The 57,061-nt window shown below is 42.9% G+C and carries 62 protein-coding genes, 1 tRNA gene and 2 pseudogenes (1 of these 65 running past the window's edge); 12 read left to right on the forward strand and 53 right to left on the reverse strand.

From position 1 onward, the window contains the following. Nucleotides 1-196 precede the first annotated feature (196 nt). A complete protein-coding gene (locus tag BTR_RS13050) occupies nucleotides 197-340 on the forward strand; it encodes a hypothetical protein (protein ID WP_158305319.1) in 144 nt (47 codons plus the stop codon). Between the two features lie 291 nt (nucleotides 341-631). On the opposite strand, the gene holA is transcribed toward BTR_RS13050, so the two are convergent. The 4 genes from holA to BTR_RS11435 form a co-directional block, all read right to left on the reverse strand. Beyond that, nucleotides 632-1,672, reverse strand: a complete 1,041-nt coding sequence (holA, locus tag BTR_RS11420; RefSeq protein ID WP_012232584.1) for a DNA polymerase III subunit delta — start codon at nucleotides 1,670-1,672, stop codon at nucleotides 632-634. Between the two features lie 4 nt (nucleotides 1,673-1,676). Continuing rightward, nucleotides 1,677-2,471, reverse strand: a complete 795-nt coding sequence (locus tag BTR_RS11425; protein WP_012232585.1) for an ABC transporter ATP-binding protein — start codon at nucleotides 2,469-2,471, stop codon at nucleotides 1,677-1,679. Further along, nucleotides 2,464-3,360, reverse strand: coding sequence for an ABC transporter permease (locus BTR_RS11430; protein WP_012232586.1), 897 nt, complete (start codon nucleotides 3,358-3,360; stop codon nucleotides 2,464-2,466). Before BTR_RS11430 ends, BTR_RS11425 begins: the two co-directional genes overlap by 8 nt. Before the next feature lie 62 nt (nucleotides 3,361-3,422). Further along, a complete protein-coding gene (locus tag BTR_RS11435) occupies nucleotides 3,423-4,400 on the reverse strand; it encodes an ABC transporter substrate-binding protein (RefSeq protein ID WP_012232587.1) in 978 nt (325 codons plus the stop codon). 186 nt (nucleotides 4,401-4,586) lie between these two features. Here BTR_RS11435 and BTR_RS11440 point away from each other — a divergent pair. Continuing rightward, a tRNA-Gly gene (locus tag BTR_RS11440) sits at nucleotides 4,587-4,661 on the forward strand. Nucleotides 4,662-4,911: 250 nt separating this feature from the next. On the opposite strand, the gene BTR_RS11445 is transcribed toward BTR_RS11440, so the two are convergent. From BTR_RS11445 to BTR_RS11660, 44 genes are all read right to left on the reverse strand, one after another. Beyond that, complete coding sequence (locus tag BTR_RS11445) at nucleotides 4,912-5,733, reverse strand: DNA adenine methylase (RefSeq protein ID WP_012231790.1); 822 nt, start codon at nucleotides 5,731-5,733, stop codon at nucleotides 4,912-4,914. A 142-nt stretch (nucleotides 5,734-5,875) separates the two neighbouring features. Next, complete coding sequence (locus BTR_RS11450) at nucleotides 5,876-6,859, reverse strand: phage late control D family protein (RefSeq protein WP_012231791.1); 984 nt, start codon at nucleotides 6,857-6,859, stop codon at nucleotides 5,876-5,878. Then, on the reverse strand, nucleotides 6,859-7,113 hold the full coding sequence (locus BTR_RS11455) for a tail protein X (RefSeq protein WP_012231792.1): 255 nt from the start codon (nucleotides 7,111-7,113) through the stop codon (nucleotides 6,859-6,861). Before BTR_RS11455 ends, BTR_RS11450 begins: the two co-directional genes overlap by 1 nt. Continuing rightward, nucleotides 7,110-7,580 carry a phage tail protein gene (locus BTR_RS11460; RefSeq protein ID WP_012231793.1) on the reverse strand — a complete coding sequence of 157 codons (471 nt, stop codon included), beginning with the start codon at nucleotides 7,578-7,580 and terminating at the stop codon, nucleotides 7,110-7,112. The genes BTR_RS11455 and BTR_RS11460 overlap by 4 nt, the downstream gene beginning before the upstream one ends. 156 nt (nucleotides 7,581-7,736) lie before the next feature. After that, on the reverse strand, nucleotides 7,737-10,073 hold the full coding sequence (locus BTR_RS11465; protein WP_012232189.1) for a phage tail tape measure protein: 2,337 nt from the start codon (nucleotides 10,071-10,073) through the stop codon (nucleotides 7,737-7,739). Nucleotides 10,074-10,204: 131 nt separating this feature from the next. Continuing rightward, nucleotides 10,205-10,618: a hypothetical protein gene (locus BTR_RS11470; protein WP_012231795.1), complete on the reverse strand. Its 414-nt coding sequence runs from the start codon at nucleotides 10,616-10,618 to the stop codon at nucleotides 10,205-10,207. Between the two features lie 9 nt (nucleotides 10,619-10,627). After that, nucleotides 10,628-11,146, reverse strand: a complete 519-nt coding sequence (locus tag BTR_RS11475; protein ID WP_012231796.1) for a phage major tail tube protein — start codon at nucleotides 11,144-11,146, stop codon at nucleotides 10,628-10,630. Continuing rightward, the gene (locus BTR_RS11480) at nucleotides 11,143-12,432 is read right to left on the reverse strand and encodes a phage tail sheath C-terminal domain-containing protein (RefSeq protein WP_012231797.1); all 1,290 of its coding nucleotides are present in this window, start codon (nucleotides 12,430-12,432) and stop codon (nucleotides 11,143-11,145) included. The genes BTR_RS11475 and BTR_RS11480 overlap by 4 nt, the downstream gene beginning before the upstream one ends. A gap of 145 nt (nucleotides 12,433-12,577) precedes the next feature. Further along, a complete protein-coding gene (locus tag BTR_RS11485; protein WP_012231798.1) occupies nucleotides 12,578-12,790 on the reverse strand; it encodes a hypothetical protein in 213 nt (70 codons plus the stop codon). Nucleotides 12,791-12,799: 9 nt separating this feature from the next. Next, nucleotides 12,800-14,116, reverse strand: a complete 1,317-nt coding sequence (locus tag BTR_RS11490) for a Bgr_08870 family protein (RefSeq protein ID WP_012231799.1) — start codon at nucleotides 14,114-14,116, stop codon at nucleotides 12,800-12,802. 14 nt (nucleotides 14,117-14,130) lie between these two features. Then, nucleotides 14,131-17,274: a DUF4815 domain-containing protein gene (locus tag BTR_RS11495; protein ID WP_012231800.1), complete on the reverse strand. Its 3,144-nt coding sequence runs from the start codon at nucleotides 17,272-17,274 to the stop codon at nucleotides 14,131-14,133. 1 nt (nucleotide 17,275) lies between these two features. Beyond that, the gene (locus BTR_RS11500) at nucleotides 17,276-18,382 is read right to left on the reverse strand and encodes a phage tail protein (RefSeq protein ID WP_012231801.1); all 1,107 of its coding nucleotides are present in this window, start codon (nucleotides 18,380-18,382) and stop codon (nucleotides 17,276-17,278) included. After that, nucleotides 18,382-19,248, reverse strand: coding sequence for a baseplate assembly protein (locus BTR_RS11505; RefSeq protein ID WP_012231802.1), 867 nt, complete (start codon nucleotides 19,246-19,248; stop codon nucleotides 18,382-18,384). The genes BTR_RS11500 and BTR_RS11505 overlap by 1 nt, the downstream gene beginning before the upstream one ends. After that, on the reverse strand, nucleotides 19,235-19,621 hold the full coding sequence (locus BTR_RS11510; protein WP_012231803.1) for a GPW/gp25 family protein: 387 nt from the start codon (nucleotides 19,619-19,621) through the stop codon (nucleotides 19,235-19,237). Before BTR_RS11510 ends, BTR_RS11505 begins: the two co-directional genes overlap by 14 nt. Nucleotides 19,622-19,624: 3 nt before the next feature. Further along, a complete protein-coding gene (locus BTR_RS11515; protein WP_012231804.1) occupies nucleotides 19,625-19,825 on the reverse strand; it encodes a hypothetical protein in 201 nt (66 codons plus the stop codon). 12 nt (nucleotides 19,826-19,837) lie between these two features. Then, nucleotides 19,838-20,431, reverse strand: a complete 594-nt coding sequence (locus tag BTR_RS11520; RefSeq protein WP_012231805.1) for a phage baseplate assembly protein V — start codon at nucleotides 20,429-20,431, stop codon at nucleotides 19,838-19,840. Beyond that, nucleotides 20,428-20,949: a hypothetical protein gene (locus tag BTR_RS11525; RefSeq protein ID WP_038473602.1), complete on the reverse strand. Its 522-nt coding sequence runs from the start codon at nucleotides 20,947-20,949 to the stop codon at nucleotides 20,428-20,430. Before BTR_RS11525 ends, BTR_RS11520 begins: the two co-directional genes overlap by 4 nt. Next, entirely contained in the window at nucleotides 20,946-21,440 is a 495-nt protein-coding gene (locus BTR_RS11530; RefSeq protein ID WP_012231807.1) for a phage virion morphogenesis family protein, read from the reverse strand. The genes BTR_RS11525 and BTR_RS11530 overlap by 4 nt, the downstream gene beginning before the upstream one ends. A gap of 1 nt (nucleotide 21,441) precedes the next feature. Then, nucleotides 21,442-21,867, reverse strand: coding sequence for a gp436 family protein (locus BTR_RS11535; protein ID WP_012231808.1), 426 nt, complete (start codon nucleotides 21,865-21,867; stop codon nucleotides 21,442-21,444). 15 nt (nucleotides 21,868-21,882) lie between these two features. Then, nucleotides 21,883-22,848 (reverse strand): major capsid protein, encoded by a 966-nt coding sequence (locus tag BTR_RS11540; protein WP_012231809.1) that lies wholly within the window; start codon nucleotides 22,846-22,848, stop codon nucleotides 21,883-21,885. 12 nt (nucleotides 22,849-22,860) lie between these two features. Next, entirely contained in the window at nucleotides 22,861-23,202 is a 342-nt protein-coding gene (locus BTR_RS11545; RefSeq protein WP_012231810.1) for a DUF2190 family protein, read from the reverse strand. Continuing rightward, complete coding sequence (locus tag BTR_RS11550; protein WP_012231811.1) at nucleotides 23,199-24,248, reverse strand: phage protease; 1,050 nt, start codon at nucleotides 24,246-24,248, stop codon at nucleotides 23,199-23,201. The genes BTR_RS11545 and BTR_RS11550 overlap by 4 nt, the downstream gene beginning before the upstream one ends. Nucleotides 24,249-24,859: 611 nt before the next feature. Next, nucleotides 24,860-26,065 (reverse strand): phage head morphogenesis protein, encoded by a 1,206-nt coding sequence (locus BTR_RS11555; RefSeq protein ID WP_012231812.1) that lies wholly within the window; start codon nucleotides 26,063-26,065, stop codon nucleotides 24,860-24,862. Continuing rightward, the gene (locus BTR_RS11560) at nucleotides 26,058-27,635 is read right to left on the reverse strand and encodes a DUF935 domain-containing protein (protein WP_012231813.1); all 1,578 of its coding nucleotides are present in this window, start codon (nucleotides 27,633-27,635) and stop codon (nucleotides 26,058-26,060) included. The genes BTR_RS11555 and BTR_RS11560 overlap by 8 nt, the downstream gene beginning before the upstream one ends. Nucleotides 27,636-27,647: 12 nt before the next feature. Then, a complete protein-coding gene (locus BTR_RS11565) occupies nucleotides 27,648-29,270 on the reverse strand; it encodes a hypothetical protein (protein ID WP_012231814.1) in 1,623 nt (540 codons plus the stop codon). Next, nucleotides 29,263-29,844, reverse strand: a complete 582-nt coding sequence (locus BTR_RS11570) for a phage protein Gp27 family protein (protein ID WP_012231815.1) — start codon at nucleotides 29,842-29,844, stop codon at nucleotides 29,263-29,265. The genes BTR_RS11565 and BTR_RS11570 overlap by 8 nt, the downstream gene beginning before the upstream one ends. After that, the gene (locus BTR_RS11575; protein ID WP_012232190.1) at nucleotides 29,807-30,163 is read right to left on the reverse strand and encodes a VpaChn25_0724 family phage protein; all 357 of its coding nucleotides are present in this window, start codon (nucleotides 30,161-30,163) and stop codon (nucleotides 29,807-29,809) included. Before BTR_RS11575 ends, BTR_RS11570 begins: the two co-directional genes overlap by 38 nt. Beyond that, nucleotides 30,160-30,474 (reverse strand): DUF2730 family protein, encoded by a 315-nt coding sequence (locus BTR_RS11580; RefSeq protein WP_012232191.1) that lies wholly within the window; start codon nucleotides 30,472-30,474, stop codon nucleotides 30,160-30,162. Before BTR_RS11580 ends, BTR_RS11575 begins: the two co-directional genes overlap by 4 nt. Further along, nucleotides 30,458-30,709: a hypothetical protein gene (locus BTR_RS11585; protein ID WP_038473872.1), complete on the reverse strand. Its 252-nt coding sequence runs from the start codon at nucleotides 30,707-30,709 to the stop codon at nucleotides 30,458-30,460. Before BTR_RS11585 ends, BTR_RS11580 begins: the two co-directional genes overlap by 17 nt. After that, complete coding sequence (locus BTR_RS11590) at nucleotides 30,675-31,016, reverse strand: hypothetical protein (protein WP_012232192.1); 342 nt, start codon at nucleotides 31,014-31,016, stop codon at nucleotides 30,675-30,677. Before BTR_RS11590 ends, BTR_RS11585 begins: the two co-directional genes overlap by 35 nt. Continuing rightward, nucleotides 31,009-31,296 (reverse strand): hypothetical protein, encoded by a 288-nt coding sequence (locus BTR_RS11595; protein ID WP_012232193.1) that lies wholly within the window; start codon nucleotides 31,294-31,296, stop codon nucleotides 31,009-31,011. Before BTR_RS11595 ends, BTR_RS11590 begins: the two co-directional genes overlap by 8 nt. Further along, nucleotides 31,293-31,874 (reverse strand): glycoside hydrolase family 19 protein, encoded by a 582-nt coding sequence (locus BTR_RS11600; protein ID WP_012232194.1) that lies wholly within the window; start codon nucleotides 31,872-31,874, stop codon nucleotides 31,293-31,295. Before BTR_RS11600 ends, BTR_RS11595 begins: the two co-directional genes overlap by 4 nt. A gap of 86 nt (nucleotides 31,875-31,960) precedes the next feature. After that, the gene (locus tag BTR_RS11605; protein ID WP_012232195.1) at nucleotides 31,961-32,368 is read right to left on the reverse strand and encodes a helix-turn-helix domain-containing protein; all 408 of its coding nucleotides are present in this window, start codon (nucleotides 32,366-32,368) and stop codon (nucleotides 31,961-31,963) included. 6 nt (nucleotides 32,369-32,374) lie between these two features. Next, a complete protein-coding gene (locus BTR_RS11610; RefSeq protein WP_012232196.1) occupies nucleotides 32,375-32,992 on the reverse strand; it encodes a regulatory protein GemA in 618 nt (205 codons plus the stop codon). A 22-nt stretch (nucleotides 32,993-33,014) separates the two neighbouring features. Then, nucleotides 33,015-33,638 carry a DUF3164 family protein gene (locus BTR_RS11615; RefSeq protein ID WP_012232197.1) on the reverse strand — a complete coding sequence of 208 codons (624 nt, stop codon included), beginning with the start codon at nucleotides 33,636-33,638 and terminating at the stop codon, nucleotides 33,015-33,017. After that, complete coding sequence (locus BTR_RS11620; RefSeq protein WP_041582725.1) at nucleotides 33,631-33,900, reverse strand: hypothetical protein; 270 nt, start codon at nucleotides 33,898-33,900, stop codon at nucleotides 33,631-33,633. Before BTR_RS11620 ends, BTR_RS11615 begins: the two co-directional genes overlap by 8 nt. After that, complete coding sequence (locus BTR_RS11625) at nucleotides 33,900-34,169, reverse strand: hypothetical protein (protein WP_012231825.1); 270 nt, start codon at nucleotides 34,167-34,169, stop codon at nucleotides 33,900-33,902. The genes BTR_RS11620 and BTR_RS11625 overlap by 1 nt, the downstream gene beginning before the upstream one ends. After that, on the reverse strand, nucleotides 34,166-35,197 hold the full coding sequence (locus BTR_RS11630) for an AAA family ATPase (RefSeq protein WP_012231826.1): 1,032 nt from the start codon (nucleotides 35,195-35,197) through the stop codon (nucleotides 34,166-34,168). The genes BTR_RS11625 and BTR_RS11630 overlap by 4 nt, the downstream gene beginning before the upstream one ends. Nucleotides 35,198-35,554: 357 nt before the next feature. Beyond that, nucleotides 35,555-37,534, reverse strand: a complete 1,980-nt coding sequence (locus BTR_RS11640) for a transposase domain-containing protein (RefSeq protein ID WP_012232199.1) — start codon at nucleotides 37,532-37,534, stop codon at nucleotides 35,555-35,557. Next, the gene (locus BTR_RS11645) at nucleotides 37,531-37,989 is read right to left on the reverse strand and encodes a hypothetical protein (RefSeq protein WP_012232200.1); all 459 of its coding nucleotides are present in this window, start codon (nucleotides 37,987-37,989) and stop codon (nucleotides 37,531-37,533) included. The genes BTR_RS11640 and BTR_RS11645 overlap by 4 nt, the downstream gene beginning before the upstream one ends. Beyond that, the gene (locus BTR_RS11650) at nucleotides 37,986-38,894 is read right to left on the reverse strand and encodes a ParB/RepB/Spo0J family partition protein (protein ID WP_012232588.1); all 909 of its coding nucleotides are present in this window, start codon (nucleotides 38,892-38,894) and stop codon (nucleotides 37,986-37,988) included. The genes BTR_RS11645 and BTR_RS11650 overlap by 4 nt, the downstream gene beginning before the upstream one ends. Beyond that, a complete protein-coding gene (locus tag BTR_RS11655) occupies nucleotides 38,894-39,292 on the reverse strand; it encodes a hypothetical protein (protein WP_012232589.1) in 399 nt (132 codons plus the stop codon). Before BTR_RS11655 ends, BTR_RS11650 begins: the two co-directional genes overlap by 1 nt. After that, nucleotides 39,276-39,416 carry a hypothetical protein gene (locus BTR_RS13210; protein WP_169309794.1) on the reverse strand — a complete coding sequence of 47 codons (141 nt, stop codon included), beginning with the start codon at nucleotides 39,414-39,416 and terminating at the stop codon, nucleotides 39,276-39,278. The genes BTR_RS11655 and BTR_RS13210 overlap by 17 nt, the downstream gene beginning before the upstream one ends. A 73-nt stretch (nucleotides 39,417-39,489) precedes the next feature. Further along, on the reverse strand, nucleotides 39,490-39,795 hold the full coding sequence (locus BTR_RS11660) for a helix-turn-helix domain-containing protein (protein WP_005864619.1): 306 nt from the start codon (nucleotides 39,793-39,795) through the stop codon (nucleotides 39,490-39,492). A 153-nt stretch (nucleotides 39,796-39,948) separates the two neighbouring features. Here BTR_RS11660 and BTR_RS11665 point away from each other — a divergent pair, with 153 nt between their 5' ends. Continuing rightward, a complete protein-coding gene (locus BTR_RS11665) occupies nucleotides 39,949-40,479 on the forward strand; it encodes a helix-turn-helix domain-containing protein (RefSeq protein WP_012232590.1) in 531 nt (176 codons plus the stop codon). Nucleotides 40,480-41,743: 1,264 nt separating this feature from the next. Then, nucleotides 41,744-42,220, forward strand: coding sequence for a GNAT family N-acetyltransferase (locus tag BTR_RS12495; protein ID WP_012232591.1), 477 nt, complete (start codon nucleotides 41,744-41,746; stop codon nucleotides 42,218-42,220). 496 nt (nucleotides 42,221-42,716) lie between these two features. Here the strand turns inward: BTR_RS12495 and thiD are convergent, their stop codons facing one another. Beyond that, nucleotides 42,717-43,571: a bifunctional hydroxymethylpyrimidine kinase/phosphomethylpyrimidine kinase gene (thiD, locus tag BTR_RS11680; protein ID WP_012232592.1), complete on the reverse strand. Its 855-nt coding sequence runs from the start codon at nucleotides 43,569-43,571 to the stop codon at nucleotides 42,717-42,719. A gap of 129 nt (nucleotides 43,572-43,700) precedes the next feature. Between thiD and BTR_RS11685 the strand changes: the two genes are divergently transcribed. The 4 genes and pseudogenes from BTR_RS11685 (at nucleotide 43,701) to BTR_RS11700 (ending at nucleotide 49,257) form a co-directional block, all read left to right on the forward strand. Beyond that, nucleotides 43,701-44,507 carry a lysophospholipid acyltransferase family protein gene (locus tag BTR_RS11685; RefSeq protein ID WP_012232593.1) on the forward strand — a complete coding sequence of 269 codons (807 nt, stop codon included), beginning with the start codon at nucleotides 43,701-43,703 and terminating at the stop codon, nucleotides 44,505-44,507. 1,624 nt (nucleotides 44,508-46,131) lie between these two features. Next, entirely contained in the window at nucleotides 46,132-47,223 is a 1,092-nt protein-coding gene (locus tag BTR_RS11690) for a D-alanyl-D-alanine carboxypeptidase family protein (RefSeq protein ID WP_012232595.1), read from the forward strand. Nucleotides 47,224-47,784: 561 nt separating this feature from the next. Beyond that, a pseudogene (locus BTR_RS13885) lies at nucleotides 47,785-48,172 on the forward strand (integrase arm-type DNA-binding domain-containing protein); the annotation flags it as partial. Between the two features lie 23 nt (nucleotides 48,173-48,195). After that, on the forward strand, nucleotides 48,196-49,257 hold the full coding sequence (locus BTR_RS11700; RefSeq protein WP_171815236.1) for a CobW family GTP-binding protein: 1,062 nt from the start codon (nucleotides 48,196-48,198) through the stop codon (nucleotides 49,255-49,257). A 1,564-nt stretch (nucleotides 49,258-50,821) separates the two neighbouring features. On the opposite strand, the gene BTR_RS11705 is transcribed toward BTR_RS11700, so the two are convergent. The 3 genes from BTR_RS11705 to BTR_RS11715 all read right to left on the reverse strand — a co-directional run bounded on the left by BTR_RS11705 (nucleotide 50,822) and on the right by BTR_RS11715 (nucleotide 53,586). After that, on the reverse strand, nucleotides 50,822-51,571 hold the full coding sequence (locus BTR_RS11705; protein ID WP_012232598.1) for a L,D-transpeptidase family protein: 750 nt from the start codon (nucleotides 51,569-51,571) through the stop codon (nucleotides 50,822-50,824). Between the two features lie 41 nt (nucleotides 51,572-51,612). Next, nucleotides 51,613-52,569: an acetyl-CoA carboxylase carboxyltransferase subunit alpha gene (locus BTR_RS11710; protein ID WP_012232599.1), complete on the reverse strand. Its 957-nt coding sequence runs from the start codon at nucleotides 52,567-52,569 to the stop codon at nucleotides 51,613-51,615. Nucleotides 52,570-52,647: 78 nt separating this feature from the next. Further along, nucleotides 52,648-53,586, reverse strand: a complete 939-nt coding sequence (locus BTR_RS11715) for a site-specific tyrosine recombinase XerD (protein WP_012232600.1) — start codon at nucleotides 53,584-53,586, stop codon at nucleotides 52,648-52,650. Nucleotides 53,587-53,840: 254 nt separating this feature from the next. Here BTR_RS11715 and BTR_RS11720 point away from each other — a divergent pair. The 4 genes and pseudogenes from BTR_RS11720 (at nucleotide 53,841) to BTR_RS11735 (ending at nucleotide 56,780) form a co-directional block, all read left to right on the forward strand. Continuing rightward, nucleotides 53,841-54,474, forward strand: a pseudogene (locus tag BTR_RS11720) (shikimate kinase). Further along, a complete protein-coding gene (gene aroB / locus BTR_RS11725; RefSeq protein WP_012232602.1) occupies nucleotides 54,449-55,582 on the forward strand; it encodes a 3-dehydroquinate synthase in 1,134 nt (377 codons plus the stop codon). The pseudogene BTR_RS11720 and the gene aroB overlap by 26 nt, the downstream one beginning before the upstream one ends. A gap of 404 nt (nucleotides 55,583-55,986) precedes the next feature. Continuing rightward, nucleotides 55,987-56,370 carry an MliC family protein gene (locus BTR_RS11730; protein ID WP_012232603.1) on the forward strand — a complete coding sequence of 128 codons (384 nt, stop codon included), beginning with the start codon at nucleotides 55,987-55,989 and terminating at the stop codon, nucleotides 56,368-56,370. A gap of 17 nt (nucleotides 56,371-56,387) precedes the next feature. Further along, a complete protein-coding gene (locus BTR_RS11735) occupies nucleotides 56,388-56,780 on the forward strand; it encodes an MliC family protein (protein WP_012232604.1) in 393 nt (130 codons plus the stop codon). A 23-nt stretch (nucleotides 56,781-56,803) separates the two neighbouring features. On the opposite strand, the gene mnhG is transcribed toward BTR_RS11735, so the two are convergent. Beyond that, a protein-coding gene (mnhG, locus tag BTR_RS11740; protein ID WP_012232605.1) for a monovalent cation/H(+) antiporter subunit G crosses the window boundary here: on the reverse strand, nucleotides 56,804-57,061 show its 3' portion. It continues 153 nt past the right edge of the window; 258 of the gene's 411 nt are visible here — the last part of the coding sequence; the start codon falls outside the window, past its right edge; its stop codon occupies nucleotides 56,804-56,806.

Here is a 57,061-nt window from a genome sequence, read left to right on the forward strand (position 1 = left end):
ATTTTAAGCCTTCTTATGTTGTTATGTCTTTTGCACCTCACACAAAGGGATAGCATATAGATAAAAACACTTAAAAGAAGAAATAAAAAGCCTCATGCTCTCTTAATGCCAAAGATTATCGTAACATTAGAGGCTAGAAAAGGATGTAATGAATACCGATTTACACTTTTGTTAAGCGTAGAAGCGGGAATGTTCAATGAATTGTACTTACGAAAAGCTTTACCGTTGTACCATTCATAAGAACCGTCACGAAATAGGTATAACCGCATTGAAAAATGTTTTTAAGAAAGCGCATGAATTTTTAAAACAAATGTATCTTGTAACATTATGCTTTGCATAAAGAACACCCCCATAGAATTCTATGAGAAAGCCTCATATTCATCACATATTCTCATAAAAAATACCGAATGCGTAAAATTTTATTTGACCCCTTATATCACTAACCACTCATGTGATTTACTTCACTAAAGGTTCTATGAACAAGACTTGCTCTAAATATGAGTATGCACTTGAGAAATCACCGTAAAAGGTGATTTTCCTTCAACTTCTACCTGATAATGCAAGAGCTGTAACTGCTGAAAATGCCTTTGTGCTGTACTGAAAATAAAAAATCATTATATTTTAAAATATGTTAAGCTGCTATTTGGCGTCGTGCAATAATTGTGAGTCCTAACAAAGCTTGACGAATGATAGCTTCACCCAAAAGCGGATTTTTACGGCTTTCTAAAACAGCACTCTGAATTCTTTCCATTGCGTAAGAAATCTGTTCTAACTTCCAATATTTTACAGCTTGTTCAACGTTTTTTTTCCGTTGAAAAAAAATAGGAGGACGCGCTTGAGAAACCACCGTAACAGGTGTTTTTCCTTCAACCTCTACCTGATAACGCAAGAGCTGTAACTGCTGAAAATGCCTTTGTGCTGTACTTAAAATAAAAAAAAGCGCCCCCTGCAATGCTGCATGTCGGTTAAAATGCGCTTCAAAGCCTGATATATCGCCCAATAAAAGAGCATCAATAATTTCATCTTGAGAAAGAGCACTTACATCACTTACAATAGCTTTCACATCTTCAAGAGTAATATGAACATTTAAAGCGTAAAGACAAAGCTTCTCTAATTCACCGCGTGATACAAGACGATCTACCCCTAAACTTTCATGCAACCATCTACGTGCATCCAAAGAAAGAGTCTTCTTAAACTGCCCTAAAACCTCATCAATCAAACCGTCAAGAGAACGCATATCATCGGCAAAACAGGGCAGAGCCATTGCATTTGCTGCCGTTTCAATAACATTGCGCAACCCTGTTCCTTTTTTTAAATCCCCTGCCTCAATGAGAATAAAACTTTTTTCTGGTGGTTTCTCAATTAAAAGCTTCAAGGCTGCAAGAAAACCTTTTTGGTTAGCAGCATGAGAAATCCATATCAAACGATCTCCCCCAAAAAGCGAAAAAGTACGCGCTTCATTTTCCAAACATGCGGGATCTTTATCAATGTCAGCAGCATCCAAACGAATTGTCGAAAATGGATCTTCTATTGCGACTTTTGTGAGCTTCGCAAAACGTTGGGCACGTTCACAAATAAGACCACGATCTGGCCCATAAATGAGAACAATAGGAAAAGCACGTGAGAAACGCGTTAGAAACTGATCAACCTCATGTGCTTTTTTCTGAGCCACACTATTAATCCATTAACAGTTCATCATCATCAAGAACTTCCCCGCGCACTTTCTGAAACATACCAATTAAATCATTGACATCCAAGCCCTTACGCTCTTCATGACAGACATCTAAAATCACTTTTCCACCATGCAACATCAATGTGCGATCGCCATAATCAAGAGCCTGACGCATAGAATGGGTTACCATAATAGTCGTTAATTTTTTCTCTTCAACGATTTTTTCAGTCAACCGCATTACAAAATCAGCCATTCTAGGATCAAGTGCTGAGGTATGTTCATCAAGTAATAAAACATCCGCATGAGCTAATGTTGCCATCACAAGACAAACGGCTTGGCGTTGTCCACCGGATAAACTGTCCATAGGATTGTGAATATATGCTTCAAGACCAATGCCTAATTGAGCAATTTTCTCTCGAAAAAATTGCCTTTTTTCATGGTTTAAAGCTGAACGCAAACTACGACGATTTCCCCGAAGAGCAGCAAGAGCCAAATTTTCTTCAATTGTTAAAGAACCACAACTTCCCTTTAACGAATCTTGAAAAACACAAGCAACCCTTCCAGCACGTTCGCTAACGGATTGCCTGGAAACATTTTGTCCATTGATAACCACTTTCCCCGTCGAGGGAAGCGTTGCCCCCGCCAAAACACTAAGCAACGTTGACTTACCCGCACCATTTGAACCGATAACCGTAACAAAGCTACCCTGATCAATTTTGAGGTTAATATCAATTAAAGCCTGTTTTTCCAAAGGCGTTTGCGGTTTAAATGTAACCCCCACATGAAAAAACTCAATCACGTTTACGCCTCCTCCAATAGCGTGGCACAATAAGAGTTAACACAACCAACAGTGAAGTAATCAACTGAAGATCTGTCGACGTATCAATACCAATTCCATTGGCTTCAAATGCAAATTGCACCGCCACACGATAAAGCACAGACCCCACAATACAACTGATTATAATCCAAAAAATATTGCGCGTCCGAAAGAGCGTTTCACCAATAATCACGGCAGCCAACCCGAAAACAATTGTACCAATTCCACCAGTAATATCCGTTGCGATAGCAGTTTGAATATAAAGAGAACCACCAAGTGCAACGCAGGCATTGGAAAGCCCCATACCAAAATAAATCAATGCTGATGTATGAACACCTTGAGCGGTCGCCATGCGTGGATTAGCTCCCATTGCGCGCATAGCAAGACCAATTTCACTTTCCAAAAAGCGCCAGATAAAAAATGCCACAACCAGCAATACAGTACCAACAAAAAGAGGGCGCACAAAGATATCGGACAACCCAAACAGATTATAAAAGGGCGTTAACGCCGTATCAGCAAGCGCTAAATTAACATTAGACCCTCCCATAATTCCCATAATACGAAGGTTAACCGTATAAAGCGCTGACATTGTCAAAATAGAAGCCAAAAGATTCAAAATACCAAAACGCAAATTCAATAGAGCTGTTAATAAACCAGCAGCCATACCAGCACAAAAAGCGCATGCCATAGCTGTCCATGGGTTAAAACCTAAAATAATCAAAACGCCACAGACACAGGACCCAAGAAGAAACGAGCCATCAACTGTTAAATCAGGAAAGTCTAAAACGCGAAATGAGAGATAAACCCCTATAGCAACAAACGCGTAAATAAGGCCTAATTCCACAGCACCAGAAAACGCAAATATATTCATGTAAAGACAATCTCCATGAAAACTTAACGGTTTTTATTGTATCAACACCCTATCAACAAAAGTTATTGAATCACTTTTGTCGCACGATCAATAACCGCCTGCGGAATAACAATCCCTGCTTTTTTGGCTGCTTTCATATCAATTCGAATGTCATTATTAGCCGCCTGCACAACATCAATATCACCAGGCTTTTCACCTTTTAGAATACGCACAACCAACTTCCCAGCATCAACCCCTACATCATAGAAATTCACACCTTGCGTCATAAAAGGACCGCGTCCAATAGAATTAGCATCAACAGTAAACACAGGCACATTTGCTTCCTGCGTGACCTTTACAGCACCCTCTAAAACAGAAAGAACTGTATTATCAGCGGGAATAAAAATGATATCTACCTTACCGATTAAAGCCCGTGTTGCCGCCTGAACATCTGAAGGCTTTGGTGCCGATGAAGGAATGATTTCAATTCCAGCTTTTTTTGCCGCATCCTTTAACACTTTAAGTGTTGAAACAGAATTAGCTTCAGAAGCATTATAAAGATAACCAATTTTTTTCAAATCTGGTTTTACTTCGTGCAAAAGTTTAACACTTTCTGCAACATCTATACGATCAGAACTCCCCGTCATATTACCACCAGGCTTGGTAAGCGAAGAAACGATTTTAGCTCCGATAGGATCAGAAATCGCTGCAAAGACGATAGGAATTGTTTTGGTTGCCGCAAGCATTGTTTGTGCTGAAGGCGTGGTAATCGCCACAATAACATCAGGTTTATCACCAACAAATTTACGTGCAATTTGCGTTGCTGTTGAAATATTGCCCTGCGCTGATAAAAAGGTCAGTTGAAAGTTTTCACCTTGCTTATAACCATTTTCTGCAAGAACATCTTCCACACCTTTACGAACAGTATCCGCAGCAGGATGGACCATAATTTGTGTTAAAGCAACTTTAACGCGTTTAACTTGATCATCCGCTTTTGCAACACTGTTCACCATAAAAACAGCAGCAATGATAACCCCTAATATATTTATTCTCTTCAACATGATACTCTACCCCTCTGCATGCAAAAATTAAAAAAGGAACAGTTTATTACTGAAGAATCTTCTAAAATCAATCTTTATTTCATTTTATCGAAACATAGACAAAATAAATCAAAGTGAAATGATATTTTTTTGTTGCAATTCGCAGAAGCCTACGCCATACAAGCAAAGTATATATCGAATCGGTGAGCGGGTGTAGCTCAGGGGTAGAGCACAACCTTGCCAAGGTTGGGGTCGTGGGTTCGAATCCCATCGCCCGCTCCATTGAATTTTGATTGATTCGTTCTTGTGTGGATGTAGTTTGCGGGGCGGTCTTTGTGGCTTGTCAGCAAGTTTTACACAATTTGACAGCAGGTTTTGCGTCAATGTAGCTTGCCAGCGTGTTTTGTATATTTTGACACTATGTTTTGTACCAATTTATTTTCTTTTAGATGATTTTAAGAGGTTCTCAAAGGGTCTTCAAAGACCTTTCAAAGATTGTTTAAATCCCTTTAATAGATCTTTTTCTCTTCTCCTAAATATCACAATTGGTAATGATGAGTTCCTTTGCCGGAATCGCATTATTTGACAAATTACAGGAATAAATTGTTCTTACCTCTTTTATATGGAATTGACTGAAGGTTTTTCGAATCTCTGGCACATCATTGAGAGAGAGAAGAAACTTCCCCTTTAATTGTGCAAGCAGCATAGACATCGTCTGGTAATCCTCCCGCTTAAACAAGTCCTTGCCATAATAATCCTCAACACCAAAATAAGGTGGATCAAGATAAAACAAGGTATTTGGCCGGTCATAACGCACAATAAAATCAGACCAATCTAAATGTTCAATGATAACTCTCGCTAAACGGCGGTAAATAAGCTTTAATATACCTTCAAGTTTGAAGGGATTAAACCGTGCACACCGGTCTGTCTCAACTCTAAACGTACGCTCTGCTACTTTCCCACTAAAACTTAAACGCTGCAAATATAAAAACCGCAAAGCCCGTTCTAAATCCGTAAGCGTTTCTGGATTTTGTGTCTGTAAGCGTTCAAACGTCTCACGGCTGCTTATTTGAAACGCTAACAGTTCTATAAAAGGGTGATAATGGCGTTGTAACACCCGAAAAAAATTCACCACATCTCCTGAAAAATCATTGATAATTTCAGTTGATGGTATCAGTTTCCGTCTAAAGAATATTCCACCCATACCAACGAAAGGCTCGGCATAAATGCTATGTGGAATATCTTCAATGATTTTGACAATGGTTTTGGCTAATCTTCTTTTGCCCCCAATATAAGCAGCAGCTGGTGAAATAGGTTCAACAGATTTTAATTTTTCCTTATGAAGTATATCCATTATTTTTTAACACTCTTTCATCTATGTTAACCGTCTTCTCATTGCTTTAAGTGATAAGAAGTAGCTGTGATGTTAAGTTAAGTTGCATCGGACGGGGTTGTCGCAAAACTTTCTCCCGTTGCCTGGGTGACCAGCCCAGCCTCTATTTTTGTTCCTTTCCTTGATTTGGTGCCTCAAAGGTAATTTCTGTTGTGTAACCGCTTTGTTTTTCATAGCGGTGGGTGACGGTAGCGGCTTTCCATGACCCATTAATTTCTTTACGGAACCCTTGAAGCAGCAGCGGTTGATCCGCCATGATTTCAGGGCGTCCCGCAAGAGTTAAGGAGCCACTGCCTACAGCACGGCATAAGCGATCCGACTCGGAGGCAGCCGCCGCTTGTGCTTCTTCTTGACTTGGATAACAACTGCGCAGACGACGTACGGGACCAGTAAACCCTGTTTGATGCTTGACTTGGCATTGTTGCCCTTTTGCGCGATCAAAATAAGAAGTTTCGATGGTGCCGTATTGGGTGCGCGGCTCTAGGGTGAATTCCCAGCTGGAACAGTCATGCTTATGGATGTCGAGTGCTGGTAAATTATCCCCGCTTAAAAATAAAAACTTATGGTCTTTGATTAAAAAACGCGCCCGCATGCGGTCCGCAAGGCGGGTTAAAAAGTCAACCGCCGATTGATCGGTGCGCACCACATAAGGCAAGGTTTGTTTGGTAAATTGTGGACTGACCTTTGCTTGATAACCATGGCGTTTGGCAAGGGCCTCAACAATCTCAGCAATGGTTTTGTGGTCAAAATGTTCACTCGCCTGTTCTTTAAGTTCTTTGCGCATCGAGGCACTTTTGCCACAAAGGCGTAAAATCTCTCCATCACTGCCCCCAATACTCACCACCGACTCAACAACAAAACGCCCCATAAAGGCACGGATGCTGTTTTGATAGCCAAAGGTGACATGGAGTGCGCTGTTACTGGAGGGAATCTCTAAATCATTGCCACTATCATCAAACTCCGCTTCAAATGTATCGGCTTCATTGCCCACATGATCGGTAATGGTTGCCGTTAAAAGACGCTGGTAAAAAACCTCATGGACAAGATTCTCCCCCACCCTCACCTCAATAAAAGGATGTGTGCGCATTAATCCCATAGCCTTTTGACCACGCTGTTCTTTTCACATGATAAAAATTCAGGCAGAATGACCTTTAAGCCCCGCGGCAACAGAGCACCATACCCTGCAATACCTGGATTGGCTTGCAAAGTAGCTTCACAATAACCTTTGATCGCTCCAACTTGAGAACGGTCTCCTAATACAGCCATAGCATGTTGAAAGCAGATTAGATCAAGACTCATATCCTCTAGCTCTACCACGAGATGCTTTTCTGGTATCTTCATGGCGTTTCTCCTCCTTGGGAATATTGATCATATCCCTCTTGGTATTGTCCTTGCGGTTTTCCACCATCGAAAAACGGTAACAAGCTAATGGCATAGCGAATACGCCCCGATTGACCAGAGCGACTGATGTAATCATGGTCTTTCGTGACACTGGTGATCACTACAGATCCATGGAGAATGGCACTATAGCCGTTGTCACTCATCCAACGAATCATCTGAACGGGCTTGGCTGCACGAATGGTTCTGGTGATGGCATCTATCGCTACCCGGTCCCCAAACTCTTCTGGAAACAACACCCCGTGGATGGTTTTGGGATCATTGCCATAGCCGGTAAATTGCAAACCAGGAGCCTCACCAAAACGCTCTAAGCAAACCCAGGAGGCAGAGAACTCTTCCTCAAACGATTGGAAATTAAGCCAGTCTACATAAAAGAGATGTGGACCTAACATCAGCAAAGGATCTCTCATAGACGCCCTCCCATTGATTGTATCCCTTCCAGCACGTCATTTCTTTCGAAACGTATCATTGCATCTCTCCTACCATTGCGCCATCCTAGCACTTCATCCCTCCCCTCATTGTGTTCTTTCCAGCACGTCGTCTCTTCCCTTATTCTGTCGTCCTTATCATTCTGTGCCACCATGCAGCGCATTGGCGCGTGCCCGTTGCAAAGCATGAGCAACCGCACGACCGGTGGCCATGGGGTCACGCGCCCCATTAACATGCACTGTGACATTTTGATTGTGGGTGATGGGGGAACGGTCTTTGTCTCTTGGTTCTCTGGCAGATGAATTTACAGGAGAAGCCCCCGCAAATTGTACTATGGGTTGGATGGACGTTTTGCCTCCTAAAAAACTTGGCAAAAAATCTCTTACATCAATCGACCCAATCCACCCCTTTATGCGGTGAGGTAAAGATTTACAATAATCCATCAATTGTGAGATGGACGACATAAAACCATCAACAATCCAACTCGCTAAATCTTCACCGGCTTGTTCCATACCAACCTTGGCACTCTCTGTGAGCTTTTCGCGGACAAAAAAGCTTCCCAACCATTGCCAAAAGTTGGAAAAGCTTTGTTTAACACCCTCCCACAAACCAGCAAAGCTTTGAGAAACAGAGGAAAGTCCTTGTTTAAACTTTTGCCAATGGGAAGAGAGATCAAAAGCAGCAGCAATGATATTTTTCCATTTGGTGATGGTTGCCGTATCGGCACCAAAAAAACGCATAACGGCTTCAAAGGCTTGGCCCCAAGCCCGTGTTATCCCCCGTGCAAAACCTTTGACAAAAGAAGAAAAACGATCCCAATATTTCCACAAAGCAAAACCAGCAGCAAGGATGACAGCCACAACAGCAGCAATGAGAGCCCCTATTGGGGTAAAAATCCCCCCCACAACAGAGGCAATAGCTGCCCCAACCACTTCGATGACTGTCCCAATAAAGCCAAAAGAGGCAGAAAATGCCGCACCTGAAACGGCTATCCCCCGTAAAGCCCCCACAAGTAAAGTCATGGGGCGAAGAAGACGCAGCGCACTCCCACCAAGCCCTGCTGCCATTAAACCCAATGAGCGCCCTGAAGCGACTAATCCGCGCCAACTTGCCTTCAGCGTGCGGCTCACAACCCTCATCTTGATAAAAGAGCCCATCAATTGAAGAAGCCCAAGGCGGGTTCCCGCCATGGTAAAACGTACAACCCGCAAAGCAATATTAAAAGCCATCAGGGCGGCAATGGTTTTGATGATCACACCGGTTAAAACAGGGTGTTCATTAGCCCACGCCATCAAACCATTGACAAATCCCCCAACACTTTCCATGAGACTGTTGAGAGGAGGCAGGAGCACTTCACCAATGGTGATCCCTAAAGCCACAATACGGTTTTGCAACAGTTCAAATTGCCGCATGGCACCGGTTGCTTGTTTATCGGCTTCTTGTTCTACAGAGCCTTTAAAGACTTGTGGATCTTTCACATAATCTAAAGCTTGCCCTAACAATTGGGGGTTCCCCACCAATTTGGCAAAATCACCGGTAAACTCCCGCCCTGCAATGGCAATCAGAGAGCGCATCCCTTGTTCAGATTTGCCCAACACATTAAAAAAGCGCACCAAGGTACCGGTGGCATCTTTCTCCAAATCTTCCATGAATTTCTGGCGTGAGAGCCCAATATTGCTAAAGGCATCTTCAATATGTTTGCCTCCTGCTTGAATGCGCGCACTCATCGTATTAAAACCACGCGCCGCACTCTCTGGAACAATCCCAGCAGAAATCATCGCTGTACCAAATGCCGCGGTTTCGCGCGCTGTCAACTTAAACATAGTGGCTGCACCGGTGGCACGATTGGTAAAATCAGACACCTCACTGGCCTTTGCTGCCATGTGGTTAGAGAGATGGTTGATGGCATCCCCTAGATCTTCAATACCTTCCTGATTAAGCTTAAAGACATTGCGCAATTTGGCAAAGCGTTCCCCAATCTGATCCCCTGTCATATCAAAAGCAACAGCCGCTTTGGCCGCATAAATGCTAAAAGCCTCGAGATCTTGTTCACCAATGCCTGCTTGGCTAGCACTGGTCATCAATTCTAAGACTTCACGGGCAGCCAAAGGGATCTTTGTAGAGGTTTCCAAAGCAAAACGGCGCAATTCTTTTAAACGATCAAGGGGAGCATCCAGAACCTTTTCCAAGCCCTTCATTGATTGATCAAATTGCATGGCTTTATAAAGAGGGGCAATCAAGGTTGCGGTTTGCGCAATCGCCCCCACCATGCGCCCACGCGCATGGATAAAAGCATTTTCTGCATGGGCTGTGGCTTCCTTAAGATGCTCAGGGTCAAACCACCCTTTAAAATGTTTTCGTGTCTGGTTTTGGAAATGCGCAACATCTAAACTAAAGGCTCTTAAGTCTCGCTTGGCAGAAGCGATCCCCTCTTGCAGATGATTAACAAAACGCACAACAAGGGAAACATCCATGATTGCATCTTATCCTAACATTTGGCTTTCATATTCTTGTTGTTTAAGGCGCGCGAGTTCTTCTCGATAAGCAATCACATCAAGCCAATCCATCTGGTTAATCTCTGAAGGCGCCCAGTGATAATAAAGGGCTAGTTCTGCTCCAAATTGTCTGGCAGAGAGGATTGGCGTGTGGGAAAAAAAGCAAAAAATGCCTTCAACACTGCCATAATATCGATAACATCAAGACGATTAATGAGTTCAACAGATTCATGAGACATATCGGCTAAAAGCACGGCTATTCCTTCCATCGCCTCATGGGTAAGCAATGCCTCACAAACTTTAAGAATGAGCACATCATTGCTCAATGTTGTTTTATCCTCTTCTAAGCCAAGCAGAACAAGCTTTGCCAACTGCGGTCCAATCAACACGGCTAATTGGCGTGCTTGCTTGAAGTTTGGGCGATAAAAGGTCAATTTGTGCCGTGTCAATTCTTTGCCATCACTCTCCTTATAAACAAGGGGAACTTGGAGCTCTACATCAAGGCTGGTTTGTAAACTTGTCATGATCAATTCCTATAAATTGAGAATAGAGCGGCGCCGTTCACCAATCTCTTGTCCATTGCGCACAAGCCAACCGCCCCGTTTAAAAGAAAAGCGGTGTAAAACAGAACCATCCCAAAATTCCGTATAGTCCCAAATATTTTTGATCTCGCAATCATAGCCTGTGGCTTTTCCTGCCGTTAAGCCTTCGCTATCCACCTTGACCAACCGCCCTGTCACATCAATGGAATGTTCATGCTCGCGTCCATCTTCTTCAGACACCACATGTTTTTTGCCGGTAAATTTATGACGAAGACCAGGAGGACCACCAAAGATACCAATCACTTCAGGGGTGTGGCTGCGGATTTTCATTTGCAAATTTAATGCTTTGACACCAAGACCGCTCACATCAATTTGCATATCAGAGCCCCCTGGTTGATAGGTTTCTGTGATTTCTTCTAACGTAGGCAATTTGAGGGTTTCAAGATCAAGATGGAGATTGACATCATCATCAACAATCAGGGTAAAACCACGAACAATTCTTAAAGTCATATGTCACTCCTTGCTGCTTTGCGATACCCCTCTAGCGTATCACCAAAAGCATATGTCATTTTCTTTTGGATATCTTGCGCCAGCCGATTAAAGTAAGCACCATTGCGCCGGCTGCCAAAGCTTAAATCTTCGAGAGGGGGCACTTCTTCTGCATCAAATTCCACCCGCAATTTGCCAAGTTGTAAATTGCTGTTTGAATTTAAATCCCGATCAAACCAAACCCGCCCACCAAGCAGTGCACCGCGTGCAATCATATCATCAAGAAAGCTGGTCAAAGAGCGGGTAATGGCAATAACATGTTGACCGGTGAGATTCTCATCATTAGCCCAAGGGCGTAAATTGTTCATGATGGTTTTTTCCAGTGCCGCACGGGTGCGCACCACATTGACAAAACGCCAAAGCGGATCACTGGAGGTGGTATGATTGCCCCATAAAATGCGCCCATTGGAAGCTACTTCTCCCTGCCCATTTTGACTAAGGCGCGCGGGAATAAAGGTCGCAATATCGGCTTTATTGAGACGGTTTGCCTCATGATCAATTTCCCCATCAAAATAGCTAATGGGGCGTGCTGTCCCTAAAATACCATGCACATCTTGATTGGAGGGAGACCAGAAAACACCGCCCCTTTGCTTGTCACGTTTGATAAACATGGCGGCGGCAAAAGGACTTGCGGGTTTTATACTCACACCTCCCTCACGATTTGCCACCCGTACAAAGGGATCAATCAGATAACAAAAGCGTGAGGAAAAATCTGCACGATAGGCAAGGCTTTCTTGCGTATTTTTACCCCCCGTATCAAACACAGCAATGGCTTGTAGCTTTTCTGCCACCTGTTCCAAAGCATCTGCCACAGGGTTTTTGCCATTATCAAGGCGCCCTGCACTATAAGCTGGTGCAAGTAAAATTCCAGGTTCCACCCCCAAATGCCCCCGCGCATGAGCCAAGGCATGCACACCGGTCAAGTGAGTATTTGATCCCACCATTTCAGCTTGTGTCTCAGCAATGGTTGACTTTTCTTCCACCCGCACAAGGATCACTTGTGCCTCAATCCCTTGCGCGCGCACGGCATTGATAACATCAAGAGCTGTGCCCCGTGTCCCAAGCTTTTGGATTTTGTCTGTCTCATGGGTGAAGACCAACACGGGCTCGTTAAGGGGAAAAACTTGGTTGTCAGCATCAGGGGCTGTAACAACCGCCCCAAGGGCGGTTTGGCTAAACATCTCTAAGGGCCGAGAAGCTTGACCATCCTCAATGAGGCGGATACCATGATTAAATTCTATTGCCATTTTGCTCTCCAAATCAATGGAGAGACCATAACAACAAGAGCTCCCTTTCATAAGTCTGACACTGTCAGTCAAAAAAGCCCTTTAAAAGGGCTTTGAAAGAGATTTTAAAAACATATCAAGCATCATTACACTATTGTTTGAGTGTCTAAGCTTCTTCACCTTTTTCTTGTGATTTATGCCTAGGCTCTGCCATTGTGTCTTTATCCACCACGGGAGGAGAGAACACTCCGTCTTTGTAAGTCCAGCCGATTTGTGCTTCACTTGAGCGGATAGCTTCACCATCAAAGGCATGGACATAATTCTCAGATGCGACAATAATATTCGTTACTACACCATTTTCAACAACTGCATATTTCATGAAAAACTCCTATATAAAAAATCTCAACAATATTGCGCCATTTCCACCGTCACCACTGTTGTAATTTGCTGCATCCTTTCCAGGAAAATAACCGCCACCACCACCACCTGCATCAGCTTGGTTATGGCCACCTTTACCACCTTTACCACCTTTGTCACTTTCACCACCACAGCCACCATTACCATTATTAGATCCCCCGCCGCCGCCTCCACCTCCAAAAAGAGAACTTCCACCCGAGTAGCTTCCGCCATCTCCACCATCACCGCCAGAAAAAATAAAGTTTTTAATGCTTGTGTAACCTCCTCTTCCTCCTTTTCCTACTGTTTCGGTAACTCCACTACCATTAGAGCCTATACTCCCACCATTGGCGATGAGAACCCCTTCAATAATCGTGGCACCACCATTACCATTTTTACCACCACCACCAATTTGAATATTTTTTGCTTTTCTAAGCTGAGATCCTTTGATTTTAACGCGTACACATTGCCCTCCACCGCCTCCACCTCCACCATAATAGGTGTATGTGATACGACCGTTATAAGTAGTTTTTAACCGGACTCCAGTCCCTCCACTGCCTCCACCTCCCCATGCCCATATTTCTACCTCTGTGTCATCAGTGACATCTGCGGGAAATGGAAGTGTACCACTTTCTGTAATGAGAATTTCAACCGGTTTTTTGACTAATGAAGCTATTAATTTATCTATTTCTGATTTCGTATAAACAACATCACCATCCACTTTAAGCGGTCCTTTCAACGTGCTTCCCGTTGTGCTTAAACTTGTCACCGTTTCACCATTATGAATAAGGCTAAACGGCGAATTATCCAAAAGTTCTAAGCCACCACTCATGGTGACTTTGCTGGTAAATTTATTGTAATTTTTCCATTCATTTGGGCTTGTGAGGCGCCCATAACTTGTTAGATCTTGATTAATCTTAGCTCTAAAATCATCAAGCCCCACGATATCTTCGGTTTTATGCTGGTGCGCGCCTAACAGGGAGACAGCACTACCAAAGGTAAAATTGTTGTTGCTTGATTTATAGAGAACATAATTATTTGCTGCATCTTTTGCCCCCTCGATATCGCTTAAATCAGCAAATGAGAAAGTTTTATCGGCTGCCATCTTGCCATTGAGAGTGCTTTCTAGATCTGTGATTTCACTTATGGTATGCGTGTGTTGTAAAGGCGCTTTTTCGTCTATTTTTTCCTCAACAGCCACAAGCGCTTGATCAAGTTTATTGAGGTTTTCACGCAAAATAGGGAATTCAGAACTGATAAAACGCCCTTCTTGTGGCAATTCCATGTCGAGTTTTTTGGTTTTTGTCATCTCTTATTCTCCCATCATATGATGCCGGCGCCAAAATCACACACCATGGAACGCGCCGCCGGTCCACCGGTAAGGGTGAGTTTAAGGCGTGCTTGTTTGGCTGTTTTGTCACCACTAATAAATTTGCGCTCTGTCCAGAGAGGCTCCGATAACTGTTCTGTTTCATCGAGTTTCAAAGGGACAAACGCCCCATCATCCAGTTGCATCTCGAGGGTGAAAGAGGAACCGCCCGGCAAGAAGGTTTTGATATAGCTGGTCAATCTTGCCTTTTCCCCAAAGGCAAAAGCCCGCGTGATATAAGTTGCTGTTTTATGAATCTTTCCTGCAATCAACTGAACCGGGGCAAATAACACCGGAGAGAGTTTCTCTGTGCCTTTAAGAATGGCGCGAAGCTTGACCTTTTCACTGATATATTCGCTAAGGCTTAGCAATTGAAAGGGTAGCAGTTGGTAAACCGTGCCGTTGTTGCGTTCAATTTCAAAGATGACAGAGCAATCGCTTGAAGGCAATTCTACCGCTGCACGCACTTGCAAATCAGAACAATCCACAAGATCAAAGGTGCCTAAATCAACCATCTTTTCTGTTTGCCTGTAGCGTGCAGCCAACACCCGAAAGGCTAATGCTTCATCTTGATGGGCGCTCCAGCTTTGTGCATTGACAGAAGAAAAGCGCGGACCCGTCACATAGGGGTGGCTTGAGACATATCTTTGGCTGTCTTTATCAAAATCCCCAAGTTTAGCCAGTGATACGGAATGATCCGCATCATCGGTTTTAATGACAAAGGCGGTCAGACGGTCATCAGGGACGGTTAAGGGTACATCATAGCGTGCGCTAGCCCAGCCGGTTTTGGCACCCTTCATGGAATAAGATGTTTGGGCTTGAATATCAGCGGTCGGATAACCGTTTTCGGTGGTGACCAAATCAATCACCAGATCATGGGCTTGATTGCCTATTTTACAAAGATGGAAATCAATCCCCGTGATTTGCCGTGTTTCATCAGGGGTAAAGACTTGGGCTTGCGGGTCTACTTGTGTCCATATTTTCACCGTGGTGGTACGTCGCATCACCTTTACATCAATCACCCCTTGACCGGTAAAAAGCCCTGTTGCAACGGTGCCCCCTCTGCCTCGTGCAATCACATTCTTTGTACCAGCCGTAATATTCGCAGGAATGCTAAAGATGCCTTCAAGGGTGCCTTTGCTATCGGCAACAAGGCGGCTGTTGGGTAAGACATCCACACCATCAAAGGTAAGGCTTTCCAAGATTTCACCACGACCAAAGCCTTCAATCTTAAAATTCAGCTTAATTTGTCTTAAAAAATCGATTTGCTCTCGAGTCTCATTGATGAGGTCATCACGTACTTCCGTGTTACGGATAGTTCTCCCGCGATTCCATCCCATATTGAGTTGATTGGTGACACTTGAGAGCCAATCGGTGCGCTGTTCATGCCAAAAATCTGTTGCGGGGGTAAGGGAGACAGTCCCGGGGAGAGGTGCAAAATTTTGATAGGGGTTGATCTTTTCGCAAGCCGTAGTCAATTCTTGCGCAATGATCACTTCATTGGTCCAGTCAAGTGTGACAGGGGCGTTCAGGGGGGCAGTATAAAAGGTTGGATCAATGGCAAGCTGTAAAATGCCATGACCAATAGCCCCTGTTTGGGGAAACCCTTCATCGCGATAACTGTCATCGAGAAAAGGGTCTGCAAACATGCCTTTTTTGGCAACAGGCTCTTTAGAGTCAACATTGCTTTTAATGCGCTCTAATTGCATGAGGCGGTCAAGAGAGAGCACCCGTTGAAAATAACGCCACATCTCATCATAAGGGGCAACACGCGTGCCATCATTAGCCACTTGGGGGGTGCTAAGCCAATTGTTGGTAATGGTAGCAAGGGAGAGCACATCATCCGGGACACTGGGAGCCATGGGTTGGTCTGCCGAGACGCCTTTGATATAGACAACATTGCCTCCTGTGTTGAGACCAATACGGTCAATGCGGGGGAGTTTATAAGTGTAGCTTACAATGATATCACCTCCCTCAGCCCCTCCTGAGACGGTGATTTCCTGCGCTGTTACTTTATCCGCTTTTATGCTCGCGCGGTATCGATAGGTCACTTTATAACTACTGCCGGGGAGTGGTTCATCGCCCATGGGCGCCCAATCAATGGTGTCTCCGGTTTTTTTGAAATCCTTGCCTTCTTTAAATTCCTTGGTTCCTTGAACAATTTTGATAAAAGCGGTGATACTTTTGTCCGCCACCCCATCACGCCCGGAGGCAACTGCACCGCGAGTGATTGTCACGGTTTTTTCTTTCGTCAACAAAAGGGAATGAACAGCGGCAATGGGGGTATAATAGGTTTTAAAGGTAAAGCTTGTCTTGCCCTTTGGAGGTGCAAAAATATGGGTTTCACTAGGAACGGCACTTGTCGAAAAGTCCTCGAGTTCTTCATAGCGCAAAGCAGCCAAGCGCTTGCGTTTGAAACCATTGATATTGGCTTCTCCCTCTTGAATACTGAACACTTGCTTTTGTCCCTCTTGCCCCAAAGCTGTGACACGGCATCCCCCCACGATATAGTGTCCATGGGAGCGATCATACGTCGCAATGGCTTGCATAGCGGGTTCAAGTAATGAGGGGGATTTTTGATCAATCAAAACACCATCTTGCAAGATATAGACCGGAAAAAAAGTCCCTTTCTGGTCATCATCTTTGAGAGCCCAGACAAGTTTTGCGACCTCGCGTGCCGCACCTCCTTCTCCTTCTGCCAAGGACCCTGTAACTTGTCCTAACAGTTCTGGATCATCCTCATAGGTCACCCATTTCTTTTGCAACTTTACACCGATTTCCACGCGCCCCATCATGGAAATATTCGTGAGAACAGCATTTGAGACGGGAAAGATATCGCCTGCAATATAAATCTTACCCTCCGTTAAGGTAACGGTCTTTGTGTCTTTGTTGACAAAGGCATCTGCTCGTTCAACGCGGTCTCCTTCTTGTGCCACAAGGCGCCCCAAACGGTCATGACGCCCCCTGATGATGGTTTGCATTTCATTGAGTTCACCACCTTGAAGAAAAGAGCGCCTGCCATAAAACACCACGCTTTGTTGTTCATCTTTGCCGACCGATCTATCAATTGCAAAGGGTAGTCCGCTTTCATGTTTCATGTTAAAACCTCAATAAAATCTTGAATTGTTCGCGAACATCGGCACGCAAAGGAATATTAATGGGCGTTTTGAGTATCTCGACACCGCCATTGAGTTCATCAGGCTCCAACCAAAGCTTGCCAACCGCTATGTTTTCTGCGGGGGTAGCGTGAACGAGAATGGAAACAAAAGCTGCTTGTTTCCCGTCAACATCGTGAAAGTCTGTACGGGCAGCAAGAAACAACAGAGTGCCTGTTGGGGAGGGATTAAATCTGTTTCCGCAATGGTTGTAAACACCCTCTAAAACCTGTTCGACAGGCGCTACAGCATAGCATCTGCGATACCCAATCACACCATCTTGGCTGTCTCTTAACACGAGATAAAGCGTGCGACCATGAAACCACTCTGCCATAAGGATATCGCGTTCATGTTTTTTAACCGAACACCAAGGAAAATTTGCCAAATCCCAAGGGTAATCGATTTGGTTCCAGCTTAATTCCTCGTCAAAGTCATCAATCCAGTTGCCAATAAGCTTGCCTTCTTGTTTTGTGAGCGTGTGATTAATTTCTGTGGTGCGTCCAAAGGAAAACAGAGTGTCACGAGCTGTTAAGCGCACGCCACTTTCAAAATCCAGCATGCTGTCATCAAGGCGTGACATATCGCCTTCTATAGCTCCCACATCATAACCATAGGTCCCACGGCGAAAATCAGAGCGAAAGCTTTTGGAAAGGTCGACAATGGCTTCAATGGCTTCAAGGCTGCTTTGTTCAGGCAATTGATCAAAATCAAGTTGAAAGGAATTCCACCATGCACGCCCTGACCATGCGGGTGTAAAGTGTGCAGAAAGCTCTAACCATTGAAGTCCCAACTCAATGGCTGCAACAGAACCACGCAAGCGCTGCCATGCAAGCCCTTGGTCAATCAGATCATAAGAATTCGAGAAATAAGGCGTGAGTTCTTGTAAACCATATTCATCAATGAGAGAGGGCAACCAAGATGGAGGGCGCGTGATTAATTTGGCACGAGAAATATCTTCGAGTGCCCTTTTTACTTGAACATCAACAGCCATTGCATCAGCAAGGCAGCGTTCAAACAAGCTTGAATTTGGCGGCAATAACAACGAGACCATCAATAAGCGTGCCCCCGTAATGATAAGGCAATTTCCCCTAGTGCTATCGCCTCATGAGGGGCGACCAGAATATCCTTGCACGGTTGCGTTATCTCCACATGATGCACACCCTCAACCATCAGGCGACTGAGTATCCAACTTAAAGAGAGATCACGCCCTAGTCTCCATGTACGCGCCCACTCTTCTCTCAAATTCTGCTCTGCCTTTTCTAAAACAAGAAAACCTTCATGAGGCAACAACCAAAGATCAGCCGAAATATCGATCACCCGCTGCACGGCACTTTTGACCAAGAGAGTATCATTGGTCATTTTTACCTGTTCTTCATCAAGGGCTGCTTGCACCTTGGCAATCAAAGCCTCATCAGCCACCCCTGATGGGCTGTCACTAAAAAGCGCCACATGAATGAGCGGGCTTTTACCCTCACGATAAACAAAAGCATCTTTGACATGGATATCGCTGGAGAGGGCAAAATATTGGTAGCGGGGCACTGTGCCCCCTGTGGAATGCCCTTGCCTATTTAAGCGAATGCGGCGGCGAAACCGCGCATCATCTTCATCTAAAAGGCGCGTAACCCCATGAAAATCTCCCAAATGGTCTAAACTTGTCCCACGCGCAAATTCCAGTAAATTGTCTCGCGCTACTTCATTAATCCGTTGGCGCAACAGCAACTCTTCATAAGCAGCCGCTTGTAATTGTATGACCACGGGGTCATAAGCGGTCTTTTCCACATTATAGGGAATATGATGAGCTGCAAAAACATCCACCAAACGCGCAATCTTTTGCTCTAAAATTACTTCAACACAAAGCTCTTCAATAATTTGTGGCAGAGGGAGTTGTGAAAAGGGTAAATGTTCAAGCTCTGCCATAAAAAACCTCTAAAGGAAATTGCCTCTCTTGCCCATGGGACCAATCCCCCAAATGTCCATCGGGATAAAAAACACCCCTTAAAACAAAGTGGAATGTCCCCTCGCGCGTTGCTTTGGTCAGATCAATCCTTTGCAATGAGAACCCAGGCTCTCCGCATTCTGGATTATCGAGCGCGCAGGCAATGGCTTGATAAAGACGTAAGATTGTTGCAGGATCAGCATTGGCATCTTGGAATTCTCTGACATCACACCCATAATGGCGACGCAAAACCCGTGTTCCTATCCTTGTCATTAAACATTTATGGAGTGATTGTTGGCAATGATCCCAACCATATAAGAGAGAGCCATCCTTTTCGCTCACCCCACAACGCATGGTTTAAGCCCCTTTGCTTGTCTTTGTGGTAGAAACGGTTGGGGCCGCAGCAACAACGGGGGCTGTTTTTTCAGCAATCTGACCAAGAAGCAAAGGGTATTTTGCTGCCTCACCGCTTAAACGGATTTCTTCACCCTTGCCTGGTGAACGGTTGCCTGCAACAAAATCGGCATTGGTTAAAACAACATAAGTGTTCTCATGCATGATAAAACTCCTTTAAAGGGGGGAAGAGGTTGTGGAAGGACCGATTTTGACCCCGCCGTGTTTATGGCTTGCGCCAACAGAAATTTGATTGTGCTGCAAATCTTCTGCTTCAATCTGTACACTGCCCGTTAATGCAACACGGGTTGCTTGATGAGAAAGCACCAGACCTTGTGCACTCAAATGGATTTGGTTTTCTCCATGGGAGAGAATAAGTTCATCTTTTGTCATCCGCAAAGCGCCCCCCGCATAACAGAGCGCAAGCTCTTGCGGCGAGCGTGCGGGGTTAGGCATATCCTCACTATAGCTATCGCGTACAACCAGAGAGGCGGAGCCAATTTCACCATGGGGGTTCAACAACCGCACCGGATCACCAACATTGAAAGGCATATTGCTGGAAACAGCCCCCGCCGCTTCTTGTGCTTGCAGCCAAGGCGATAAAACCGCTTGTCCATTGGCACTCTCAGAGAAAAGTTTCACCCGCACCCTATGACCATCAACTTCTGCAACCCGCCCGATCATGTGTTGGTTGGCAAGACAGCGTTCAAGCGCATCAAGACGCTTCATAATTTGTCGAAAGGTATCGCTTAAGAGATGTGCATCATTCATGCCCCCACCTCATTGTCTAAATAAATCAACCCAGCTTTGAGTTGTCCCGCATCAGCAAAAATATCCTGTCCCAAATGATATAAATCTTGGTGCCATTCCACCACACTGATCGATACACCACGCTGCTTAATCGCCGCAGAGATAATGGGATCAATTGACACATCCCGCGGGGCACTTAAATGTGTCAATCCCCACAATTGTCCGCTATGGCATAAAACCGCGATAGCTTCTGCCAAAAGCCAACTTTGGATATCACGCTCTTTACCCGTGGTAATAATAAAAGCCCCTAAATGGAGATCCGCACTCTGCTGTCCAGACGCCACAGAAGTTAAGCGACTTTCTAAAACCGCAACACGCACAGCTGGTGCCACAAGCATTTGTGTTTCAAGCTCTTCTAAATTAAAGCGTCCAAATTGACAGGCACAATCGCGCACATCTGGCAAAGCGCGTTTAAGGCTCTTTATCACCGCCTCACGAAACGCATTAATACGCCCTGCTTGCTTGATCATTTGACTCACGAAAAGATCCTTCCCAACCAATCCTCTGCTGCTTTGACAATTTCCACTTTATTTTGCTCTGAAAGCCCCAAATAAGGGCGCGCCGGCATGGTCACTTGCGGCACACACACAAAACGCTGTGCTTTGCTGCTTTTCAGAAAAAAGCGAAGGGTTTTGCCATTTTTGGGGCGAATAACCCCACCCAATTGATGAATCCGCGCATAAACCAACCCACTCCCCACCATCACCTTTTCTGGTGAAGCTTTCATATCAATGGAGCGTGAGAGCGCCCCACTGGCAAAAAGAATGGAGGTACGGGCATGATTGTTTTTCCACTTTTCTCCTTGGGGAGAGGTTTTTTCACTTTGAATCCGCCGCCTTGTGCTCTCTTGAATGAGGCGTCCAACCCCTTGTGCTAAAGTCCCCATCGAGCTATCAGCTCCCTTTTGTAAAAAGGATAAGGCCGCTTCAAGCCCTGTCTCTTTAATCTCAATATGGGTTGAAACAGACATGTTACCTTCCCATCAAACGCGGTTTAGCAGTAAAAAAAGCCCCATCACGCACGGGACCATCTTCGCTCATAATTTTAGGCTCATCGCCCCCCAAACCCGCCTTGCCTTCCGCAATGCGTTTCAGCAAATCAACCGCCTGTTTGTAACGATCTTCAATGGTGGTGGTCAGTGCCGTATGGCGTATGGCTAAATTATAAACAGCAATATTGACACAAATCATGCTGAGAGCCGCCGGCTGTCCAACAATGGGGACACAGTAGCGATGAGACAAATGCACATCAATCTCACCACTTGCTTGGTTTAGAGCAAGGGCAATAGCTTGATCTAAAAGCACTGGATCAGAATTCTCATCATCAAAAGCACATAAGTCTTTTAAGAAATCATCACCCCAGAGCTCTTCAATCAATGTTTTGCTTGCATACGCCATCTTTTAAAGATTCCCTTAAACAACATCTTGCAGCAACACACCGGCATCTTTTGCAGCGACCAATTCACACACCCGTTCACCCACACGCACCCGTTTACCACCCGATAAACCAATATCTGGATCAGAGATCACCCCAGAGATACGCTCACCCAATTGAGCACTAAAGCCCCAGCTAATCACCGAACCATCCGCCTGTTGCTTGGTAGGATCAATATAAAGCAGAGCAATCTTATTGCCCCAAACGCGCGCCAATTGCGCCGTACGCCCTTTGCGAGCTAAATTCACTTGCGATTCACCAATGAGTAAACGATCGGGGTGTATTTCCATCAGATCAGCAAATTGCGCTTTGGTGACAAAACCATCAGCAGTACCACCCCCTTTAACGGCTTTGATGATTTTAGGGTGGCGTTTGAGTTTTGACCAAACAACTTTGCCCATCACAAGGGTGTTGGGCGTATAGATGAGACTTTTATCCATGGCCTCATCTAAAACAGCATAAGGGTCTGATTTCTCATAATCACTAAACTTATCCTCGCCTTTAAGCGTCATCACCCGCTCTGGCGCATAATTTTTATTGTCTTGCACAAGCGCTGCCACCCGCACTTCACGCCCCAATTCCAGCAAATTGGCAAGTCCTTCCACAGCTGTCTTTTCGGGGTTATAACGAGAGCGCTTTTCTGCCCGTGCGCGAGCTGCTGCCTCAATATCGGAATTGGGAATGAGATCATCAAGCCCGTAATCTTTGACACTGGCTTCCCGTTCAAAGGCAGAAAATTCTACCACATTCGGGCGTCCTTTTCGCCCAACCTCAAGTTCAGGAACGGTAAAATTTTCCGCTAGAGGAAACTCACTATATTTAAACACCTCACTTAAAACAGAAACGCGGGGCAAAACTTTATCGCCAATAAGAGAACCTGCTGGATTGCGATACCCAATAGCAATGGCGGTAAGTGTTGGATCAATGGGAAAAGGTCTATTCATTTTTAGCCTCGATTAATTAATTTTAAAAGAAATAACATCACCAGCAGAGCCATCACTCATGGCAATACCAATGGTGCGGTCTGCTGCTTCTGCCTTTATGGCGTGCCCTTTGGGGTCAGAGGTCAAAAAATCACCAAAGGAAACATTGCCCCCACAGATCACTTCGCCCCAGCCACATTGACCAACATCAAGCATCTCACCAGCCTTTGCACTCAAAGAGCCGGCAGTGCCTAATAATTTATCACCCTTTCCAGAAGCCGTTGCCACCATTCCCTCAGTTCGTGCTGCAACAATGCAATAAGGTGAAATTTCCCCAGCAGCGCGAAAAGATTTAATCAAAATCATCGTACTCATAATGGGCGCTCCTTTTGTTCACAAATATGATCGACCGCTTGGCTAATAGTGATGTCGAAGCCTTTTTTCTTCTGCTCTTCCTGATAATGACGTGCCGCAACAGCAACCTCTTCTGGCGCAAGCTTTGGTTCTTGTGCTAAGGCACACACTTCTAGAGGGCTTGTTGAGGCAAGCGCCGGCAATTTTTCTATCAAACTTTTAAAATGCTCCATCCCCCCTTCAAGGCTACAGAGCGCACGATATTCTGCGCGGGCTGCCGGCAAAATCTTGCCCTCTTCAATGGTCTTGTCTAAAAGACTCTCAATGGCACTGTTTTTTTGCTCTTCTTGCAAAAGCGCTAAATCTTCTCGCGCTTTTTTTAATTGGGTGCAAAGTTCCACGCGTTCCTTTTCGCGCGCTTTAAGCGTTGCTAAAACCTCATCCGCTTTAGCATCTTCTGCCAACGATAGTGCACTGGCAATGGCTGTCAAATCCATCATTTTCTCCGTCAAAGTTATAGGGGGTATTTTGGGCTGTTCACGGCTTAAAGCCGTCATCACAAGGGCTGGACGATTGACCAGTCCAGCACCGGCTAAATTTAAAATTTCACCTTTCTTGGAATGGCGAAACTCAGGCGAAAGATAGCGATATTCTCGAGCAATAATTTTTTTGGTAGCCATATCTGTCCATTTAACCCGTCCCCAAATCGCACCATCCCGCTCTGCTAATTCTTCAATCCAGCCGCTTGCCGGCGCTTCCAAGCCATTTCTCGCACGGTGATGTTGTCCATGCTCATAATCAATCACAAGCGGTCCTTTATTGGCTGCAAAGGCTTTTAAAATAGTTTGCGGATTATAATGCCATTGTCGTCCATCACGTGCCTTCACATGGGGCGCTTTGGGCAACAACTCTACCCACTCAGGCGCTTGGCTAATGGTGGCGTCTTCAAATGAAATGTCTTGGCATAAAACGTCTGGACAGAGATCTATTAACGCAGCATGAAATGTCTCATCATAAAATGTCTGGGCATCCCCATCTTTTTGATCTTCGTGAAATTCCTGTTCCATACATTGCCTATTGCTTTACAATTGTCATTGGCAATACAATGCATGAAACCGCTTCACCTTATAAGTCTGACAGTGTCAGTCAAAAGAGCATTTCTCAAAAAAGCACTCTTTTCCCTATTATTCTCCTTGTGAGAGAAACCCCCGTGCTAAACCATCCCATAAAATCGTTTTCAAAGGCACTTCAAAGGCGATAGAGCGCCGTTGTGAAGTGAGAGGTACAAATTATCACTCCACACAACAAAGCCTCTCTCAAGCCGTTTTTTTTTAAAGATTGCTTTTGAACGTTGAAACTGTTAGATTACCCACGAGGCGTGAGCCAGTTTTGCCAGGACGGTTTTACCGGATCTGCGAGGAGTTGACCGCCCTCCACGCCTTCCCGTTTTCCCCATCTCGACCCTTCTCCGCAAAGCCAACATGGTTTTTCTCAAAGTGCGTTTTTTTAAAGATTGCTTTTAAACTTTTAAACTGTTAGATTACCCGCGAGGCGTGAGCCAGTTATACCAGGACGGCTTTGCCGGATCTGCGAGGAGTTGACCGCCCTCCACGCCTTCTCATTTTTCCTCACACACCAGTTCCTTCTTTGCAAAGCCAACAGAGCTTTACGGTGTTCTTTACAACAACCGTTCATCCTTCTTTTCAGCCGCATCCAATAAGCGTCCAATTTCTCTAGAGCTCTTTTTATGCATGGAGGTCAACCACCATTCTTGTTTGCTTGCTACCCATTTGACCACAAAGCGCCACCATGCCCCACCACTTTCACCAAAAAACATAACACCCTGCGTATCTTTGCGTCTGATAACGCCATGGGGGCGAATGAGTGTTTGAATGGCACCACGAAAATCCTCCAAGTGAAGAGCTCGTGCTTGATGCTCTAACAAAATATGTTTTACGCTGTCTGAAGATAAGCGAATAAGAGAGTCCTCCGCTGCAAAAACATCACGCACCTTTTGGATCATGGGGGCAATGGGAATAAATCCACGTGGCATATGTCCTTCAAACATGGCTTCCAAAAGGGGTGAGCCCACAATATCTTCAATGGCAATGCGTTTCTGATTGTCCCCCATGGCGTCAATTTTATCACTCAAAAAATTGCTTAAATTTTGCGCACGATGTTTTCCAGGATTCAAATGCCAACCAGGATCAATCCCCTTTGGTATCTTTTCAACGCGCCCCGTCCGCTTATTGCGCCAAACCCGCGTCTCCACATGGGGTGGCGCTGCCCCCTCTTCATAGCCTAAATTGTCTGCTTCATAACGGCTTACCTGTCGCACACTGCATTTACACCGCCAGCCATTGGGTGGATAAAGCCAATCCCAAATGGGATCATCAACAGGTGCCGTAAACCCCACCCAACTTTCATGTTCCAAACGCTTATGTTCTGAACTCGACAACGCATAGGTGAGATAAGGCAAAAATTCTTTATTATTTTGTGTGCGCTCCCACTCACCTGCCGCATGCGCACTCATGGTATTGGCCCAATAAACCGTTTCTAAGCGCCGCGGGCTGCCCAATTGCACCACACTCTTTTCACCCGTTTTCGGATCACGCGCTAATTTTTTCCCCCACCACCCTTTTTCCTGCAAAATCGGCATTAAATTTTTTTGAAACTCTTGAAAAGGAACTTGATGCTTTATCGCTTCTCCAACCGCTTGCTTAAAATCCTCTAAAATATCATAGCCTACCGATTTTGCCACCGTAAAGGAAAAGGCATGTTCTTCTGGTGCTATATCCCGCCAATCAAAACTTGGAACAAGCGCTTTGGCTTCAAAATAACGGGTCACCTCTTTAGGGGCCGTTTTAAAAAGTTCCTCATCCATGATACCCCAACCCACGTGCAATCATCTGCACCTTTGCCAAGCGTGCTGCCAAGGCATGATGATCCATCTCACCCAACAATTCATCTAAGCCTTTAAGGATATCCTCATAACTTTTAGCCTCTCTCACAAGCTTTTTAAAAGGTTCTAAAAGGGGTTCTAAATCCTCTTCCCAGTCGCTTAAAGCTTCTTCAGAAAGCCGATCCAATTCGTCGTGATGTTTCACGCCCTGCTCTCTTTCGCCCTGCTTTCTTGTCACAGAAATATCAACAACACCCCCACAATCAGCACAAACATCTGCCTTTTGTTGCCCGGCATCATCAGCTGTAAGGGAAGGAGCCTTTAAAACATCCTCTCCCTTTTTGGGTTGCGAAAAGCCAATCTTATTGCGCACTTCTTGCGCCCCCACACACAATCCTAAAGGAACAAGTTTTTCCAAAGCATCACTGATGGCTTTAATATCTTCATTTTCCGAAATCGGCCAATAGACAAGCGGAGTGCGCTCTTGGGGTCCAAAATTAATCTCAACAAAGGGAACGATTAAATCACGATTAGTGGTCAAGGCTAATTGGCGTGCATCAGCTCTAGCAATATCATGGCGTACATTTTCATGAATGCGGGCTTGCGAAAAAGACGAACCATCGTCTGTCGTCATGGTTTGCCCCAATACCCCTTTAGAAATCTGCCGATCTAAATATTCAGCCTTCGCGGCAAAAACCGCATTGCCACTGCCCCCTGCTGCTTCAATAAACTCAATCTCCATCTCTTTGGGAATAATCGCCGCCGCATCACTGGATAAATCACGTACCGCTTGAATCAGAACCCGCCGCTCCTCATGAGAAGAGCTTGCCCCATATTTACCAACACGCAAAGGCATGCCATAAACTTCTAAAAATGCCATCCAATCTTTCAGCGTATAAGACTTGAAGAGAAAAGCCCAAGCCGCAAGACGTGCAAGTCCAGAACGAATAGGCAAACCGCTTTTAAGCTTGGGTCTGTGAATAGAAAATTTATAAGCAGGCAATTCACTTCCATACAAAGACCCCTCTTCTTTTAAACGCAAATGAAAGCCATCCCGCCGATCCAATTGAAAAAACCGCTGGTCACGCCATTTCCAAGCAACCGGCCACCATTCCTTAGCACTCTTGTCCCACAAAGTTTCAACAACCGCATAGCCTTTTCCCAAAGCATCTAACAAATCCGCCACATAATCATCAACAAAAGTCGGTGCACTGATCACTTCCCGCACCGCATCCGCTATCTTTTTATCCAATGCACTGTTGCTTGCGGCAATCACCCCAGGCTCCACCCCTGTGAGAGCATTTTTACGCATGCCAAGCACAGCACGATAATGCAAATCGCGCTCTTCCATATCATCAGCAAGTTGAAAAAACTGTTCTGGAGCCCCCCTTGCTGCCTGCTGCAAAATATCAGCAAGTTGCGCAGGCGTCAAACCACTCACAACAGTTTGTGACCACACATCACGAACACCCCCAATGGTAGGGCTTGCAACTTCCCGTTCCAATCCCTTTATCTTAAGAGCCCTGCCCCATTGGTCTAAAAGTTGTACCATTTCATCATCCCATCAATAAATCTTTGATCGCATCGTTGAAACAAAAGCGGGTGAAAAGAGCGGACTTTCATCAAAACCATAAACCTCTCTCACAGGCGTATATTCGTAAATTTCCGGCGTCTGCCGGCTGGCAAAATAAGCCAAAGCGCAAGCAATCGCGCTATCACCATGACGCATAAAACCATCACTGCCTTTAAAACGATGATTGTCTGGAATTTTCACAATGCCATTGACATAAGCAAGCGCTTGATGATCCGCAACAATATCGCTATCGCGCGGCAAAACAATGGACCCATCCCCAAAAGCTTCCAAATAAGCCGGCATTTCCTTGCCATACCAACTTTGTGACAAGGACACTTCCTTGACAAGACCCCCATAACGCTGTGCCGCTTTTTCCGCTAAATAAGCCCCATTGCCCCGCGCATCTAACGCACCACCCAACAAACGTGGCAAACCACCCACAACATAAAATAAAATCTCTCTTTGTTGATCAAACGGCATATTGCGCAATTCCACCATAAACCGCACACGGCGCACCAAATCTTGTCCCACTTCCATCACCACAATGGAGGTGGCATCACCAGACCTAGCAAAATCAACACCAAAAACATGTTGACGCCGCCGATCAAGCCTAGAATGCAAAGGCTTGATATGCTTCTCACACCAAGAAAAAGCAACAATACTTCGTTGTTGTTCCGATTGATTTTTAAAATCATCCACACAAGCAAAACGCAACACCGCAATATCTTTCGCACAACAATTTTCAATCTGCAAACGCGTTAAAGCCGCCCCTTCTTGATCCGCCGGTATGGCATCTAACTCTTGGCGCATCGCACTCAAACGCACCCCATAAGAGGCACGAATTTGCTCTTCCCATTGTTGTTCTGCTCCCCTACTCCACACCGCCCCCTTCATGGCACAAACCCGTTTAAACAAACCATTTTTAACAGCCTCACCAAAAGGGTAACGATGCAGAGAAAAAGGAACCTTGCCTGCTTTTGCCTCACGGATCAGTTCATTGAAAGGATTAAGCACACCATTATGGGTGGAGATCACACGGATTTTACCCCCCCAAATAAGCAAAGCATTCACCGCATCTAAAACAGCGCGCACATCTTGATGAAACGCCGCCTCATCAATCACCACAATGCCCTGTAACCCCCGAATATTTTCAGGGCGGCTTGAGAGCGCTTCAATACGAAACCCAGAAGCAAAGCGCACCCGATAAGCAGAGATATATTTCGTGGAACCATCCGCCCTTTGATCTGGAAATAAAAATTCCTCTACATCACCACTGTGGCTTGTGATTGCCGAAGCAAAATTGCTCACATAGCCAATAAATTCACGCCCCTTATCTTTGGTGTCACCAATATAAAAAACATTATCGCCCCCAGCCTTAACGCTCGCTGCCGCAATCAGTGTATCATCCAAAGCTTCTGCAAAAGTAATGCCGGTCCGCCGCCCCTTTTCCACCAATTTTAACACAGACTTATCCTCAATCCATGCCCGTTGATGCGCCATCAAAACACCTTCCGCTAAGGGATCACTCTCTTTGGGAAAAGTGCTCCTCTGCCAAATGTCAAAGTGTGCCTGATCTTCAACAGCAGGGCTTCCACCCATCTGCCCTTCAGCCATGTTTTACCCCCAACACCTGCGCACGAATAGCCCGCGCACGCTCTTCTGAAAGCCCCGCCGCTGCCGCTGCAGCGTCAACCGCTTTGCTTGCTTTTTGGGTAAAATCCTTTTCTAATCTTTGCCGTCTGGTGGTCGACAAATGTTCAGCCGCCAAAACCCCTTTAAGCGCATTGGCCAATTCTTGGGCTGCCTTTGGTGAAAGGCTTTTTCCACTGCTCAACGTGGAAAAAATCAGCTCTTTAATCGCGGCGGCCGTCAACAGAGTAATATTATCAGAAGCCTTGGCATCAAAGCGTTGCGAAAGGCTTGCGGCAATTTCACGGGTTTGCTCCAAGCGCCTTGACATCACAGCCAAACGCAAAGAATAACGATTAAAACTGGAAAAGGAGGGAATAGAAAAATTGAGACCCGTTTCTTTTTTTAAAGCCTTCAAAGCCGCTTTAAATTCATCATAAATGGCTTTTTGCGTCTTTTCACGCCCATTTAAAGCCTCAGCCGCCTCTGCAATAATTTGATCACAAGCTTGCGGCAATAAATCAATCGCTGTTAAGCGTCCACGCCCGACCTTGCGCATCCCTCACCTCGTCTTTTATCGATGAACGTTTGGGGCGTTTAATCCCCTCAATGAAAAAGCTCCGGTCTAAATGACGTGCCCCCCGTTCCGTTAAAGCCGCAAGCAAAACAGAACCCACACATTTTAACGTAACAGCCCCTTGCTCTTCCATAAAAGCCAATTCATTCCGGACAAAATCACCATCCCGCCGGATACCGTAACTGTATAAAAGCCGCTCAATCATCGCACTCGATAAGGTTTCGCTCCGCTCACAAGCAAGCCCTTTTAAAATAATCAACCGCGCTTCTTCACGGATGATTTTATCCATATCTGCTTTCATTTCTTGGCATTCTCCAGTAAAAATTCTTGCAAGCGCTCACCAATGGCTGCCACCGGTTGTAATTGCGCAGAAAGCGTATTGAGGCGACCATTCAATTTCTCCATATTCACTTCCAACCTCTGCAGCGCATCACGATCAGGCAAAAAATCTATCTCCGTCTCTAACTTTTGCACACGCTCTTTAAGCGCCGTGATGTCTTTCAACATTTCCCGCGCACCAGAAGAAAAATAAGCTTTCAAAACCCCACAAATGGCAACAATGGATAACAACAAAGACAGCCAACCATTAGCCACACTAATATCTAAATTCACGCCCCCTCCTTGACCTCATTAAAACTGCTTTAACCGCAGCTTTTCTACGCTGTTCACAAATCAATAAAGCAGCACGATCACGGCTCCAATAATGCACCACTTCGCGCGTGTTCAAAGCATGTTCCGGCAACAAAGAAGGCTGGTGACACGCCATGCGAACAACAGGTGGCAATTCAGCCGATAAAAACGAATAAGAAAAGCTATCTCTTAGCTTGGGTGTTGAGCAAGCGCACACGCTCAAGCCCAAGACAACCGCTAGGAACAGTTGGCAAAACTGCATTGATCTCCTCCATTTTTGTAAGCTTTTGTTCCAAACTAGAAATCACCGCTTGTGCTTGAAGCCCTGCTTTTTGCGCAGCCTCTCTTTGCCTCTCTTGTTCAAGCCGTGCTTGTAAAGAAATCTTGGCAATCTCCAAGCGCCAATACACATCACGCGCTTTTTCCGCCTTTAAAACTTGCGCTTTCATAAAGCCAAAAGCCGCCAACATCACACCGCCCCAAAAAAGCAAACCCAAAGACAGTTTCAAAACAGGGCTAAACATGGCGCTTATCACTCCACCCCGTTATCTCCACCCCATCATAGACGCTGCTATGCTGCTTATGAGAATGTTTCCTATTGGAAAAATCCAACGAACCAAAACCACGATGCACCCCCAAATTCCCAACGATAATCGCCACCATGGAAGGAATAGAAATCGCTGCCATATCAACAATACGTGGTGCTCCCCACAAACCACCAGCAATCAGCAAAAAAATAACCCCCCAAGCAAACCAAAAGGACCACCATAAATAACGTTTCGAACCACGATAAGAGGGTTTCATGCTTCCACCTCGCCTCCAATCCCCAAAAGCTTTTTGGCGCGGTTCAAATAGGTCAAGCGGTGCACAAGTCCATTTCTTCCCCCATTAATTGCCTTGGTAATCCCCACGACATCATCTCGATCAGCAAGCTTATTTAAGCCTTTCATCTGCCAAAACCAAACAGCCGACCAAAGGGCTGCAGGAAACTTTTCCAGCACTTGCGGAAATGCCTCACAATCAACCGCTTGTTCATCGATTAAGCGCCAAAACTTCGTAAAACGACGGTAATTATTGCGCCCCGTCAACTGGATCAAACCACGTCCCTTAAAATGCACCCCATCACCAGGGTTGACATTACCTAAATCACGCCGCCCCTCATAAGCGCGCCCTGAGGCATATTCACGCAGGGTAAAAAAGCCATCACTCTCATGCGCACATTGGCTTAAAAAATGTGCAATACGCAAATGCGTCGTGAGTTCCCCATAAGATAAAGCTTTAGGCAACACGCGTGCCATTTCAACAATAATAAAATCTTGGCGCGCATGATGCGTCAGTTTAGGCGCAAGGCAATGAAGAAAAGAGGCATCTATTGAAATCATAACAAACCACTCAATGAATAAAATTCATTCGCAGTTTACGAAATCTCACGCCCCCCATATAAGCCTGACACTGTCAGTCAAAACCCTCAATACTCATAAAACTCTGGAAATAATAAACCTTGGGGCTCTTTTGAAGAAATTCTCTTCTTTAAGCGATAGGCTGTACGCACATGCATACCAGAAACTGCTGCTGCAGCATCTACCGACCAGCCTTTTTGCAGCGCTTGCATCATTTTTTGCCGCCGTTCAGCATCTCTACCAAGGGGGATAAGAAGGCGCACACCCGAACCATTAAAACAAAAATGGTTGATCAATTGCTCCGCCTCTTCAAACCCAACAATTTCAATCAACCAATCCGCATTCTCAAGACGCCCAGGGATATAAACTTCTCGTCCGCCAAAAGCACGCATCATATTCCATGCCGCCTCACTGCCCGCAACAGCGGCTATTTCACGCAATAAGGCAGGAAAATCGCTATAGATTTCCTCGTGCATGCACGCTTACCCCTCGCTTTGAACACCTTTTCGGATTTTCCGCCCCCAAACATTCATAACACGCATAAAATCGCCCCCACTCATCTCACAAAAAGCTTTACCACTCACCGCCATCACACTTTGTTGAAAAGCTGTCTCATCAAACAAGCAACCCTGATGCAAACGCTTCCATTGGGCACACAAAATGGCAATGCTTGGGTGTATTCCCCTTGAATCTTGGCGGACTTTTCCTCTCCAGTCAACCCCACCCTCACGCTGCAACCAGCTTTTCAACGCCTCAATGGCTTTTGCAGCATCATCGCTATCGCGTAAAAAGCGAATATGATCAATCCCTGTCTGTCTTTTGACAAAGGCAAGCAATGCCTTATCACAACGCTCGCGGATAATGCCAAGATTCCACCCTGCAATCCATAAGGCTTGAAGCTTTTTGGCATATTTGCCTCTCAAAAGCTTGCCATTGACCCCACCCCCATAGGCGCGCATTTCTTGCATCACCAAGCGCTGTTCTGAAACATTCAAATCTTTTGCCGATTGCTTGCCCGTCAATCGAAAAAGCAGGGCGCGATAGGTCTCATCATCAAGACCTAACGCGCGTTTGCCCATATGAATAGCCGCTAAAGACATGGTATCCCCTTACTAACTCCCTTTATGTCTTCGCCAAATCAAGCGTTACAGCCCGCCAAGGGCTTTCTAGGCTATCACGCTCATAAAAACGCACATATTCTTTAGATGTTGTCACACGAATAGCTTCACGGATCGCCCGCATCGCCTCATTCCAGCGAGGATCATCAATATCCAAACGCAACAGCATAAAGATTTCGCCGCGATTCACCTTGCCTTCCTTATCCGTATTGAAAGCACGCGTAATAATCGCACGGATTTCAGGGCGCGCATCCGCAGACCATTCATTCAAACACTCATCAAGAAGGCTTTTGGCAATTTGCAATTGCGGTCCAAAATCAAAGCTTTCTTGTACCTGCACCTTAATACGCTGCAAACCATCAAAACTGGTGTACGTACAATTGCCCTTTTTACCACGCCGCTCCACACCATATTCCTGCGCAAGCAAGCCATCAAAAGCACTCAAATCCGCAAGCGTATGGCTGTTAAAACGCGCAATCCTTGCCGATAATTCCTTCGCATATCCCATAACCTTACGCACCGTTTCATCCTCAAGCAAATCCGCAGGGCGGATCAGACTTACCGGCACCAAAGCCCCTTTTGCATCTCTCATATAATGCACACCTTCAAGCTCAATTTGTTTATTCATCGCAAAACTCCTCCTGTGTTTCTTGAAACCGGCGAAACGGCACAACTTCACCTCGATGAGGCACACATCCCGCTTTCAATTGCCAACGACACCGCAAAAGCTCATGACCTAAAATGTGGTTATAGCCCGCAAGGCGACGCAAATACTCAGTCAATTCTCGAACATCTTGTGCATGCAAAAAAATACCATTCATCTCATACTTCAAAAAGCCAGAGCGCAAAGCAATCAAGCAATCTCTTACCATATAAGGGTTACGTTCCATCATTTGCTTCCTCCAAAATCCATATAAATCACACGATTGCTCTTATCTTCATCTCGATCAGAGCTGTCACACTCAGCCAAAACTTCTGCAACTTGGCCTTCCAAAACCGCATCCGCTTCCCCCAAACGGTGAACACTCAACTCCAATTCAAGCAATAACGCCAAATCAACACACAATTTAAGCTTTTCTCCAATATCAAAACCGCATTGATAATCGTCATAAAGACCAACAAGCGTATCGGATAATTCTTTGTCGCATAAAGAGATCATGCCAATTCCTCCACATCGCGGTTTTTCCATGCCGCTTTGACATGTTTCAAAGTCACCTCACACCCATCTCCAAGCGCTGCCATGCGTGCTAACATCATCGTCTTATCAATCTGCCGTAAAGCCCCAGCTTTCAAACCAATCCCTGTCAAAAACTTTATTGCACCAGCATCTTCAATTCCCCAATCGTGAATGCGCGCCGCAATATCTTCGCTATAAGGCTTGCGACGCTTTAGATGCATTGCCAAGCGGCTTTTAATTTGTGCATAAGAAGGACCATTTTGACGATGAACAAGGCGCCCTGAAATCTCATCATTCCCCACCAAAGCGAGCCCTGTGCCATTGATATCAACAAAATGACGCAACTGATTAATCGCCTCATCTGTTAAATTTTGCGCTTCATCCACAATCAGCAGTGTCCCCCCACCAACACGCTCTAATCTCTTGCCAATCGCACGCGTTAAGCGGGTGGGGTTATATTCCACCACTTCCAATTCCGCTGCCATATCATTCAAAATACCATGAACACTGCGCGTATGCGGGCTTGCTGTCACAAGGTAAACATGCGGGCGGGTTGCGCGGTAATGCCGGCAGGTTTCTGTCTTACCATTGCCCGCATCAAGCGTAATCATCACCATATCACCCGTACTTTGCGCCAGTGTTAGCGTGTCAATGATTTCACAAGCTATACGGTTCTTTTGAAACGCAGGCTTTTCGGGGATCTTCTCCAAAAATCCCGCTGTTTCTTTTAAAGCCTCAACCCATTGGTGAACCTTCGCATTCTGTTTACCCAATTGCCCCGCATAACTGCCCGCATACCACTGCGAAAACGTCCCATCCGGCATGCCGATGCGCCGCGCCACTTCTGCTTTCGTCCAATCATTCATTTGTGCCAGAGCTCTTACCGAATCCACAAGCGTGTTCCATAAAGCAATATCATCACTATTGCGGTTTTGCGCTGCCCCATCGGGCTGCTTTTTTGGGCGCGCCCAAGGATTTTTTTCAACCGTTGCATTTATCGCGTACTTCATGTATATTCCCCTTTCGTATTGATTTAGATATCGAATGGGTAGGGCTCCAACCTACCCATTCATTTTGCTCCTCAAGCCGTACGCGATACAAAATCGGCTTCCTTGAAAATCCCCCTCTCCTTTTGGGAAAGTTGAATCACTCCATGTTCCTCACCTGGTCAGGCAAAGGCATCTGAAGATTTGCCTAAAAATTTGATCGTATTGATTGAAAGATTGAAAGGATTAAGACTCCTCCCCCCTTTCTTTAATAAACGCTTCAAGCCGTACGCCATACAAAATCGGCTTCCTTGTCCCCCCTTTCCTTCCTTCTCCCCTTTTCTTGTGAGAATTCTTGGCAAATCCCCCCCCTTTCCTTTCCTATCGTTTAGGAAACTTTATCACTTCACGCCCCTCATCAGAGGCGGAAAACCGTCTTAAAGCTTTGTGCAAATGTTGACTAAATTCTTGGGGTTCCAAAGCCTCATCATCCTGCACTTTCACGGCTAAATTCCCCGCATGGTTTGGCATCAAGCGGCTAACCTTTGGCTTAACAACAAGCTTGGATTTTGAACCATCATCCTTTTTCTCAAGGCGCCCATAAACATCAGCCAAGTGATCAGGTGCAAGCTTTGCTGCCAATTGTTTTTCTGCTTTAACAGCTCTCACATATTCTTTACGCAAACGCCCATTCAAACGCGCTGCCTGCTGGTCATAAAAGCCCACATCTGCAAGACATTCTGCCATGCAAAGCAACCGATTGTTCAAATCATAAACCCGCAAATCTTGGTGCAAATAATCCGGATCAAAGCGTACAATAACCTTCTTCCCCGCATACTCATTCAATGCCCGCGCCCAATAACGATTGCCATAAAAATGAATCTCCCCCGTCCCCTTTTGTGTACGCAATGCCTCTGAGGTCAAAAGCCATAAAGCACGCTGTGCTGCCGTTGCCTGCCGAATAATCGTCCCCTCTGCTGTCAAACTTTCTGCAAAAGTCTCATCAAAACTGCGCCCCGCACATGTCAGCGCCTTGCGCCCTGCTTGTGCATTATGCGCCACAATCTGCGCACCAACATGGGCTTTAAACGCTTCAAATTCTATCGCACGTTTGCCATAATCTTCAGGCTTGGCATCCGGCTTATTGCCCGTATAAGCCCCCGCACAAAAAGGATGCTTCGAAATCGCCTCTGCCAAATCACGCCATGCCCGCTCAATCGGTTTCGACTGCCCGCTATAAGGAGTCGTCCATTGCAATTGAATGCCCAAACTGGTCAAAAGACCCTGCGGTTCATCCGCCTTAATCTTAAAACGAAAGCGGTTTTGCACACCCCCAGAAATCCACTTGCTGGTAAAAGCACGCCCATTATCTAAGGTCATACGCTCCGGTATCCCATAAGCCTCCACCATATCACCAATCACCAAACGCACGATTTCCCAAGTCTCCGCATCCGATAGGCGCCATGATAAAATCTTGCCTGAATAAAGATCTTGTATCGCTATCAGATAAAGCCGCACTGGCTTTAAGCTCCACGGAACACGCACAAAAACATCCAACTTATGCCCGTCCATATTCACCGCTTGCAAAGCATGCAAACTCGAGCGATCACGCCGTTGTGCCGGATAAAGCTTCTTGGCCTTCTCCTCACCCTCACGCGCCAACACCACAACCGCTTTGGAAACTTGCGCTTTAAAACGCCGCCGTAACGCCCGCTCTGAAGGAATAGGCTCCCACCCTTTCTCACGCGCCACCAAAACCATACGTCGATAACATGCCGAAAAAGCAGGGCGGGACGAACGCAAATAATCCGAACACAAAACCTCCCATGCCTCCTCATGACACTCAGCCCATTGCGAAAAACGCTCCTCACCATAACAAGGCGCCAGCGCCGCTAACCAATCAGTGCGCTCATACCCTTCCACCATCTGCCGCCAATTAAAAAGCGACATCCGGCTCACCCCAAACTGAACCGCGCACAAACTTGCCGCATCATGCACCCCCATACCGGCTTGAAGTAAATCCTCCATAGAACAAAGCGCCTTCAAACGCTCTTCACAGCGCCTTTTATGCACCTTTGAAAGCCCTTCATAACGCCCCCAAATACTTGTCTTTTGCTCCCCTTGCGTTTGTTTCACATCAACAGCCCCACCAAACCGCACCAACAATGCCGCCCGCGCCCCCTCCGGCAATAAGGAAATGTGAACTTCTACAATAGGTCGAGAAACCCCTTTAACTTTACGTGTCAATTCACTTTGATGACGCCATGTGGTTGCTAAAATTTTACGCAATCCACCTTTACTTTTCGGCAACCCTGGCAAAGCTGCTTCAGCCAATTCGGCAATACGAAACCATTCCTTCATGGCTGCCCCCTTTTAATGCGAACCGGCGTTGCGCGCATGGCTTTCAATTGCGCTGCAATCTCCCGCTGTTCCTGCTGCAACCTTGCAATTTCTGCTAAACGTGCCTCATCCCCTTGCAACAGCAACAATCCATCTTCACTCACCACCTCATCCCAGAGCCAAAATGCCTCTGTCGCCCGCACAAATGCCTTAAACCGTGGCAGGGAAATATCAACCTGCTTACTTTCTGCCACATAAGCATCCAAACTCGCCTTACTTAAACACCCAATCCCTAAATAATGCGCCATACGCTCCGCAATCACACTGCGCTCATGCCGGCATTCTCTCAAAGCCCGCGCCATCGCTCGCTTAATGCGTGAACGAAACCGCCCTAAATCAATCTGCGCAACGGGTTCGCGGCAGGGAAAAACCGGCTTTTGGAAAAAATCAAGCTGCCCGCAACCATGCCTCTTCATGACAGCACCTCCCCCGATTGCTTGTTCAAATAATCACAAAACCGCGCCTTTGTCTGCGCATCCGCCCTCTGCCAAACACCCAATAACTGAGCAAAAACCCGCTCTTGTTCATTAATTTGCGGCGGCGTATTAATCCCATTGACCAAATCAACAGCCCGCCGTAAATCCCCCTCAACCTGTTGCAAAGCAATTGCCACACGCCGTTGCGCAACCGGCTCCATCTTCGCCAACTTCAACAACTGCGCTTGGTTATCCGCCAATGCCGTCCCACGCAAAACAGAGCGTAATTCTGGCTGTAGATGTTGGGCAATACAGTTAAGACGTTTTACAACATCTTGAGAAAAACCAATGCGGTCCGCCACATGTTTGGCAAAAGATAAAACTGTCCTTTTGTCATTTTCTCCACTCGCATGAGCAATTGGTGCAACTTGCACCAATTGCTCAAAATTTGCATCCTCACCGATCAAAGGGTAAACTTTACCCTTTGCCACTTTGTCCTTTGTATATTGATTACTACCGTCCCCACCACGCTTAATTTCCCCATACTTCTTTTCCCACAATTCGCGGTAAGTCTGGACAAAAAGCGCACGATCAATCACAGACAATTCATTGCGAAAGAGGTTTTCAGCAACCTCTAAAAGCGCGGCATTGTCCTTATCAGCCTGCACCACAACGGCATCAATGTCACTATAGCCCAAAAGCTCAGCAGCACGCAGCCGATGCGCACCAGCAATAAGCGTGTAATTACCTTCCTTAGCATTGGGGGTATGGCGCACCGTAATCGGATTCATCAATCCCTCCCGCGCCATTGATTGTGCAAGTGCCTTGGCATGCTCATCATCCACAGGGCGTATACGCTCCGGTACCACAATCACATCAAGAGCAAGCTTTTGAAACTGTGCCATCACGCCCCCGCCTTTCTGATCTCTTTAAAGAACAAATCCATCGCACGTCCTGCCCATCTTCGATAGGCTTTCGCAAAAACTGGTTCTTCCAAACGCCGATTAATCACTTGCATAGACAGAGAAATAGAAGTCCGCTGCCGTGCTTGTATGGCAACAATACGCCGCCGTGGCACCTCAAACTGATAATGCAAAATATGGATAACAATCTGTCGTGCTAACGCCGCATCAAATAAGCAGTGCGGAGGGTCAATAATATACCGGATTGGCAAATGTTTAAATCCACTACTCACCGCCTTAAAAGAACAGGCAAGCATAGCTTCCAAACGTTCAACCTCCGAATAAGGATTAACGATATCGCTTCTGGCTTCTGGGGTCCATAAATTACAAGCAGCAACCATAACCACCCCCTATAAAAACAATATGACCACCATCTAATCGCCAAAACCAACCCATGCAAACGGCTGTTCTATGATGCAACTCTCTGCAATTTATCTTGCCTATTTCGTACTGATCTTTAGACATTGATAAACCTTTTTATCTTATGGTATTTAAATTCATGGCAAATGCGCAAAAACGCAAAGCCGTGTAACGAAATTCAAGCAGCATTCCCACGCAAAGCAGAATGCGCACGCGAATCTGTATTGGCATGTTTTGCTGCTTTAAAAATGCGACGGCGACTTTTGGGGTAGCGGTCGCTAAATACTTGCTCGACGGGCAAACCGATAAAATCGGCAATAGCACGTTCGGCTTTCTCGTTAGACCGTGTCCAGATATGTTGAACACTGGATGACGAGAGTTGATAAGCTTTCGCGAGCTCCGCCAAGGTCATATTACGGCGGCGTAGCTCGGCTAAAATACTATGGCGATCCCATACTTGGATGCATGTTTGGGTGGTTGTCATAACTTTCGCTCCTGCTTCAAACGGATGCTCAAACCATCCGTTTTTTGTGGGGTTAATGGTAGAATATCTGCCCTCTATAGCGGGCGGTAATATGAGTTATGATTTACATTTATAAATTTGTCAACCCTAAATGTAAATCTGGAGTGATTTTTTTTGGCAAGATCTGAAAAAGAACCTAAAACAGAACTGGCAAAGCGGTTATGTGAAGTACGGCTCGCTCTTGGTTTTACGCAGCGCAAGCAGTTTGCTGATCATCTTGTGGTACCCGAAAGTACTATGTATAACTATGAAACTGGCTTACGCGAACCACCTTCATCAATGTTGATAATTTACAAAAATATTTGTGGTATAGACGTCAATTGGCTTCTCACTGGAGAAGGCGAAATGTTTAGTGACATGGCAAAAGCAAAAGCTGTAGGTTTTAAAATGCCTACTATTCCTGATGGTCTCATGAAAAAACTTGGTCGCATAGCTTATATAACCTATCGCGATGCAAAAATAAAACTCCCCCCCGAAGATATAGCGGAACTCGCGGCGGAACTTTATAAAAAACTGCAAGAGCTGGTTCAAGACATCAACGACATGGAAGAAGTAGAGGCAACTTTCCCTCTTCTTAAAATTCATTTAAAGCGTCAAATAGAGGCTGAAAGAGTACATCTAGAAACTACACAAAATACGGCTTAATGCCTCTCTAAAATGAAAAATACAGGCGCGTTTCTCTTTACATTAAGAAACTTAAATAACACATTGTTTTTAAATAATTATATTTACAAAAAATAGAAACGCGCCATATGGCGCATATCTTTTTTGCTTTTTTGGTCATTTTTGGCTGATTTTGGAGTAAGCTTCACAATTTACCGAATTTTTTTCACGGGGTATTCAAAGGCAGTTTTCTGGGCTTTTACAGACTTTTCAAAATTTTTCACAGGGTTTTCAAAGACCTTTCAAAGGCTTTTCTCATTTTTACAATGAAAACGCGCTTTTTACCATTTTTCGCATTTTTTGATCATTTTAGGTGTCAAAATCTATTTTGACAAAACGCGCATTTAATGCTAAATTTTATGCATAAAAACAACAAATTATCACCTATTCCTAACTAATCCCACCTCTTCCCACTTAATCCAAAACCTACTGTCAAACTACAGTCAATTTATTTTTTTTCGAAGGGTTTTTAAGGGGTTCTCAAAGGGTCTTCAAAGATCTTTCAAAGGCTGTTTTAAGATTCGTAATTTTAAGTAAGAGATTGGATTTTAGTTCTTTGTAACTAGATAACAACTTTTCCCTCAAAAAGAAGAGTCGTCACTCATATGAAAGTGCTTTAAGCGAATTCTCTGAGAGGTTATCGTTGTTTCTAGGTCACTAAACCGTGTAAAATAAGCTTGAAAAATGAGATGACACTTCGCATTGGTTTATGACGTTGTAACAATAACTTTAGCTTTGCCAGTAGCATTTTTCCAAAAAGCATTGATCAAGAGTTTCTTAACATCCCGAGAATAATTTCGTAGTATTAGCAGCAGATCTTTTGCGACCTTTCAGGTTATATCAGCTCATGTAAAAGAATTTGGAATTACCTTTGAGCTAACGGATTTTTTACAGCCCCAGTATTAAAAGATCAATGAATAATAATAAGGAAAACAAATGCTTAACAAATAAAAATTAACTTATCATTAGAGAATAATTTTTGTTCAAAGGTACGTTTTTTGCCAAAAATGTGCCCTCAAATGCAGGTTATTGATTTTTCAAATGGAGTATCTTCTGTTAATTCAACGTTATCTCTGCTAAAAATTTACAAGAAACGATATCTGTAGACCAAGCAAAATCCATAATTGATTCCTTTAATGCACAGAAACGACCTTTAGCTTGGTGGGTTGGATCTCATTCGTCTCATTATAACGTTGATGAAGTTCTCTTAATCATTGGTTTAGAGCATGTTGAAACAGAGGGCGGAATGGCGGCTTTAGCGCAAGATATAGATTCACATATTACTTCTACACCGGATAACTTCAAAATAAAGGAAGTTGAATCACTTCAAGATTTTATAGATTACGGAAATGTTATGGCATCAGTATTCGAGACTTTTGATGAAGAAGCGGTCATATTTTATAAAACAATAGGAGGCTGTTATAAAAAAGACCCTGATGTAACTATGTTCGTTGGTTATATAAATAAAAATCCTGTAGCCATATGTTTTTGTATCAAAACGGATGAAATTGGCGGAGTCTATGATATTGTCACCAATCCAGATTTTCAGAAAAAAGGTATTGGGACATTCATGACAAAAATTACTATTAAGCATTTAAAAAGAGAGAAATGTCATGTTATTGGCATGCAAGCCTCACACGAGGGAATTGGCATTTATAAAAAATTGGATTTTATAAACTTCGGTGAATTTAAAGTTTATTCCAATAAACACATGATCATTTAAGGAAGAACTTTTTTGGCTCATCAATCAAAGAGAATTTATTATTTTTAGCAGAACTCAAATATGGCCAACCAATTTATCCAATCAAAGAGATTTGGCCAATCTTCTTTAATGCTGCTAATGAAAAACTTGAAAGAAAATATTTAAAATCACAATTTCGTTATAACTTATTAGATGATTGCTCTATGCGTCAATTGATAGAAAAAATCTCCACTTTATAAGATAATCAACAGGTCTACAAAGTCCTTTCAAGGCGCATTTAAAGATCCTTTAATGCATGTTGTTTCTTTTTAAATCCCCAAATTGCTTTTGAAACAGGATATATTAATTGTAAAAATATATAAAAGAAACAAATTATAAAAATTTTTTCTCTCATTCTTCTTAATAAACAGCAACAGTTAAGCTACAATGCGCTAACATTTATCAGTCATAAGTCCTAAATAGCATATATGACGAAACAAATTCACAGAGTAAAGATTTTTACAATCAATTGTTTGTATCAATCTTTCCACAATGCATAAAAATGGTGAAGTGGACCTCGTCCTTTCCCGACTTGCAAAGCATTTGAGGCAGATAACGCTCCATGTAAATAATCTTTTGCTTGTTTAACGGCGCAATCCAAAGGTTGTGTAGGCAATAAAGCTGCAATGGCGGCAGAAATAGTACACCCTGTCCCGTGATCATGAGTGGTTGAAAGACGAGAAGCTTCAAGCATAACAAGATTTTCACAATCACAATAAAGATCTGGACTAGAACAATCGTAATTTTCTGTACTATTTCTAGTCAGCGCATTCAAATGTCCCCCTTTCAATAAAACTGCATGACACCCTAACGCCAAAAGTCGTGGAGCATATTGATACATAGTTTGTAAAGACCATTGCACTTCACATCCCAATAACAGTGCAGCTTCAGGCAAATTTGGCGTGATCAAAGTTGACATCGGCACAAGAACATCACGCATAATTTCAATGGTATCAGGCTTTAAAAGAACATCACCACTTTTAGCAACCATAACCGGATCAAAAACAATGAAACGCGCTTTATGATAAGCAAGACGTTCTGCAATAGCCTGTGCAATCTGAGCATTTGCAACCATACCAATTTTAACGGCATCAACATGGATATCCTCAAAAACAGAATCAATTTGATCTGCAACAAAAGAAGCATCTAATGCCTGAAAAGAATGTACACCCTGAGTATTTTGTGCAACAACAGCTGTAACCACACTCATACCATAAGTTTTCATAGCTGAAAAAACCTTCAAATCCGCCTGCATCCCAGCGCCACCAGAAGGATCTGTTCCCGCAATAGATAAAATCCGTGGAATAAAAAGTTTATCTTTTTGTAATTCCATTAACCTCTTTCCTTCTGTTTTTAAATATCGGAAAATGAGTTACCGAAAAAATAGATGCTTGAAAAAACATAAAGAAGATGTTTTCTCATGTGAATTATATTATATACGAAGTCTTTTTATAGATATAAAATGGGAAACATAGTGCTTATCCTTCGTTCTATTCTTTTTACGTTCGCTTTTTACACAACAACTTTCATACAAATGATTCTTTACGCTCCCGTTTATTTTTTAATGCCCCGCAAAAAGGCATGGATTGTCCCTAAGACATGGGCGCGCGTTACCCTCTTTTTGCAAAAATACATCGCGGGTACACGTTATAAAATTGAAGGATTAGAAAATCTCCCCAAAGGGGCCTATATCATTGCTCCAAAGCACCAATCTGCATGGGAAACTTTCAGCCTTGTTCCCTATTTTGATGATCCCACTCTCATTTTAAAACGTGAATTGATGTGGATTCCCTTGTTTGGCTGGTATATGGCAAAAACACAAATTATCCCCATTAACCGCACAACGCCCATCAAAGCCTTAAAAACCGTTATACAAAAAGCAAAAGAGAAAGTAAAACAAGGCCGCCAAATCTTAATTTTTCCTGAAGGAACACGCCGACAACCCGGTCAAGAACCAGATTATAAATCAGGAATTGTTGCACTCTATAATGAATTAGGACTTCAAGTTGTCCCTATTGCACACAATGCGGGTTTATATTGGCCACGCAACAATTTTCGCCGCTATCCCGGAACAATTCGTGTTCGTATTCTCCCTCCAATAGAAGCTGGTTTAAGCAAACGTGATTTTCTAGATCAACTGATCCAAAAAACGGAAGAAGCGTGTGATGAACTGCTTCTCTTAGCCGCTCAAGATCCTACCCCTCCTCCTATGCCACCACATGCTGCTCAGAAGCTTCAAAAACTAAAACATCATGAAGCACAAACTTGATTGATAAAAAATATCACTTTGTATATTAAATGAAGCCTATGAAACAGAAATATAAGGAAAATATTTCAAATTTTCTCATTCAAAATTATAAAACACATAGATGTTATAAAAAATGATCAATGTATGATTTTTTTTTGAGAAAGAATTCTTACTCCCTTTAAAATCATTTAAATAACATACAGTATGTTGATTTATAAGGATATTTCAGTTTTATTCAACTTGAATGAGAACTCTGAATATCGTGAGATTTTCTCATCTAGAATTTGTTCCATGTTGAATCAATCAAAACCTTTTTCTCACACGTTACAAGCGAAAAGAGCTGTACAGATAAAACCCATAAAAGAAAGACACGCCTCTTATCAACCGTCTCAAGTGCCAAAGGCTAGTCAGCACCATTGGAGGCTAGAAAAGTGTGTGATACTGGCTTACTCCTTCACAAGTACAACATTGATAGCGAATAATGAATGATAAGCGCCAACATCTTTCTTCATATAAAGATTATAGCTCTTACGAGCGATATCTTAAAAGAGATATGAAAACTGCTAGATATTTCTTTAAAACAAGCACGTAAATGAACAATGCAACAGTATTTTATTTTGAATAAGTTCTATCTTGTATAAGAAACGTGCGCCCCCGTTAAAGAAAGTTCATAAATGAGCTACAGAACTCTATATTTATTCACAAATAGTGTTAAAAATGCTCACGACAGGGTGAAATGAAGAGAAAAACAAACAACTTCTTTAAAGAAAAGACATCAATCAACAATATAATGGCGTACTGTTATTAATATATAATACATTAATTTATAATAATTTTTAGTATTTAATTATAACATCCAATATAGTAGAATTACTCTTTTCTTATATTGAGTTAATTATCTGCGGTTGCAAATGAAATTAATGTGTAGGCAAGAATTATTAAAGCAAAATATATAAACACCTCTCATAGCCCCTCTCAATATAAGGGTTATTTTAAAGAGGCATCTTTTATAACACCCCAACCCATTTCACACCATTGACTATGAATGGTATAATGGTAAATCTGTTGAGCATCCCCATTTTTACGCTTGTGAAGCTGCAAGCTGCGCCATTACCCCCTCCTTTACCAATCCCCAAATTGCGATAGCTCTTGGTACTTAAGACGATTCATAAAAAGTTTTATTGTACAGTTTTTATTCACGTAGACTTCCTCGCTTGTAACGTACAAGCAGATCGTTTTAATCGCCTCAATCTTGAACAGATTTAGAACGAAAGAAGCTGACGATATTCAAGAGTCTTATTAAACATGTAAAACCATAAACTATCATTATAAACAAAATATATTAAGTAATAGAATAACAGAAAAAATGTATGATGAAACGGGCTTTTTTCTTTCTGAAAAATAACAATATCTTCAAAAAATTAAATCTTGTATAATCTTTATTATTTAAAAATTATTTTTTGAAATACTTAAGCCATCAAACCAAATTCGAGGGGAAACTGAAGATGAGTGTTGGTTTTCATTCCAGAGACATAACGCAATACAATAATTAACTATCTGTCCTTTCTATCCTAGAATTAAAAGCTTTGTATTCTACATTAAAACAATTCTAAATAATGAATAAGAAGGAACTGAATTTAAACTCATGCAACGTCTCTTTTATAATTTATTTTTTTCTTTCATCTTGAGTTTGTCGAGCACTTTTTCTTTAGCACAACCCTTTATTTCTGTTGATGTTACAACGGAACATATCTTAAAACATAATCAGGCTTTTGAGCGTTGGTATCCAGCTTCCTTAACAAAATTAATGACCGCTTATGTTATTTTTCGCGCTATGAGCCGAGGGGAAATTTCACCCAACAAACCGATCACCATCAGCGAATATGCTGCAAAAGCTCCCTCGTATCGTTCAGGCTATAAGGCTGGTTCTGTCCTCACACTTGATACAGCCTTAAGTATCACCATGGTTAAATCGACCAATGATTTGGCCATTGCCATGAGTGAAGCCATTGCTGGTTCACAAAAAGATTTTGTACGCAAAATGAATAGCGAAGCTAAACGTTTAGGCATGTTTGGTACCCATTTTGCAAACGCAAGTGGTTTACCAGACCCCCAAAACTATTCCACCGCACGCGATATTGCTCTTTTAGCTGTCCAAATACGTCGTGAATTTCCACAATATGCTCATTATTTTTCTATTCCAGCCATTGATTTTGGTAATAACCGAAAAATCCAGCATAACTCAAACAACCTCATTGGTCGTTTTTATGGAATAGACGGTATGAAAACAGGCTTTATTTGCGCCTCTGGTTTTAATCTTGTTGCCTCAGCTACTCGCAATAAACGTACAATTATTGCCGTTATTTTAGGCGCGAACAACGTAAGTGAAAGAGAAGAAAAAGCGGCACAACTTCTTGAAATAGGATTTCTGCATCAAGGAAGCCCCCAATTAACACTCGCAACATTAAAGCCTTATGGAAGCAACATAACACAAGCCAATAATATGAGACAACAAACATGCACGCCCGAAGCCATAAAAATGCATGCCAATTCTTATGATGATCAAGGAAATATTATTCTCACCTCACCTTTTATCACTGCATCACCTTCTTTTTATCATCCTTTAGTCGTACATCTTATTCGTACGCCACAAATGCCTAAAATAACAGTAAAACCACTAAAAAAACCCCGTAGTCTATCTAAAAAAAGTGCAAACTATTCTATAAAAAAGCCGTAAGCCATAATCTATAAATTAATTATAATACATTGATTTGTAATGGATAATTTTGCATCTTATGTCAGAAGCACAAATATCGTACGGTTTTCTCATTTTAAATCTGTATCTGTCGAAGCAATTAAAATCAGTCTCTTGCACATCACGAGGCGGATGAGCATAGCAATAAAATAATCAAAGCAGGGAATTAAAATTCCTCCTATAAGGCCTTTCAAATACCCAGCATTATCATAACATTGGCACTGAAAAAGTGTATGATTTGCCTACACTTACCTTTATAAGCGTAAAAATGGTGATAAAATCGATTTCATAGGGTATTGAACTGTATATCTCTCACGGGCACCATTGTAAATGGTGTTGAACGCCGTAAGATAATTTTCTTAAAAACACTAACACATTGATTTATAATGATAAATTATTCTTTTTCAACTTGAATCATAATCCCGAATATACTAGGATTTTCTCATTTTAAATCGTCTCATATTGAATCAATTAAAATCACTTGCTTGCACATCATAAGCGGGATGAGTCTGTGAATAAAATTTGTACAAAAAAGGACTAAAAATGGCTCTTATGAACGCTCTCAAGTGCCAAAGGCTGTCGCAACATTGGGGGCAGGCAAATAGTGTGATGGTGTCGGCTTACTTCTCCATAAGCGTAAAGATGGAGGTGCTCAATGGATTTATCGCTATACCCTTCACAGACGCCGACGTGAAATAGTCTTGGATGCCTTAAGACATATCTTTTTTAAAAAAGCCCGTGGATATGCAACTAGGTGGCATTCTGTTTTACATGAGGGTTGTTGATCCCATTAAAGAACGCAATAGCCAAGCGTGTGAGGCAATGCGTCATCTTCACTATTTAAAAGACATTGCTTTAAATGCTTTTGAGAGTCATAAAGCAGAACTTAAAGAATGATGCTAAAGATAAGCGTTTATTTTTACCCTTAAAACAAAACCACAGTTGATGATCAAAATGAAAATAAAACGCATTCCTCTCACACTTATTACTGGTTTTTTAGGCTCTGGCAAAACAACTTTGCTCAACCGGATGCTACAAGACCCTCTCTTAACGGAGTGTGCTGTTGTCATCAATGAATTTGGTGAAATCAGTATTGACCACCTTCTGGTTGAAAAGGCAACAGAAGGAATTATTGAGCTTGCCAATGGCTGTTTATGCTGTAATTTACGCAGTGATCTCATTGATACATTAATTGATTTAATCAATCGCGTCCAAACACGACAGATCAAACAACTCAATCACATTATCATTGAAACAACAGGGATAGCTGATCCCGCCCCTATTTTACAAATACTTTTAAGTCACCCGTTGTTTATTCAAACATTGTCCATAAATGCTGTTCTCGCAACATTTGATACATTAAGCACACTTTCCATATGTGAGCGCTATCCTGAAATATATAAACAATTAATCTTTGCTGATAAAATTATTCTCACCAAAACAGATCTTATGGCTCCACAAACACTTTCAGATAAGTTCCTTAACACACTTAAAAGAATGAATCCTACAGCACAAATCATTGATGCCCATTCTGAAGATTTCTGCTCAAATTTATTAATAAATCGCACATTATGGGATGAAAAAGGAGAAAATACACACCTTAAACAAAATCTTACGACAGCTCCACATGATCATCACCCCCATAAAACCATTCGTACCTTTTCACTAGAATGTGAGAACCTTGTTGATTACGCTACAATTGAAGCTTTTTTAGATCTCCTACAAGAGCGTTATGGTACAAAATTACTCCGTATTAAAGCGATTATCGCCTTGCGTGATGATCCTTATCGTCCCCTTATATTACACGGTGTACAAAAATTTTTCCACCCACCCATAAGACTACCAACATGGCCAAAAGGAATAAAACAAACACGTTTTGTCATCATTGCCGATGGTGTTGAAAAAGAAGCAATACAAAAACTTCTCAATGCTTTTTTTAATAAACCGGCAATAGATACCGCAGACAAAACAGCTCTCTTGGAAAACCCTCTCATCATTCCAGGAATAAAGTTTTAATTCTCCCCTTCAATGGGTATAAAGTGAAACCCATTGAACCATGCCTTCTTTATGCTTTTTAAGAAGCAAAACAGCTCTCCACCATAAACTTTCCCAGCCCCCAATGTTGTGGTAGCTTTTGAAACTTAAGACGATTTATTAGAGGCATTTTTATTGTACAGTTTTATCCATGCGGCACTTTTCATTTGTAATATGCAAGCGAATGATCTTAATTGATTCAAGGTAGAAAAAACTTTGGAATAAAAGAAGCTTACGGTATTCAGAGTTCTCATTCAAAATGAATAATGATATATTATTATAAATCAATATGTTATTAATTTATAAAAACCTTTCATAAACATTACGCTTCAAATTTATTCATAAATAACACATAGATCAAAAAGAGAAATACACATTTTAAAAAATGCCTTACGCCTTATACTCAATCATGACCCCATAAAATCATTCGTATCTTTTCACTGGATGGCAAAATTCCCATAAACGACACCACAATTAAAGCTTTTTAAAACGCCAACAAAACCTTATGCAAAATTATTACATATTAAAACAATCCAGCGCTAACATATTAACCTTACTTGTAAAATAGCCTCCCTCACAAAAAATAAGACGTCATTGTATCGCAAATTTATGCATTTGTTTTTAAAGAGATACTTTACACTTCTCCAACCCCACTTCAAAACACGCCCCATGAATGATATAAGGTAAAATCTTCCCGTGAAATGTATAAAACCTATTCAACATTTTTACTCTATAAATATATAAGCTAGAAGCATCGAACTCTTACAAGTTGAAAATAATTTGGAAGCTCTTAGCATTTTAGAGCACCCATAAGAATTACTTTCTTTCTTTAAGAGTTTTATTCACATAGCAATCCAATTTATGGCGCGCAAAAATGATTTTATTGATTCATCATAAACAGATTTTAATATAAAAGGACTTTATGATATTCCAGTTCTTATTCAAACCGAAAAAATGATAAGTTATTGTTATAAATCAAATTATTATTATAAAAATTCTTAATACCCACCTATCTGTAATCAGATTGTTTTCTCTCGACATACGCTTCATCTGCAGACCACTTCATATGATTCATTTCACAACCCTGTTGTGATAAATTCTTGGTTTTAAAGTATTTCGCTCAACTTTATTTCTCCAGCAGATTAAAACAAAACCTTCCTAAATTTAGGCAAAAAACTAAAATCAGACAAAGGCAGTATCATATTTTACATGTCAGAATGTATCTTATAAATCACACCATAAGACAACATTTGTCAGCATGAAATAATTAAAATCCTTTGAAATTAAAAAGAGAGGTGCATTTATACTCTTCACTAAAAAACAAAGATTGTCATCCATACCAATCTGCAAAACAATATAACTTCTCTGAGCAAGCCTCTCTTGGCTTCCCTCACCTCATCTGATTTACTTACATAAGACTCTATAAAAAACCCTGTGCTTTAAAATATGACTATTCACTTCAAACACTTCATGCGTAAAGTTTTTCCATTCCTGTATCACCATAGTAAACAATAGTATTTTACGGTGTAGCAGAATAAAATAAAACTCACTGCATTAAAGAAATTGAAGTTTTATCAATACCGCGATTAAAAATGTAACGTTTTCCATAAACTTCAACAATCGGAGGTTGACGATTTTCTTCAAAAAAATCATATCCTTTCTTAAGCATAACCCAAAATGGATAATGGGGATCATTGCCATGACGTAACATATTATCCTCGGTCATGCGGAAAGGAAAAGCCTGCAACTGAAATGCTCTTTGTCCTCCTTTAAAAGCATCCCGTGCAAACGCATAAATTTGAGCCATATTTTTATCACTCATAGAATAACAACCAGCGGAAAAGCAAGAACCGTGCACCATAAGATTGCTTCCTGTACGACCATTTTCCTGATCATAAAGGTTAGGATATCCTATATTAAAAGAAAGATAATATTTTGAATAAGGATTCATTTGATTTGCGGTAATCGTATAAAAACCTTCCGGTGTTTGAAGATCCCCCTCTTTATATTTAGGTCCAAGTTTACCAGACCATTTGCAAATGCCATAGCGAGCAACCAAGATAAAAGGACCTGAACGAGATTGCTTCCAAACTTCGGCAACGTTTTCTTCTTTGAAAAATCGCATCACAATTGGTGCATAGGGATCAATATCGTACAAAGCCATTCTATTCTGGATTTCTTGCGGAAGAGGCTGCTCAACTTTAGCACGTATAGAAGCGGGTAATCTTCCTTCACAAGCCGTCAATATTCCTATTACAAACAACACACACACAGAAAGGAAGCTGTTAAATGTCATCGCAAAAAACTCCAATCCAACACCCCCTCACAAAAAATGATTTATGCTAATGAGCGACCGATTTGAAGGTATTTTTCCCTTCGCTCTTGTTTAAGAACTTCACCATCTTTTCCCACCATAGCTTTTAAAGCTTCTGAAATAATCTCACCCGTTGCATCAATGGCAATCTCTTTACCACGATGCGCTCCTCCTAAAGGCTCTGAAATAATGCCATCAATAATCTTTAAGCGATACAAATCTTGAGCGGTAATACGCATATTCATTGCAGCATCTTTTGCACGGGCTGGATCACGCCATAAAATAGAAGCTGCTCCTTCTGGAGAAATAACAGAGTAAATCGCATGTTCCAACATATAAACTTTATTGGCAGCCGCAATTGCTATCGCCCCCCCAGAACCGCCTTCTCCAATAACAACGGATACAACAGGAACCTTTAAGCGCAAAGTTGCAGCCGTTGATTGAGCAATTGCTTCCGCTTGCCCACGTTCTTCAGCGCTTACTCCAGGATAAGCACCCGCTGTATCAATAAAAGTGAGGAGTGGCAAACCAAAGCGGTCAGCCATTTCCATAATACGGACAGCTTTACGATATCCTTCTGGACGTGCAGAACCAAAATTATAGCGCAAACGGGTTTGCGTATCGTGACCTTTCTCTTGACCAATGTAAGCAACGGCCTCCCCTTTAAAGCGAGCAAAACCAGCTTGAATAGCTTCATCTTCAGCAAATTTTCGATCTCCTGCCAAAGGTGTAACATCACTCAATAAGCGTTTAGAATAATCCATAAAATGCGGACGATCAGGATGACGAGCGACTTGTGTTTTCTGCCACGGTGTCAATTTTTTATAAATATCGTTCAATGCCGTCTGGGAACGTTTTTCAAGACGCGCAATCTCGTCGCTCATATCAAGACTGCCTTTTTCCTGAAAAATTTTTTTTAATTCAAGAATTTTCCCATCAAGATCAGCAACTGGTTTTTCAAAATCAAGATAATTATACATTTATACCAACTCATTCAGTGTCACTTATACACTTATAATTTTCTTTATAAAGTCTTTTTCCAAAACATCACCTTTTCTTTAACGAGCCTTTTGCGTATCGGCAAGGGGATGATGCTCATTGACCAAACGATAAAGCCCCTCTTCCAACACATGGGTATAAATCTGAGTGGTAGAAATATCAGAATGACCTAACAAATGTTGAACGGCACGCAAATCAGCACCATTTTGCAAAAGATGGCTAGCAAAAGCATGGCGCAACACATGGGGAGAAAAGCTTTCACTTGTTATTCCAGCCCTTTTAGCCAGATTTTTCAATTCCCGTGCCACAACTTGACGCGCAATATACCCTGTTTCTGAATGCGCCGGAAAAAGATAAAGACTTTTCGCATCTTTTCCTTGATCACGCAAATCCAACCACTGCAAAAGAACTTGATAGGCTTTTTTTGATAACAACACCATTCGTTCTTTTTTTCCCTTACCGCGAACCAAAAGACTGTATTCTTTCCCTCGAACAGCCTGCACAGGCAGACTCACCAACTCACTAATGCGTAAACCTGTTGCATAAAGCATTTCGCTCAATAGCTGAAGACGCAATGCGCGCAAATAATCCTTAGATCCATAATCTGCTTGATTAACTTCCAACTGCGCCAAATCAAGAAATTTTATCACCACATCTTCACTGATAATTTTGGGCAAAGGACGCCCTTGACGAGGAGCATCAATATCATGGGAAGGATCATCTGCTCTTAATCCTTCTGCGTAAAGAAACTGATAAAACTGACGCAACGTCGATAAACGGCGCGCTTGTGACGTTGCAGCAAAACCAAATGTATGCATGAGCGACAAAAGACCAATGAGATCCTCCTTTTGTGCAGAAAAAAGTGAAACCGAATGCGAAGACAATTCGTCTTGCGCCCACTGTAAATCATGCTGATAAGCTGCAAGTGTATGGGCAGAAGCGCCTCTCTCAGCACTCATCATTTCAAGAAAACGCTCTATCACAATATTACTTTTCATTGCTTCATTCTCAAGGAAAGAGTGAGCGAATCCAAAGGAATATCAACAGACATATCCACAGTTACGGGTTCAACAAAAATGACAAGAATGATCATTATACTAAAAAGAATAGCAAGCAAAATGAAAAGAATCATCAAAAGTCTGGTTAATGTCGGCATAAAATAATAAACTTTTCCAAAATACTCTATCTTTTATCCTACCGTATAAAGATTAACAGGAATTGACTTTAAAGCAGATAAATGGCGAAATAAGCTATGAAAAGTAATCGCCCCCAACATCCCCCTATCTCACAAATAAAAAGACAAATCTTATCTTCTCTCGATAACCAAGCTCTTGTGTTCGTTGGTCTTATGGGGGCAGGAAAATCAGTCATCGGAAAACGTGTTGCCACCATGCTTGATTTACCCTTTTATGATTCTGATCAAGAAATCGAAAAAGCAGCACAAATGTCTATCACAGAAATCTTTAAAATCTATGGTGAAGGAGAATTTCGTTCCCTTGAACAGCGTATTATTTTCAACCTCATCAAAAAGCGCCCTCTTGTCTTAGCAACGGGTGGCGGTGCTTATATCAATCAAGAGATACGAAAAACGATTCATCAAAATGGAATACCGATCTGGCTCAAAGCAGATCTTGATATCCTTATGCAACGTGTTTCCAAGCGTCCAACACGACCGCTTCTTCAAACAGCCAATCCTAAAGAAACGATGCAAAAACTCATGGAACAGCGTTATCCTCTCTATGCAAAAGCGAACGTAACAATTAACAGTCATAAAGAAAGCCCCCACAGTGTAGCAAAAAATGTCATACGATCTCTACAGCACTACCTCCATACAAAAAGATAACGATAGAAAGAACAAGCATGCAAGCCAAAACCGTCACCATTAAATTAGACAAGCACTGCTATGATATCATCATTGGTCCAGATCTTATTGCGCAAGCTGCTTTACAGATTAAACATTCTCTTAAACAAAAAAATTTTCATCAAATGCGTTTGGCAATCGTTACAGACACCAATGTTGCATCCCTCCATTTGGATGCATTACAAGCAGAGTTAACAAAAAATAAAATCCATACTTTCCCTATTATTGTAAAAGCAGGGGAACAATCAAAATCATTTTCAACCTTGCAAGTTGTCATTGATCAAATTCTTGCTGCACGTTTAGAAAGAGGTGACTGCGTTATTGCTTTTGGTGGTGGTGTCATTGGAGATCTAGCAGGATTTGCGGCAAGTATGATACGCCGCGGGATGAACTTTATTCAGATGCCTACAACGCTTCTTGCACAAATTGATTCCTCTGTTGGTGGAAAAACAGGCATCAACAGTCGACATGGTAAAAATCTTATTGGTGCTTTTTATCAACCACAATGCGTTATTGCTGATACATCTGTTCTTGATACGCTCCCACCACGTGAATTTCGCGCAGGTTATGCGGAAATGGTCAAATATGGACTCATTAACCAGCCTGATTTCTTTGAATGGCTTGAAAAAAACGGACAAAAAATTTTTTCTAATGGCGCGATAAGAATAGAAGCCATTGTTCGCTCATGCCAATTTAAAGCTACCATAGTCGCACGTGATGAATATGAAACAGGAGAGCGTGCACTCTTAAATCTCGGTCATACTTTTGGGCACATGCTTGAAACAGCAACCGCTTATGATTCAAAGCGTTTAATTCACGGTGAATCTGTAGCAATTGGAATGATTCTGGCACATCAATTCTCCGCACAACTAAATCTAGTAGCTCCCACACTCATAAATCGTATCGAAACACACCTTAAAGCTGTAGGTTTACCTACGCAATTAAAGGATATTCCAGGAGATCTACCAAATGCCGAAACATTAATGGCTCTCATTGCTCAAGATAAAAAAGTTTCACAAAATAATTTGACCTTTATTTTGTCACGCGGACTTGGCCAATCATTTATTGCAAAAAATGTTCCACCAGATTTAGTTTTATCCTTTTTGGAACAAAAATTAACAGAAATTCGTTAATTTGTATTGAATATAATTGATTCGTTTTTATACTTCTATTAAAGGAATAGTTATGATGATGTCTGCGTAGCTCAGTAGGATAGAGCACAGGATTCCTAAAGAAATTGGGCGCTTTTAGGAGAAATCCTTAAAGTGGATCTGCTCAAATTCGGGGAAAGCTTCATGGGCAAAACGATATGCCAATCCCGAGCCAAGCCTCTCTTCGCATGAGAGGAAGGTGTAGAGACTGAACGGGCAGCACCTAAAAAGCACGGAGCTTCAAGGTGAAGAGACAGTCCAGACCACAAACAGCTTGTAAAGCTGGCGGTGAAAACCGAAGTGGTATGAATCCTGGGGTCGCAGGTTCGAATCCTGCCGTAGACACCATCACGTAAGATAAATTACTTTTCATATAGGGAAGCATTATGAAAAAAACTCTACAAATTTTGGGATTTTTTTCCTCTTTATTATTTTTCAATGTTAGCAGTACCTTAGCTGCTGCTTTAGTCATTGAAGTGTCAGGCAATCCAGAAACACAAACCATAACCTATCAATGTGATATGGGAGCAAATAAAGAACGCGTTGAAGCAACCTATCACAACGCTGATGATATTTCATTGGTTAATTTCAAATGGAAAGGTGATCATATTATCGCTGCAAATGTTATTGCTGCTTCTGGAGCAAAATATGTAGGGGAGCAGTATATCTGGTGGGAAAAAAATAAAGAAGTAACACTTTATGACCTTAGTCAAGACCCAGAAGAAAAAAAGCCCATCATCTGTAAGGATGAATCACTGTTATTATTTTAAATAACTGAGGAAATATCATGAAAAAAATTGCTTTTATTGTAGGATTTTTTGCTTCTTTAAGCTTACCACTATTCGGTTCACTCAATGCTTTTGCTGGCTCTTTAGTTATTGAGGTTCCAGATGATCCAGAGCCAACAACAGAAGTTGCTACTTATCAGTGTGATACAGACACAGGCAAAGAACATGTTGAAGTAACCTATCTCAATGCTGGTAATATTTCACTTGTTGATTTCAAATGGCAAGGAAAGCGCATTCTCGCTTCCCGCAGCATAAGTGCTTCTGGAGCAAAATATATGGGAGGACCCTATATATGGTGGACAAAAGGAAACGAAGCCATGCTTTCTGATCTCATTAATGATCCAGAAGAAAAAAATCTTATTCAATGTGTAGAAGAGCAGAAAACAGAATAAAAAAGCTTACCGCATCTTAAAAATTAAAAATCGCTTTGGCTCGTATCACGTGACATTTCATTGGAAGTAGATGTTTGCTCTTCCATTTGACGTGATAAAAGAGCCAGCGGTTTTTCTAATTTATTTTCTGAATAGTGTCGATAAGCCGCTGCTTGTGATACCAGCATAGAAGCGACCGGTATTGTTACAAGTAAAAAAATCATCAACAAAAATTCATGAAAAACAAAATGATGATCTACAAAAGTTGAATAAAGAAACGACGCAATAAGAATACTGCCAGC

Origin of the sequence: Bartonella tribocorum CIP 105476, assembly GCF_000196435.1 — a bacterium.
GTDB classification, from domain to species: domain Bacteria; phylum Pseudomonadota; class Alphaproteobacteria; order Rhizobiales; family Rhizobiaceae; genus Bartonella; species Bartonella tribocorum.

Bases quoted from the DNA above. Each gene is read 5' to 3' on its own strand.
- BTR_RS11565 (WP_012231814.1), bottom strand. From the start codon at position 29,270: ATGGCTGAAGGGCAGATGGGTGGAAGCCCTGCTGTTGAAGATCAGGCA.
- BTR_RS11605 (WP_012232195.1), bottom strand. From the start codon at position 32,368: ATGCACGAGGAAATCTATAGCGATTTTCCTGCCTTATTGCGTGAAATA.
- BTR_RS11495 (WP_012231800.1), bottom strand. From the start codon at position 17,274: ATGAAACATGAAAGCGGACTACCCTTTGCAATTGATAGATCGGTCGGC.
- BTR_RS12495 (WP_012232591.1), top strand. From the start codon at position 41,744: ATGGCGGCTTTAGCGCAAGATATAGATTCACATATTACTTCTACACCG.
- BTR_RS11560 (WP_012231813.1), bottom strand. From the start codon at position 27,635: ATGGTACAACTTTTAGACCAATGGGGCAGGGCTCTTAAGATAAAGGGA.
- BTR_RS11480 (WP_012231797.1), bottom strand. From the start codon at position 12,432: ATGGCAATAGAATTTAATCATGGTATCCGCCTCATTGAGGATGGTCAA.
- BTR_RS11500 (WP_012231801.1), bottom strand. From the start codon at position 18,382: ATGGTCTCGTTGTTATTGCCGCCAAATTCAAGCTTGTTTGAACGCTGC.
- BTR_RS11430 (WP_012232586.1), bottom strand. From the start codon at position 3,360: ATGAATATATTTGCGTTTTCTGGTGCTGTGGAATTAGGCCTTATTTAC.
- BTR_RS11685 (WP_012232593.1), top strand. From the start codon at position 43,701: ATGGGAAACATAGTGCTTATCCTTCGTTCTATTCTTTTTACGTTCGCT.
- BTR_RS11570 (WP_012231815.1), bottom strand. From the start codon at position 29,844: ATGCGCAAGGTCGGGCGTGGACGCTTAACAGCGATTGATTTATTGCCG.
- BTR_RS11450 (WP_012231791.1), bottom strand. From the start codon at position 6,859: ATGCGCACACATCCTTTTATTGAGGTGAGGGTGGGGGAGAATCTTGTC.
- BTR_RS11515 (WP_012231804.1), bottom strand. From the start codon at position 19,825: ATGCATGAGAACACTTATGTTGTTTTAACCAATGCCGATTTTGTTGCA.
- BTR_RS11620 (WP_041582725.1), bottom strand. From the start codon at position 33,900: ATGGAACGTAACCCTTATATGGTAAGAGATTGCTTGATTGCTTTGCGC.
- BTR_RS11655 (WP_012232589.1), bottom strand. From the start codon at position 39,292: ATGGTTGCTGCTTGTAATTTATGGACCCCAGAAGCCAGAAGCGATATC.
- BTR_RS11555 (WP_012231812.1), bottom strand. From the start codon at position 26,065: ATGGATGAGGAACTTTTTAAAACGGCCCCTAAAGAGGTGACCCGTTAT.
- BTR_RS11550 (WP_012231811.1), bottom strand. From the start codon at position 24,248: ATGGAACAGGAATTTCACGAAGATCAAAAAGATGGGGATGCCCAGACA.
- BTR_RS11610 (WP_012232196.1), bottom strand. From the start codon at position 32,992: ATGTCTTTAGCGGCTATTCATATGGGCAAACGCGCGTTAGGTCTTGAT.
- BTR_RS11455 (WP_012231792.1), bottom strand. From the start codon at position 7,113: ATGAAGATACCAGAAAAGCATCTCGTGGTAGAGCTAGAGGATATGAGT.
- BTR_RS11615 (WP_012232197.1), bottom strand. From the start codon at position 33,638: ATGAATAAACAAATTGAGCTTGAAGGTGTGCATTATATGAGAGATGCA.
- BTR_RS11710 (WP_012232599.1), bottom strand. From the start codon at position 52,569: ATGTATAATTATCTTGATTTTGAAAAACCAGTTGCTGATCTTGATGGG.
- BTR_RS11600 (WP_012232194.1), bottom strand. From the start codon at position 31,874: ATGATTTCAATAGATGCCTCTTTTCTTCATTGCCTTGCGCCTAAACTG.
- BTR_RS11590 (WP_012232192.1), bottom strand. From the start codon at position 31,016: ATGTTTAGCCCTGTTTTGAAACTGTCTTTGGGTTTGCTTTTTTGGGGC.
- BTR_RS11735 (WP_012232604.1), top strand. From the start codon at position 56,388: ATGAAAAAAATTGCTTTTATTGTAGGATTTTTTGCTTCTTTAAGCTTA.
- BTR_RS11690 (WP_012232595.1), top strand. From the start codon at position 46,132: ATGCAACGTCTCTTTTATAATTTATTTTTTTCTTTCATCTTGAGTTTG.
- BTR_RS11540 (WP_012231809.1), bottom strand. From the start codon at position 22,848: ATGAATAGACCTTTTCCCATTGATCCAACACTTACCGCCATTGCTATT.
- BTR_RS13210 (WP_169309794.1), bottom strand. From the start codon at position 39,416: ATGTCTAAAGATCAGTACGAAATAGGCAAGATAAATTGCAGAGAGTTG.
- BTR_RS11705 (WP_012232598.1), bottom strand. From the start codon at position 51,571: ATGACATTTAACAGCTTCCTTTCTGTGTGTGTGTTGTTTGTAATAGGA.
- BTR_RS11700 (WP_171815236.1), top strand. From the start codon at position 48,196: ATGAAAATAAAACGCATTCCTCTCACACTTATTACTGGTTTTTTAGGC.
- BTR_RS11625 (WP_012231825.1), bottom strand. From the start codon at position 34,169: ATGATCTCTTTATGCGACAAAGAATTATCCGATACGCTTGTTGGTCTT.
- BTR_RS11630 (WP_012231826.1), bottom strand. From the start codon at position 35,197: ATGAAGTACGCGATAAATGCAACGGTTGAAAAAAATCCTTGGGCGCGC.
- BTR_RS11730 (WP_012232603.1), top strand. From the start codon at position 55,987: ATGAAAAAAACTCTACAAATTTTGGGATTTTTTTCCTCTTTATTATTT.
- BTR_RS11485 (WP_012231798.1), bottom strand. From the start codon at position 12,790: ATGAAATATGCAGTTGTTGAAAATGGTGTAGTAACGAATATTATTGTC.
- BTR_RS11520 (WP_012231805.1), bottom strand. From the start codon at position 20,431: ATGAATGATGCACATCTCTTAAGCGATACCTTTCGACAAATTATGAAG.
- thiD (WP_012232592.1), bottom strand. From the start codon at position 43,571: ATGGAATTACAAAAAGATAAACTTTTTATTCCACGGATTTTATCTATT.
- BTR_RS11545 (WP_012231810.1), bottom strand. From the start codon at position 23,202: ATGAGTACGATGATTTTGATTAAATCTTTTCGCGCTGCTGGGGAAATT.
- BTR_RS11465 (WP_012232189.1), bottom strand. From the start codon at position 10,073: ATGGATGTTTCCCTTGTTGTGCGTTTTGTTAATCATCTGCAAGAGGGG.
- BTR_RS11645 (WP_012232200.1), bottom strand. From the start codon at position 37,989: ATGAAGAGGCATGGTTGCGGGCAGCTTGATTTTTTCCAAAAGCCGGTT.
- BTR_RS11715 (WP_012232600.1), bottom strand. From the start codon at position 53,586: ATGAAAAGTAATATTGTGATAGAGCGTTTTCTTGAAATGATGAGTGCT.
- BTR_RS11595 (WP_012232193.1), bottom strand. From the start codon at position 31,296: ATGAAACCCTCTTATCGTGGTTCGAAACGTTATTTATGGTGGTCCTTT.
- BTR_RS11470 (WP_012231795.1), bottom strand. From the start codon at position 10,618: ATGACAAGTTTACAAACCAGCCTTGATGTAGAGCTCCAAGTTCCCCTT.
- BTR_RS11460 (WP_012231793.1), bottom strand. From the start codon at position 7,580: ATGAGAGATCCTTTGCTGATGTTAGGTCCACATCTCTTTTATGTAGAC.
- BTR_RS11575 (WP_012232190.1), bottom strand. From the start codon at position 30,163: ATGAAAGCAGATATGGATAAAATCATCCGTGAAGAAGCGCGGTTGATT.
- BTR_RS11650 (WP_012232588.1), bottom strand. From the start codon at position 38,894: ATGGCACAGTTTCAAAAGCTTGCTCTTGATGTGATTGTGGTACCGGAG.
- BTR_RS11510 (WP_012231803.1), bottom strand. From the start codon at position 19,621: ATGCGTTGTGGGGTGAGCGAAAAGGATGGCTCTCTCTTATATGGTTGG.
- BTR_RS11445 (WP_012231790.1), bottom strand. From the start codon at position 5,733: ATGGATATACTTCATAAGGAAAAATTAAAATCTGTTGAACCTATTTCA.
- BTR_RS11640 (WP_012232199.1), bottom strand. From the start codon at position 37,534: ATGAAGGAATGGTTTCGTATTGCCGAATTGGCTGAAGCAGCTTTGCCA.
- BTR_RS11530 (WP_012231807.1), bottom strand. From the start codon at position 21,440: ATGTCTGTTTCAACCCATATTGAGATTAAAGAGACAGGGCTTGAAGCG.
- aroB (WP_012232602.1), top strand. From the start codon at position 54,449: ATGCAAGCCAAAACCGTCACCATTAAATTAGACAAGCACTGCTATGAT.
- BTR_RS11475 (WP_012231796.1), bottom strand. From the start codon at position 11,146: ATGACTTTAAGAATTGTTCGTGGTTTTACCCTGATTGTTGATGATGAT.
- BTR_RS11435 (WP_012232587.1), bottom strand. From the start codon at position 4,400: ATGTTGAAGAGAATAAATATATTAGGGGTTATCATTGCTGCTGTTTTT.
- BTR_RS11660 (WP_005864619.1), bottom strand. From the start codon at position 39,795: ATGACAACCACCCAAACATGCATCCAAGTATGGGATCGCCATAGTATT.
- BTR_RS11535 (WP_012231808.1), bottom strand. From the start codon at position 21,867: ATGGCGTATGCAAGCAAAACATTGATTGAAGAGCTCTGGGGTGATGAT.
- BTR_RS13050 (WP_158305319.1), top strand. From the start codon at position 197: ATGAATTGTACTTACGAAAAGCTTTACCGTTGTACCATTCATAAGAAC.
- BTR_RS11505 (WP_012231802.1), bottom strand. From the start codon at position 19,248: ATGGCAGAGCTTGAACATTTACCCTTTTCACAACTCCCTCTGCCACAA.
- BTR_RS11490 (WP_012231799.1), bottom strand. From the start codon at position 14,116: ATGACAAAAACCAAAAAACTCGACATGGAATTGCCACAAGAAGGGCGT.